Here is a 57,671-nt window from a genome sequence, read left to right as displayed (position 1 = left end):
GGTTTTACTGCTGACGATTTTGCGCTTTCTCATCCAGGTGGTGCCTTGGGTCGTAAATTATTACTTCGCATTGCAGATGTTATGCACAGTGGCGAGTTACTGCCGGTGATAGAAGAACACGCAAGCATCAAAGACGCCCTATTAGAAATATCACACAAAGGCTTAGGAATGACGGCAATTGTTGATCACAACCAACAATTACGTGGTATTTTTACCGACGGTGATTTACGCCGTTTACTGGATAATCATATTGATATTCACAACACTCGTATTGGCGAAGTGATGTCGAGTAACCCACGAACGATTTCACCACAACTTTTAGCCGCAGAAGGGCTAAAATTAATGGAAGATAACAAAATTAATGGCTTATTGGTAACGGAAGACAACCAATTAGTTGGAGCGCTAAATATGCACGATTTGCTTAAAGCCGGTGTTCTATAGCGCTACTATATCTCTGAAAATCATCGGTAACACCAAAGAAAATAAAGGCTTAAGTCTATGACTTTTAAAAAGCTATTCTATGTACTATTAATGATTATATGTGCATGGCTCGGCTATTATCTACTTGAACAATATTGGCAACAAGATGTTCAAGTAAAACCTAATGACGAAAAACCAATGTTTATTGGTAGTAAAGTCAGTAATACCAGCTTTGATTTGAAGGGAATCCGTCAATATCAAATTGATGCTGAACATCTTGAACACTTCAATGTTAGTGGTGAGACAACATTCACCCAACCGGTATTATGGATTTTTAGGCAAGGGCAAGATGCTGAATGGCGAATCAGTGCTAATAATGCCAAACTAGAACAAGATAAAATCTTACACTTACAAGGTAATGTGCGTATTTTCAATCTATTACCTGATTCCGATATTCAGGTTATTAAAACAGATAATTTACGTTTAAACTTAGTCAATAAAGACTTTAGTACCAATGATCATGTCACTATCAATGGCCCAGTATTCCAAAATCAAGGCGATGGCATGAAAGGTAATATGGATCGTAACGTGGCAACTCTTCTAAAAAATGTAAAAGGTAGATATGAACCGACTAAAAATTAGTACTCTACTATGCTTGTTGTGTATCAGTGCACCAACATGGGCAATGAAAAGTGACACTAAACAACCCATTTATATTGACTCAGACAGTCAACAAGTTGATATGCCAAATAATATTGTCACGTTTATCGGTAATGTTAAGTTGCGTCAAGGAACGATTGATATTCGCGCTAATAAAGTTGTTATCACTCGAGAAAATGCTAAATCTCAACAACAAACTATCATGGCATATGGACAACCGGCTACATTCCATCAAATAATGGATAACGGTAAACCCCTTGATGGTGAAGCACTTAAAATGCGTTATGAAACCGCCACTGAACACCTAAAAATGACAGGTAAAGCCGAGCTAAATCAAGATGGTAGCAATATTAAAGGTAATATCATTACCTACAATATTCCCAATCAACGTCTAGTCGCAGAAAGCGGTAAAAAAGAACGTGTCACCACCGTGATACTACCAAGTCAATTAAACAATAATAAGAAATAAACATTATTTATGGCTATTCTAAAAGCTGAACACCTTGCAAAAAGTTACAACGGACGCAAAGTCGTTTCCGATGTCAGCCTTGAGGTAGAATCAGGGAAAATTGTTGGTTTACTTGGTCCTAACGGTGCAGGGAAAACCACCTCCTTTTACATGATCGTTGGCTTGGTTAGTCGCGATGAAGGTACGATCACCATTGATGGTGAAGATATTAGCCTCCAACCGATGCATAACCGTTCACGAATGGGTATCGGCTATTTACCACAAGAAGCATCAATTTTCCGTCGTCTAACGGTTTATGACAACCTAATGGCAGTGTTAGAAACCCGTAAAGAACTAACCAAAGATGCACGTCAAAACAAAGCAGAAGAGTTGTTAGATGAATTTAATATTCAACACATTCGCGATAGCTTAGGACAAGCATTATCTGGTGGTGAGCGACGTCGAGTTGAAATTGCTCGCGCATTAGCAGCAAATCCTAAATTTATTTTACTGGATGAACCGTTTGCAGGTGTCGATCCCATTTCAGTTATCGATATCAAAAAAATCATTAAACATTTACGAGATCGTGGGTTAGGGGTATTAATTACTGACCATAACGTCCGTGAAACACTGGATGTCTGTGAGCATGCTTATATTGTAAGCCAAGGCCATCTGATCGCGAATGGAACCCCAGAGCATGTACTTAATCATGAACATGTTAAGCGGGTTTATCTTGGTGATCAGTTCCGTCTCTAGCCCTCACCATTAGCTATTGATTGCAGATAATAACAATAATAACAATAAGGTGTATCAACGTTAATGAAAACTTCGCTCCAACTTAAGCTCGGTCAGCAGTTAGCAATGACGCCTCAATTGCAGCAAGCGATTCGCTTGTTGCAACTCTCTACATTAGAACTTCAACAAGAAATCCAAGAAGCGCTTGATGGTAACCCTCTCCTAGAGCTCGATGAAACTAATGAAGCGGATGAAGTTAACACTAACAATGAGACCTCAATCGCAGACACTTCCACAAATGATAGCAACGAAAATCCCGATGATATCGAGAGCTTTGATACCGCAGAAGTTATTGAAACTCGCGAACTACCAACAGAACTCCCCGTTGATAGTACTTGGGATGATGTTTACAGTGCAGGAACAGGCAGTACGGGTATTGCCATTGATGATGATATTCCGATCTACCAAGGTGAAACCACTGAATCATTGCAAGATTATTTAATGTGGCAAGTACATCTCACCCCATTTAGCGAAACAGATTTAGCGATTGCAATCGCCATTATAGATGCAGTGAATGATAAAGGTTACCTCAGTTGTACCACCGCCGAAATTCTAGAAAATTTTGAAGATGAAGAACTCGATGTTGAGCTTGATGAAGTAGAAGCTGTACTCAAACGCGTACAGCAATTTGATCCACTCGGTGTCGCTTCGCGCAATTTACAAGAATGCTTACTACTTCAACTCGCCACCTATCCCAAACAAACGCAATGGCTTACCGAAGCTAAAATACTATTACGTGAACATATTAACTTATTAGGCAATCGCGATTATCGCCAACTGATGCGCGAAACTAAACTTAAAGAACCGGAACTTAAAGCGGTAATGGATCTGATTCATAACTTAGATCCTCGCCCTGGTAACCACGTTGTTTCAACCGAAACCGAATATGTTATCCCCGATGTATCAGTATTTAAAGATAATGGTGAATGGATCGTCAGTATCAACCCTAATAGTGTTCCACGCATTAAAGTGAATCAGCAATACGCCGCATTAAGTAATAACACCCGCAACAGTGCGGATGGACAATTTATTCGCACCCACCTTCAAGATGCAAAATGGCTGATTAAAAGCCTTGAAAGCCGCAATGAAACCTTGTTGAAAGTCGCTCGTTGTATTGTAAAACAACAACAAGATTTTTTTGAATTTGGCGAAGAAGCCATGAAACCGATGGTTCTCAACGACATTGCCCTTGAAGTTGAAATGCACGAATCCACCATATCCCGAGTCACGACTCAAAAATATATGCATACACCTCGGGGTATTTTTGAATTGAAATACTTCTTCTCAAGTCATGTCAGTACGGATAGTGGCGGTGAATGTTCATCGACAGCTATTCGCGCACTGGTGAAGAAACTTGTTGCTGCTGAAAATCAGGTTAAACCCCTGAGTGACAGCAAAATTGCGACTTTATTGGCAGAACAAGGGATCATAGTTGCGCGACGAACTATCGCAAAATACCGTGAATCTTTAGGAATTCCGCCATCAAATCAGCGAAAATGTCTGATCTAAATCGGATCAGCGCCAACAAAAGGAAGATGTCTATGCAAATCAATATCACCGGACACCATGTTGATGTAACCGATTCTTTGCGAGAATATGTCAGTACCAAGTTTGAAAAACTAGAGCGTTTTTTCGACAAAATTAATACCATTCAAGTGATATTAAATGTCGAAAAACTCCAACAAATTGCCGAAGCAACTCTGCATATTAATTCAGGAGAAATCCACGCGAAAGCGGACTCTGAAAATATGTATGCCGCGATTGACGAATTGACTGATAAACTGGTCCGTCAATTAAACAAACACAAAGATAAACTCAATAGTCACTAATCATGCAACTGAGTAACGTATTGAGCCTAGACTGCACCAAAAGTGCAGTCTCTTGCTCCAGTAAAAAACGCGCGCTAGAGCTCATTAGTGAGATCGCGGCAACACATCTTGATCAAAATCCGCAGCCATTATTTGAATGTATGCTCAATCGTGAAAAATTGGGTACCACAGGTATAGGTAACGGGGTTGCGATCCCTCACGGCCGAATCAGTAACAGTGATCATGCGATCGCCGTACTCATTCAATGCCAACAACCGATCGATTTTGATGCTATAGATGGTCAACCTATTGACCTTTTATTTGCACTTCTGGTACCAGAAGAACAATGTAAAGAGCACTTATCGACCCTTGCAAGCATGGCAGAAAAACTCGGCAATAAGAAAATTTGTAAGCAACTTCGCAATGCAACAACAGATCAAGAATTATATAACATACTGATTGATGAAGAAGAAGTCAGTGTAATCCCACAATAAAAGGTAGCTTAGCCATGAGGTTAATGGTTGTTAGCGGCCGTTCAGGTTCAGGTAAATCTGTTGCACTACGCGTGCTAGAAGATTTAGGTTATTACTGTGTTGATAACCTTCCTGTTCATCTGCTGCCGCAATTTGTAAATGACATTGCTAATAGCGAACAAGATATTGCCGTTAGTGTCGATATTCGTAATATGCCCCCCCATCAAGGTGAACTTGAGGTAATTTTTAATAATTTACCCAATGATGTTGATACCAATTTTATTTTTCTTGATGCCGATGACAAAGAATTAGTTAAACGTTTTAGTGAAACTCGTCGTTTACACCCGCTTTCACGCCACAATATGAGCCTTGAGCAAGCCATTCAATCTGAAGCGATTCTACTTGGTGAACTCAAAGAACATGCTGATCTTGTCATTGATACCACCAATAGTTCAATTCATGATTTAAGTGAAACCGTTCGAGCCCGAGTCTTAGGCCGAGAAGCTCGAGAATTAGTATTAGTATTTGAATCTTTTGGTTTTAAACATGGTTTACCTTCTGATGCTGACTACGTGTTTGATGTCCGCTTTTTACCAAACCCACATTGGGTTCCAGAGCTCAAACCACAGACAGGTCTTGATCAACCCGTTAAAGATTTTTTAGCAGCTCATGCTGAAGTGAATAAACTTAACTATCAATTACGTAATTTTCTAGAAACATGGTTACCAATGCTAGAAAAAAATAATCGTAGTTATGTCACTGTCGCAATTGGTTGTACTGGTGGTCAACACCGCTCAGTCTATATCGCTCAACAACTGGCTGATTATTTCACCCAACAAGGTCAACAAGTGCAGGTACGCCACCGCACATTGGAAAACTATAAATGACCATTAAACGCGAATTATTTATTCGTAATCGTCTCGGGCTTCATGCTCGAGCCGCAATAAAATTGGTTGAATTAGCCCAAAGTTTTTCTGCCATAATTACCATCACTAATGGTGATAACAGCGCTACTGCTGATAGTGTCATGGGCTTACTAATGCTAGATTCAGCCCAAGGTCAAAAAATCATGGTTAGCGCTGACGGCCAAGATGCAAAACCTGCATTAATCGCCATTTCAAACTTAATTGAAGCCGGGTTTGATGAAGAAAATTAATCGCCAATATTACTAACAACAAATGGTCAGTTAAAAACCTTCTTTTATGGTTGATATTAATAATTATTTAACACGTAATACTTTGCCATAAAATGTGCTAGTTAGCTGTTATTAGCAGAGAAAATGCATGAAATGTAGATATCTCGCGATTATAATCATACATATTTCCAATACTTCATCAGTTTATAAGCTAATAAAATAGCAATCAGCACAAGACAAAGACTCACTGATTACGTTAAAATTCAGCTTATTGCGCCATCAAATATAAGTGGGCCTAATACCTATGGTGGATGTATTAGAACAAGATCAAACCCATCACACACTCCAAGAAGTCAACAAAGCCCTTGAAAATGGCATGTTTGTCCATGTTCGCCGGTTACTCCAAGATATGGAGCCGGAGGATATTGCTCACCTGTTAGAAGCCTCGCCACCGAAAGAACGTCAAGTCTTATGGCAATTGACGGATCCGGAAGAGCAAGGTGAGATCCTTGATGAACTTTCTGAAGATGTAAAAGATGGCATCGTCTCGCAAATGGAACCAGAAAAACTGGCAGCCGTTACCGAGGGGATGGAAAGTGATGACGTTGCATACGTATTGCGTAGCCTCTCTGATGAGCGTTACCAAGAAGTATTAGCACAAATCGATACCACCGATAGGCATAGGATCGAAGAAGCATTAGCTTATCCGGAAGATACTGCCGGTGGAATGATGAGTACCGATTTCATCACCATCCGTGGTGACGTAACAGCGGATGTAGTATTACGTTATTTACGCATGCGCGGTGAGTTACCAGAAGCAACAGATTCGTTATATGTTGTTGATAAAAAACAAGTATTAATTGGTCACCTATCATTATCAACCTTAATTACCACACAACCTAACATTGAAATTAAAGATGTTATGCAAGATGCTGATGAAGCGATTGCGGTGGATATGGCTGACAGTGAAATTGCTAACCTTTTTGAACGTCGAAATTGGTTATCAGCTCCAGTTGTTGATGTGAATAACCATTTATTAGGTCGTATTACTATCGATGACGTGGTTGACTTGATCCGTGAAGAAGCGGAGCACTCAATGATGTCCATGGCGGGTATGGATGATGACGAAGATACCTTTGCACCAGTATTAAAATCAGCTAAAAGCCGAAGTATTTGGCTTGGCGTTAATGTACTGACAGCATTAGCAGCCGCATCTGTTTCCAATATGTTTGAACACACTTTACAACAGATGGCGACCGTTGCTGTATTAATGACTATCGTTCCCTCAATGGGTGGCGTTGCTGGTAATCAAACGGTTGCCTTGGTTATTCGAGGCCTTGCTGTTGGTCATATCGGTGACACCAACACCCGCTGGCTACTCAGTAAAGAAGCTCGTGTCGGTTTAATTAACGGTGTGGTTTGGGCGTTAATTATCGGTCTGGTGGTCTTTGTTTGGAAAGGCAGTTTGATACTTAGCGTGATTATGGCAGGAGCGATGTTAGCTAACCTGTTTATTGCAGGCGTCGCTGGAGTATTAATTCCAATTGGACTTAAAAAGCTCAAGATTGACCCAGCTTTAGCGGGCGGAATGGCACTCACCACCTGTACTGACATTGTTGGTTTAATGGTGTTCTTAGGCCTCGCTACGATATTTATTACGCCTTAACTTGCTGCCAAATGATTAATCAAAAAAGCCCGAATCAATTACTTGATTCGGGCTTTTCTATTCAGACTAAATGGCTGATTCGAATAATATTATTCGCCAGCTATTTTCATTGAATCTAATAACATTGAGCCCGTTAGGATCTGACTGCGCATCTCAGTATCACTACCAATTGCGACAATGTTTTGCATCATATCTTTAAGATTACCCGCAATGGTAATTTCAGAGACAGGATATTGAATTTGACCATTCTCAACCCAGAAGCCAGCCGCACCACGAGAATAATCACCCGTGATAATGTTAACCCCTTGGCCCATCAATTCAGTCACCAACAAACCACGATCCATCTTCTTCAGCATTTGCTCAAAGTTTTCACCAGTTGATGACACGATCCAGTTGTGGATACCACCAGCATGACCTGTTGGTTGCATCTTCATCTTACGTGCCGCATAGCTGGTTAACAGATACGTTTGCAGTGCGCCGCCAGTAATAATCTCACGATCATAGGTCGCTAACCCTTCACTATCAAACGGCGTACTTGCCATACCACGTAGAATATGAGGACGCTCACTGATATTTAACCACTCAGGGAAAATCTGCTCACCCAACTTATCAAGTAAGAATGACGATTTACGGTATAAATTAGCGCCGCTGATCCCCATCACTAAATGACCAAACAGTCCGGTTGCAACATCCGCTGCAAACATTACTGGCGCTTCACGTGTTGTCAGTTTTTGCGGATCAATACGGCTAACAGTACGCTCTGCTGCATGACGGCCCACACGTTCAGGTGTCCACATATCAGACGCTAAACGTGAAGTCGTATAACTATAATCACGCTCCATATTGCCGTCTTTACCTTCACTGATCACACAACAACTGATGCTGTGACGACTAGAAGCATAACTGGCTAACATGCCATGACTGTTACCGTAAACACGCACACCATAGTGACTATCGTAACTCGCACCATCACTTTGTTTTACGCGCGGATCAAAAGCAAGCGCCGCTTCTTCTGCTGCAATGGCAATGGCAGCAGCACGATCAGGTTCAGGCTCATCAGGATAAAATAAGTCTAAATCAGGAATATTACGCGCCATCAGTTCCGCAGGGCCTGGGCCTGAAAACGGATCTTCAGAGGTGTAATTGGCAATATCTAAAGCTGCTGCAACCGTTTGTGCAATGGCAGCTTCACTTAAATCAGAAGTTGAAGCGCTACCTTTACGGTGACCGCGATACACAGTAATACCCAGTGCACCATCGCTATTAAATTCAACATTTTCTACTTCACACATACGAGTAGAAACACTGATACCTGTTGTTTTGTTAATGGCTACTTCGGCTGCATCAGCCTGTTTACCAGCGACTTCAAGCGCTTTTGCTACTGCGGCTTCAAGTTCAACACGCTGATGAGCAACCTGTTCTCTTACGTCCATACAATCACTTAAGGTTAGGGTTTAGCTTATTAGTTATAGAATAATGTAATTTACGCCCAAAATCGTTATTAAACTGATAAAATAGAACTATTGATACAATAAGTGAGCCCATTTATGAGCCGTAAAAATAAAAAAGCCCCTTGGGATGAAGAAGAAGAAATCATCTGGGTAAGTAAGTCTGAGATGAAACGCGACATGGAAGAGTTGCAAAAAATTGGTGAAGCGTTAGTTGAATTAACGCCTAACGCTCTTGCAAAAATACCATTAGATGAAGAAATGATGGACGCAATTAAAGACGCCCAACGCTTTAGTAAAGAAGCGCGTCGTCGTCAATTGCAGTTTATTGGTAAGCAAATGCGTCATATGGATCTCGATCCAATTCAAGCCGGACTCGACAAATTAAATAATAAGCACTCTCAGCACACTGTTGCCCTTAAAAAGCTTGAGATTAAACGTGACAAGCTCGTTGAGAATGGTGACAGCATGCTAAATGCTATTCTGGTTGATCATCCTGATGCTGATCGCCAACACCTACGCCAATTGATGCGCCAAGCAACAAAAGAAAAGGCGCAAGAAAAACCAGGCAAGGCGAATCGTGAGATTTTTCAATATTTGAAATCTCTTTACCTTGCTGATTAATCGCTTCGATTAATCCATATTATGAACAAAAAAATGCCAGCATTTTTGCTGGCATTTTATTTATTACTTTTATTCAACACCATGGCTTTTTATTTCAAGCCACGTCGCAATAAAAAATTATTCAGTACCACCAACGGTCATTGAATCAATTTTCAATGTTGGCTGACCAACACCGACAGGCACGCTCTGACCCCCTTTACCACACACACCAACCCCACGGTCGATATCAAGATCATTACCCACCATCGACACTTGCTGCATGGCTTCAATACCACTACCAATTAAAGTCGCACCTTTAATTGGACGGGTTACTTTACCGTTTTCAATTAAATAGGCTTCTGAGGCTGAGAATACAAACTTACCTGAAGTAATGTCGACTTGACCACCACCAAAGTTTGGTGCGTAAATACCATTTTTAACACTGGCAATAATTTCTTCTGGTGTATGCTCACCCGGCAACATGTACGTATTGGTCATGCGAGGCATAGGTAAATGGGCATACGATTCACGACGACCATTACCTGTTGGAGCAACGCCCATTAGACGCGCATTCAACTTATCTTGCATATAGCCTTTCAGCTTACCACCTTCAACCAGTACATTGTGTTGGCCTGGCGTACCTTCATCATCAATGTTAACTGAACCACGACGATTAATCAGCGTTCCATCATCAACAATCGTACAAAGTGGCGATGTAACCTGCTGTCCGATTTGACCTGCAAACATTGATGAACCTTTACGGTTAAAGTCACCTTCTAAACCATGACCAACGGCTTCATGCAATAAAACGCCAGGCCAACCAGCGCCTAATACAATCGGCATTGTGCCAGCAGGAGCAGCATCCGCCTCAAGATTTACTAATGCTTGACGAATCGCTTCATCAGCAAAAAAGATCGCTTGGCTTTTACCGGTAGAATCTTCCGTTAAAAAGGTTTCGTAACCATAACGGCCGCCGCCACCCGCACTACCACGCTCACGCTTATCACCTTTCTCAACTAATACTGTCACCGATAATCGTACCAATGGACGAATATCTGCCGCATAAGTGCCATCTAATGCCGCGACTAATACTTCTTCGTAGACACCATTAATGCTGGCTGATACTTCAGTAACCAACGGCTCTTTAGTGCGAATATAGCGATCGATTTCTTCAAGTAAGGCAATCTTTTGGTATTTATCAAAGCTGCCTAATGGATTAATCGGTGAATAAATACCTGACGATGCCATCGGCGCAAAAGTTTGTACTTTACCATTACCGCCTTGACGCACAATCCCGCGCGCCGCTTTCGCACTTTGAGTCAATGCTAATAAATTAATTTGATCGGAGTAAGCAAAACCCGTTTTCTCACCCGCAACAGCACGAACACCGACACCGCGATCAATATTAAACGAGCCATCTTTAATGATACTGTCTTCTAAAACTAACGACTCATGCCAGCATGACTGGAAATATATATCAGCATAATCAACATCACGAGTAGCAATTAAGCCAAGGATCTTATGCAATTCATCACGACCAAGACCAGATTGGTCTAGCATGGTACTTTCTACAGTGTTAAGGGTCATTAATTTGCTCTTAATTATTGAATATGACTGAACACCAATCGGGCATGATCAGCCACTGGCATATTGGTACGGATCTTATGGGTTAATTGTAAATCAACATTTGCCGTCAGAACACCCGTTCCTTGTTGTTGGCAAGCAATCACTTGTCCCCATGGGTCAACAATCATTGAATGCCCCCATGTTTCTCGAGTTTCATTATGCTCGCCCCATTGCGCAGCGGCAACAACCCAACACTGGGTTTCAATGGCACGTGCTCGAACTAATATTTCCCAATGAGCACGCCCTGTTAATTTGGTAAAGGCTGCTGGAATAATAATAATATCAGCACCTTGCTGGCGTAACTCACTATAAAGCTGAGGAAAACGAATATCATAACAAATTGATAATCCGAGTTTACCAAAAGGCGTATCAATCACTTTTATGTCATCGCCAGCTTTAAAGGTATCAGATTCGCGGTAACTCTGATGCTTATCCGCAACATTAACATCAAACATGTGCATTTTATTATAATGCGCGTGGATCTTACCCTGATCATCAAATAATACCGAGGTAGTAGTAATGCTACCATCAGCTTGTAAAATCGGCATAGAACCAATAAGTAGCCAAATCCCTAGTTGCTGAGAAAATTGGGATAATTGTTGTTGTAATGGACCATGACCTAATGGTTCAGCCCAACGTTGATAATCAGCTTTACTACCAAAAACAACACTATTTTCAGGAGTAACAACTAATTTAGCCCCTTGTAATTGTAACCCTTGCATAAACTTCTTTATTTGGCTCAGGTTACGCTCAGGATCAGTACCTGAATTCATTTGTACTACACCAATCTTTGTCATGGTTATCTCTCTGAACGATGACTGAAATTAATCAGATTTATCTACCGTCACGACTATCGTGACGAGGTCAACTTAAAGGCGATTATTTTCTGGTACTTTAGATTCGCCTTCTAGCCGAGATCTTTCGATAACCTTCGGCGAGGCAATAGGCCCTGTAACTTGATAATTTACTTGAGTAATAACATCTAATACTGGCGATAACACGGTTGAAATCGCAAACACATACAATGCTACTTGCGGCGCGACAGCAAAGGCCGTCATTACCGGTAACCCCGAGGTGAAATCAGGAATAAATTTGACGTTAGCGTTCACTGTTTCATCAACAAGATTAACTTTACCATTGATGTACATATCACCCGCGAGTGCTTGCATCTTAATATCATGACTATTAAAGATACCGTCTTTGATAGTGCCATTCCCTCGAATATAATTAAAGGCTAAACCATTATCAAATATCCCTGAAAAATCGAGCTTCATCTTTCGAATAATGGAATCAAGACTAAATAAGCCTAATAACCGTCCTGCACCACCAACACCACTGACAATACCTTTACCAATGTCCGTCTTCACCGTACCATTTAATGTAGTACGATCAATTCCCCAAGGCGTACCTTGCCAGTTAACGATGACGTGGGTATTAAATGGCGCATTTTGTACACCGCCTGAAATCCCAAATCGATCGAGTAAGTCGGTGCTATTCGTACCACTGATCACCATATCAAGTTTAGTGTGATTATGTTGTCGAGCCATACTCCAGTCACCAGAAGCACTTAATTTTACATTGCCAGACTTAACCTTAAACTGCTGCAACTGTAAACGCTGATTGTGCTTAGTTAACGTCGCTGTTACCGCCCCTAAGCGATAGCCTTGTAACCATGCATCTGCAATCGATAAATCAATCGCAGGCATCGTTGCCATAGTGCTGCGATCGTTAGCGGTAACCAAGGTTGAAGGCGGTTTGGTGGCTAATTTTGGCGTTAATAATGCACCGGGTGGCTGCTGCTCTAATTGCGGTAAATTAAGATGTAATGATTTTAGAATGATATTTAACGGTTGATTTTTAATCCATGAGATATAACCATTCGCTTCTTGCGACGCTAACTTAATCGACCATCCTCGCCCACGCGTTGCGACCGCATCAAGTTGATGCCAAGCAAGACCACCTAAGGTTAATTGATCAATCTTCGCCATCACACGTGTCGGTAAGGGTAATGAGAATCCCGCAGTATGGGTTGTTGCCCCTAACGATAATGAAGTATGGTTATCCATTAATTGTCTTATTACTGCCAACCATTGATCCGCATTAAACTGACGACTATTAATACGTACTAATTGACCTTGCAATGGTGATGTTAATAACTTTTCATCACCGATAGAAAGATTACTCGCAGTAATTTTAGGCACGGTAGCCAACAATGACACCTGAGCTTGATAACTAACGTTAGGTAACACAGCTTGCGTGTACAATTGGTTTTTATCCCCCTTAACGTTAACTTTTAATACTGCGGTAGTGTCCTGAAAATGTTGCAATGGATAAGGTAATTTACTATTAACCTGCGTTAAAGGTACCGTAACACCAACGTTATAATCAAAACCACTCGGTTTAATATTAACCCCAACCAAAGCTTTCCAATTACTACTACCATTTATATTGTTCAATACTGCCGACGGTAAATAATCTTTTAATTTAGCAAGTTGCCATTGCCCACCAACATTAACATTCACTTTATAATCAGCTGATTTTTTAACAGTATTACCATCAAATCCAAACTGAATAGGCTGTTGATATAACAACCCAACTAACCCTTGGGCTTTAATCTTATTGTTATTAAAACTTAAGCTACCGTTAACGTTTTTAATCGCTAAATGTGGCGTGGTCAGTGTGATCTGATTATGTTTAAAATATACCTTACCGCTCGCATCAACATCAGAGCCATTAAACGGAATATCCAAATTAAGCTTTGCCGTTACGGGCCCTGCAACATCAATAGTCGTCAAAGTACTACCAACAGAACTTGCTAATGGGCTATTGAGCATATATTGACGAACTTGAGGTCCAGTAGCAGCGAGATCAATTGCGAGTTTAAGCTGGCCATTAGGGGTTAAATCAGCCTTACCGACTACTTTTGAGCTACTCGCACCTAAAGTCTTCACATGATTGGCATCAATATACATTTTGTCATTTTCAAATAACAAATTAAGTTGAAGATCACGAAGCACAGGCCATGCAGGATCAAAACTGAATTTAGCGTGTGTTAACGGCACAAAAGCTTGAAAAACGCCATCATGATGTTGATAAGGAAAATCATTAAGTGCGCCATACCATAAAATACGCGCCGACTTAACCTTGCCGCCTTTAATTGCTGTCGCTAAATAATCAGTTAAGCGATCCCCCAACGCAGGTCGCGGTAAATAACGCCATGTTTGGCCCGCATCGGTAACACTGGCTTCACCGTATAACGATAACCATGTGGGTGCACTAGCTGGAATATCAACTCGAGCTTGCCCTGAAAAAGTTAAATCTGGTGTTGCCACTGCCAGTTGGTCACTCCATAACGTAGTACCTTGAGCATCGTGATGCCAATAAGCCTGTACTTGAGCGTGATTTATTTTTAGCGGTTTGGAAAACACCTTTTCATAAGCAAAACTATCGGCCGCGACATTAAGCGTGACGTTACCTTGAAGGCCATCTCCAGCAATAGTGGCATTTAAATGATTAATACCTGGAACCCATTGCCACGGTTTAACACTTAATTGTTGTATTTTAAATGAAAAACGAGGCACTTTATTTGCTTCACCGGCAACGCGAATATGAGTCAATAATCCACCCGGTTTAAGATGCCGCACTGCATCAACCAGCTTATTGGTTGATGGTAAAAAGTTCATTAGCGGTAATAATCGTTGCAAGGCAATATTACTTAACGCCAATTTCCATTGATTTAATTGGTCATGGTCATCAAAACTTAATTGGCCTGCAATATCAAACGTTGGCCACGCGACATCATCGGTATAAATAGCAAATTTTTCAGTATCAATCCGCCATGTTCGAGATCCATCAGCCAATCGAATCGGCCTTAACGCCACCAGCCCATGTTTAATATTAATTTGATGCTGTTTTTTACCTACTTGCCAATCAATAATACTGTTATTGATCTTTGCCTTAGCACTCTTAATTTGACCATGTTTAAATGCCAACCAAGCCTCAACCCCAATTTCACTATCAGTAATATTTGCCACGCCAGAAAATTGCTTATTAAGCCATGGCGTTACTGATACATGCTTACCTTTTATATACACCAGACCAGATAAACTTTTAAGTCCACCTTGTTCTGATATATTCGCTTTAATCGCTAATTGCCCCAGATCAGAATTAGAAAAATTAATATTTCCTTGTGCCAAATGACGGCCATCAACATTTACCCAATCAAGCTGTTTAATATTAAGTTTTTGCTCAGATCCTGACGGAGCAACAAAAGACACGGATGAATCGAGGAGTTGAAATTGCCCTAAGCGCGTAAAAAACAGCTGTTCTAAACGTTGAGCGACACTGACATCAGCCACATTTGACGCTGATGAAGACGGCTTTATTTTAGTAAGATCAAGATCAACCTGACTAATAGTCACTTGTTTGAAAATTGGACGCAAATGCAGGGCTGAATGCCAAATATCAAAATAAAATGAGACTTGACCAATATTAGCAAGGGGTTGTGAATGAGGTTGAGCAGATATAGAAATACCCGTAACCGTTACAGTAGGACCAGCAATTTGCCAGTTCCCATTAATTGACGTTAATGTTAAAGCAACATCTGCCTGCTGCGATACCCAGTGTGCTATAGGCAGACGGTAATCATTAAGATGAGGAAGCAATAACCTTAAGCCAGTGATTAATGATGCTAAGAATAACGCTACAATCACTATCAACCACAACCCACTGCGTACAAAACGTACGAGTATTTTTGGCACTATTACTTCCTCTCTAGGTACATTACATCATAACGACATCAAACTGCTCTTGAGTATAAAGCGGCTCTGGTTTGATTTTTACTTGCTTACCAATAAATACTTCTAGCTCAGCCAGAGCATGATACTCATCACCCGCTAGAGCATCACCAACAGAAGATGACACATAGACCACAAATCGGTCAGCATCATAAGCGCGATTAACGCGGGTTATTTCACGTAGAATTTCATAACACACACTTTCAACCGTTTTAACGGTACCTCGGCCTTCACAAGAGGGGCAAGTATTACATAATACATGTTCAATACTTTCACGGGTACGCTTACGGGTCATTTCAACTAATCCAAGCTGAGTAAAACCATTAACGTTTGTTTTAACGCGATCAAACGAAAGTGCTTGTTCTAACGCTTGTAAGACGCGACGTTGGTGCTCTTCTAATGCCATATCAATAAAATCGATAATAATAATGCCACCTAAATTACGTAACCGTAACTGGCGAGCAATCACTTTAGTCGCTTCAATATTGGTATTAAAAATGGTTTCATCAAGATTACGACGACCAACAAATGCCCCAGTATTAATATCAACAGTGGTCATGGCTTCGGTTTGATCAATAATCAAATACCCACCCGATTTCATTTCTACTTTACGATCAAGCGAACGTTGAATTTCAGCTTCAGTATCATAAAGATCAAAAATAGGTTGGTCACCAGAATAATACTCAATATTTTCGGTAACCTCAGGCACAAACTCATCAGTGAATTCTTTAAGTTTATCAAACGCAACCCGTGAATCGACTTGAATATGATTAATTTGAGTACCAACAAAATCACGTAAAATACGCTGCGCTAATCCAAGTTCACCATATAACATTGAACGTGGTTTATATTTTGCACGACGCTCAATCACCTTACGCCATAGATGCTTTAAAAATGCCGCATCTTGTGCCACTTCATCCGGATCTGCACCTTCTGCGGCGGTACGAATAATAAACCCACCTAGGTGATCACAGTGTTGTGACACTGCTTTTTTCAAACGATCGCGTTCTTTTTCACATTCAATTCGTTGTGATACACCGACATGACTTGCACCAGGCATAAACACTAAATAACGTGAGGGCAAAGTAATATCCGTCGTTAAACGGGCACCTTTAGTTCCCAATGGATCTTTAACCACTTGCACCACAATATCTTGTCCTTGACGGACTAACTCTGAGATATCACGGACTTTAAATTGTTTCTTTTCATTTTCGGCCACACATTCAGTATGCGGGACAATATCTGACGCATGTAAAAATGCCGCTTTATCTAAACCGATATCAATAAATGCAGCCTGCATTCCCGGTAAGACACGACTAACACGTCCTTTATAAATATTGCCAACAATACCTCGCTTTGATTCACGTTCAATGTGAATCTCTTGCAAAATACCGCCTTCAATCATTGCGACACGCGTTTCACTCGGCGTGACATTTATTAGCAGCTCAATGCCCATGGTTGCCTCTACTTATAATTTTAAAAAATCTTGAACCATGATGTCGGTTTCCACTAACGGTAACCCCATCACAGCATAATAACTGCCGTCAATACGGGTAATAAATTTGCCACCTATTCCCTGAATGCCATAGCTTCCTGCTTTATCTTGCGGTTCACCACTGTGCCAATATTTTTTAATATCGTTATCTGACAAAGTTTTAAACCACACTTGGGTGGTAACTAAACATGTTTCACTGTGCGATTGTGTTGCTAAAGTAACAGCCGTCATCACTTGATGCTGCCTTCCTGATAATAACCTCAGCATACGCGCAGCATCCTCAAAATCGACTGGTTTTTCTAGAATTTGTTGATCTACTACAACAATAGTATCAGCCCCCAGTACGGGAATGTCATTATTCGCCGCTTTTACACCCGCAAAAGCTTTATCTCGTGATAATCGTTGCACATATTGTGCCGCCGTTTCTCCAGCTTGATGACATTCTTCGACATCAACCACTATGCGTTCAAAGTTATAACCAAGTTGAGTTAAAAGCTCCATTCGACGTGGTGATCCAGAGGCAAGATAAAGTTGAAGAGAAGTCATAATGATCCTTTATTAAATAGTCTGCTGTTAAGTGAGCTATTATCAAATATTAGCGTATTAAATGATTACGTAATTTTTGCGCCAAAAGAACAAAGGGGGATGCCTATTGGCTCCCCCTATAAAATTTATTTTTACTAACAAATTGCTAATTTACGTCGAATTCGGCGCAGCAATAAAAATAGCCACGGCCATAATATAAAGTTTAATAACACTGCCAAGAACTGCTGCGGATAAAAACTAATATTTGAAACTAAATATTCAGCCCAGAATTCAATTAATTTAGCAGCTAAAGATAATAACGCGATGATAATTGCTTGCTGCCACAATGATAAATTACGTAATACTCTAAAATTGAGTGCAATAATATAAGCAATCACTGACAACATCAGGCCACGAACACCCAGTGTTGAACCTAAAGTTAAATCCCATAATAAGCCGACCACTAAGGCTGTACCAACGTTGACGCGATGCGGTAATGCTAACACCCAATAACACGTCACTAATACTACCCATGACGGCCGAAAGGGTTCAAGTTCTCCCGGCCATGGTACGGCTTGCAACACTAATGCAAATAAAAATGACAACCAAATCCAGATTCGGCCATGTGCTTTATTGGTTGGCATTATTTACCTTCTTCGGTGTTGGCACGACAAGATCCGTTGGTTTTGCTGATGGCATATTCAATATTATAGGATCAACCGTATCAATAGGTGTAACCGCTGTCATTATCGGCTTACCGTCAGCAACGACTGTATTAACTTTCATTTTAGAACGATCGGTTGGCCATACTAATAAGAGATAACGTAAACGATCAAACTGGACTGTCGTCTTTGCCGTAATTTGTGCAAATGGACGTTTATTATCAAACGTAAATGATGTTACACGAGCCACAGGATACCCTTCAGGATAACGTCCTCCAAGCCCAGAACTCACCAGTAGATCACCCTTTTTAATATCGGTACTACTTGGAACATGTTCCAATAAAATCTGATGATTACGCCCACCACCAGTAGCAATAACACGAATGTCATTACGTACAACTTGAACTGGAATCGCATTAGTAGGATCAATGAGCAATAACACGCGGCTATTATGCGCACCGACATAAGAGACTTGGCCGACAATACCTTTATCATTGATCACAGGCTGGCCTTCATAAACACCATCAACACGACCTTTATTTATCATCACTTGATAACTATAAGGATCAGAATCAACGGCCATTACTTCAGCCACCATTTTACGTTCATCACGCACAAATGGAGAACCAAGTAACTCTCTTAAACGCTGGTTTTCTTGCTGTAATTGATCGAGTAATAACACATTACTTTTCATGACTAATAAATCACGTTTTAATGCTTTATTTTCTGTCAATAATCGTTGATGAGAACTGAATTGCCCACGTAGAACATCTAACATTTCACGCGGTAAATTGGCAGCATATTGCAGCGGTGCGACCGCCGAATTCAATAAATAACGAATATTGGCAAAAGCACCAAGACGACTATCGGCTAGCATTAAGCTAGCCGATAATAATATGGCAAGAAACAGGCGTAATTGCAGAGATGGACCTCTGCCAAATATAGGTTTCATATAACACTATAACCTGTTTAATTAGGATCCTATGATGGTATTATTCTTCGCTGAAGAGATCGCCACCATGCATATCGATCATTTCAAGCGCTTTACCGCCCCCACGCGCTACACACGTTAATGGATCTTCTGCTACAACAACAGGAATACCTGTTTCTTCGGTGAGTAGACGATCAAGATCACGTAATAATGCACCACCACCGGTTAATACCATGCCACGCTCTGAAATATCAGAGGCTAATTCTGGTGGACATTGTTCAAGCGCAACCATAACAGCAGACACAATCCCCGTTAACGGTTCTTGCAATGCTTCTAAAATTTCATTGGAATTCAATATAAAGCTACGAGGAACACCTTCTGCAAGGTTACGTCCACGGACTTCAATTTCAAGGACTTCATCACCAGGATAAGCCGAACCAATTTCATGTTTAATACGCTCTGCGGTTGCTTCACCAATTAGGCTGCCGTAATTACGACGAACATAGTTAATAATAGCTTCATCAAAACGATCACCACCAATACGAACTGATGATGAATACACCACACCATTCAATGAAATAACCGCAACTTCAGTCGTTCCACCACCGATATCGATCACCATTGAACCCGTAGCTTCAGATACAGGCATACCTGCACCAATTGCCGCTGCCATTGGCTCATCAATAAGATAAACTTCACGCGCACCAGCACCTTGAGCAGATTCGCGAATCGCACGACGCTCAACTTGGGTGGATCCACAAGGCACAGCCACTAATACACGTGGGCTTGGACGTAAAAAACTATTGTTATGCACTTGTTTGATAAAGTGTTGAAGCATTTTTTCAGTAACGTAAAAATCGGCAATAACGCCATCTTTCATGGGACGAATTGCGGCAATATTACCTGGTGTACGACCAAGCATAAGTTTAGCATCATGACCTACTGCAGCAACACTTTTGGTTGCCCCAGTGCGATCTTGACGAATAGCCACAACAGAGGGTTCATCAAGAACAATTCCTTGTCCTTTGACATAAATAAGGGTGTTGGCAGTGCCCAAGTCAATAGACAAGTCATTGGAAAACATGCCACGAAGCTTCTTAAACATAGTCTTCAGCTATTCCTGCAAGCGTTAAAAAATCGTAAATTGAACTCAATGTATCAAGTGCACCTAAGTGAAACAAGATCTGGATCGCGAAACCGCGTCTATACACGCAATTTATTTACGCTATGGGTTGATTGAGGCCTTTTTATATCGATATTTTAAAATATTACGACCAACCTTAACATCAGAATTAAAATCTATTCTAAATATCAACCCTTATATGAAACACGCATTACTGATAATTTAGATACGGAATCGACTGACCTGCATCATTTGTTTCTCCACGATAAATAATGCGATTATTACCATGATAAACCCCAAAGGTTACCGTTGCTGATGGGTCTTCATCGCCTATTCCACGCCAGTTATAACTTAGCCATGGTTGATTTGATGCGCTATCTTTACAATAAATTTTCGGCGTCTTAGCTATTTGGGTTGGCTTAGTGAATGCTGATAATCGCTGCCAAAAACGAATTTGCTGTTTAAAATCACCATCAGGATTCGCCATTAACTGGCTAAACAATGATTGACCTAAATTAACCTTGCCAGCACCAGACGTTGTTGGATTATTGGGCATATGAGGCGCGGGTTCTTGTATTAATATTTGACGACAATAATTAGCCCCATCAAATGTTGAAGCGGAATCATCGCTATTAGTGACAAACTCAGCGCCGTTCCAATACTCAATCCATAATGGAATCGTTAATGACTTACCAATATCACCCGCAGCATCTTGTAGTGCCATACGGCCATAGCGACTATGGATCAAACCTGTAATTTCGGCAGCACGTTGATTAATCGCATCCGTCAAATGTTTTTTCCAAAACCAAACATTATGATCTTTATCTGCCTTAAAGGTAGGACATCCATCAAAAGGACATTTTTCTAAAGGAAGAGCATGAATACCTAACGCAATGTCATAAGGTCCATCAGCTATTGTTGTTTTAGTCTTAATATTTTTTCGCTTAAAGGTTAAAGGTTCAGAACTAACAGACAAAGTAGCATTATTCCAATTCTTCTCCCAATCAACGGACAAATTAGATTGATCTAATCTTGAAGTTAACCAAGCATTAGAAACTTGATTTCTTGCCAATATTTCCATCGATTGTTTAAGCTTCTCATTAAATAATCCATAATTTGTTGTTGGCTGATTATCTTTATTTTGAGCTTCAATAGTAAAAGATGTTGTAAATGGTTGCCCCATATAAGTAAATGGTGATAATTCATTATGAGCATTTCTAACATCCCCATTCACCATCATAAAATGATCTGGATAAAAACGACCAATATGACGACGACTTGGATTGACCTTCATTCCCAAATAATTATTTAAATTTGCTTTTACCCATAGACTACCAACCTCTGACCACGAATTGTCTGCGATTAGTAAACCATTAAATTCTTGCTGACTATTATCGGTTTGAGGTTGACTTGAAAACACTCCCTTTTGACCATTATTAGGTGAATCTAAACCATCTTCAGATAGTATGACACCACCATTTAAAGATGGGGCCTCTGTAGCAAAAAAGTTCTGAGTTATAGGCCGATTACAATATGTCTGCTTAGATACATCGATCATTGCACTTTCTGAAGTAGAATCACCGCTTTGCCAAATTAAAGGTTTAGCGACAATATCAAATGGTTTGCCTGCGGCAGTATAAGCTTCACCACCATTAGAGGTACCGCTTGCATTATCATATTTATTTTTACCATTAAACGTTAGCGGACATATAGCAAACGTCCACGGGCGAGAGTTAATATCCAATACGCCATTAATACTTATGGATTTCGTTAAACGTCTCTTTTTTCCTGATGATTGTATTTTTTCAAAAGTATAGTTAGGATCCGTCACCTGCCATTTTATCACTCCCGCTTCACGATATTTCAATGTTAATTTTGAAGAAACACCCTTATCAAATTTAATATCTAAATAATCTGTAGCCCTAGTAGCACTTCCTGTAATAACTTCAACTTTAATTGGTGTTTTTGATAAATCAAAAGCTGGTGTTGTTGGCTGAATATAATCAGTTTTTAAATCTAAAATTTTCGGACCTGAATATTGAGTTAACGTTTTTGCTTTATTTCCAATTCCACAAATTTTTGCAGTAATCGTCGTATTAAATGTTTTTCCTGCAATAATATTTTCTTGTTTATTTGTCATACTAAAATAAACATCATCAGCTATAGAAAATTGATACTGTCCTGTAGCTGTTACAGTATTATTTTCAACACTAGCATTAATATTAACCGTCGTAACACCATCACTACGCAACCAAATAGTTGCGTTATTATTTTTAATATCAATTTTGTTTTTGTATGTATTACTACCACTGTTAAATTTAGTAACTCCAGAAGTAAAATCTTTTGTTGTTGACCACTCACCACTACTTGTAGAAGTTAAAGTAAACGAGGCCGTACCATTATAAGTATCACTATTCGTAGAATTAACATTAAAGGTGATATTTTTACTGTCACAAAGTGTTGATGTTATATCAGGGGATAATGTAAGGGTATAGTTAGGAGTAGATGCAAAACAAGAACTTTGGCCATTAATTTCAACACCTATCATTTTATAATTACCATGAGCATTAATAGCTTTTGCTGTTACTGCACCATTAATTCGAGATACTTCAGGACATGTTTCATAATTACTACACCCCTCAATATTACCATTAGAAATGTCTATCTCTCGTTCTGAATAAATAAGAGCAGTAATAGTACTACCATTATTAATTTCACTCCATGCATGCCCCGAACTTGGCTTATCATGAATATAAATTATCAAATCATCTGGATTATTTGACTCAGATCTAAGAGAAGAACTTACCATGCTTAAATTTTTCGCATGAACAATAGATCCATTTGGAAATATAATCCTTTTATTATTTAAATTTATCATATTAAAAAAATAAATTTTCTTATTATGAAGCTTATTAACATTTCCTTGATTATTTAAATTACCATCATCATTTGTAGGAAAATCACCTAGGTTTATTTTATTCGCCAACGGACCTTCTGGCTCACAAATATATCCATTACAAGCCTTATATGTTGGGTTACTACCATAATAAATATGATCGAAACCAATACGTTTTTCACCATGGGTGAATGGCACGCCTTTAATGATGATTTTAGGTTCTATTTTCAATGTTCCAGATGTGTTTCCTTGCCATGTTTGAATCGGACCAGGGAATAAACTACATGTAGTTTCAGACACTTGACGTTGAAAAGCCATAAAACCAACACTTTCATCATGATGTTTTCGTTCAATAGAACGTACATTTCTTTCATTTAGATCTTCATCATTAACAAAACTAACTTGAAGTGATTGCCCGCTATTTGTCCTATTACATAAACGTAACCAACCACCATTTGAACCTTTTCGAGAATTTTTTGATGCTAAAAACATTAACGGTTTATTTACTAAATCAGAAAAATCAAACGAAGTATTATCTATATCCATATAGGCATTACATTCTTCTTCTACTGGTTTTGTCACTGAGTCAGGAAAAACCAAATTATTCTGTAATGTGTTTTTTGTATTTCCTCGTCCAAGTATGAAGTTTAATCCTTTAAAAACTCCCTTTCCTTCAGCTTGTAAATAAGCAATATTAATTGCTTTTATATTATTATTAGTGTTGACTTCAGAACCATCTAACCCAATATATGTATTACCATTATAAATAATAGAATAAGGTGTTACCCATCGATTACTATTATTAGGTTGTTCATTAATAATGATCCCCATATTAGAAGAAAAACCATCATTAGAAATTGTTTTTACTAACTGAGAGTCAATTAAGTTATTTAATTTATTTTTATTTAAAACACTACCTTTATATAATGAGGTTTTCGAATCAATAAATTTAGTTAGAGAAACCGTACCTGCAATTATTTTCCCTTTTCCAGCAAGATCAATTGTACCTGGTTCAATAGCAAAATAAGTAATCAGAGGCATGGGTTTAACATACAATGAAAATGGAACGTTTCCCCATAACTTATTTTCAGATGTGATATGCTTACTCTCTAAATTTTTAAATTTTCTAGATTTTTTATTTTTTATTTCACTTTCAGAATTAATATTATTCCTGATAATCTCTTGATATTCACTCCAGTAATACCAATAAACTGAAGAATTATGCCCATCTAAATTTAGAAATTCATCATTATAATTAGCAATATCTTGTTTAACCGTAAATTTATATCCACCATCACTACTTCTAGATATACTAGTAATACGTAGAGTTGCTGGAGCATCACGGCCTATAAAATCACCAGAGCCATAATCGATAGTAGGCATGACAAAAATAAGAGGTTGAGACTTAAATTCTACCGGAATATAGTTAATGATTTTACCATTTACATCTTTTAATGGTTTTTCAATACTAATTGAACAGCCATTGTGACTCATTAAACAAGAGTTATCACCTATTGATATTTGATCAAAATAAAAGTTTGGTATATTTGATTCTGCGAAAGTTAATTGAGAATAAATAAACACTATGAAAATAATAAATATAGAATAAATTCGAATCATTTTAATCCCTTTGCCCATACTTCTTGTGTACGTGTCATGGCAACCTTTCCACTACCACATGTTGCAGTAGTTGTTAATTTATATTCATGGGTTTTATTTATCATTGCCGGTACACAGTTCATACTTATTATTTTGCACCCTTGTTGGAATATTGGCATCATTGTTCTTATTTCTGTTTGAGAATATAATTCACAAGCAGCAGCATTACTCACTCGCGGATCACCCAATGGAAATAACTTAGTTAACACCACTTCATTGCCAGAATTAGCAGTAAACCATGCACGAGTGCCAAGTACTTCTTTAGTGGTCATGATTTGGCTTGAAGCGCCTATTTTTGTCATCGCCATAGCCATAAAGCCCATCACAACAATCACAAACAATACTATCATTAAGCCACTGCCGCGCTGTTTAGTATAATGATTACAATACATTTAACACCTGCACACTGTGATTATAATTCGCAATTTCATTGGTCTTTGGATCGCTAAATTTAATACCAATTAATGCTATCGCACTACTATTTAATCCGGCGGCTTGTACTTTGGGCATAAACTCAATAATATTGGTTGCCATTAACACCCCATCGCTATTATTTACTTTACGAACAATAGTATTACCAAGCTGACAATAACTAATTTGATCGTGATATAAATAAAGTCGCTTACCGGGTGATGAGGTAGTGATTATATTTGAATCTTTTAACAATAATGTCCACATACCTTTATTCTCAGGAGAGGTATCTTTTTCTGCACCCGACATAACAACATTATTATCTTGGTATTGTTCTGCTGACGCAAAACCCACAGCAACATTCCAGTCTGTATTCAATTTCCAGACATCAGTATTATCAGGATCAAATGGAGAGATATTTAATTCATCATTGTTATTGGGTAAATCCGTATAATAGACCGCAGAACTCACAATCGGATAAAAACGAATACAACGATCCCCAACGATTAAACTATTAGGTGCAGCATGGCGGATCTCTTTAGTCATTCTCGCCACTAAAAAACGGGCTTGCGACTGTAATCGTTCACGATCTATCGTATTGGTATAACCTTTCACACCCAACGCAATATAACTACCGATACCAATCATGATGATCGACAGCACCACCATTGCGATCACCATTTCTAATAAGGTAAAACCTTTGTTGTGGTTACGCATTAATAATTCCCTTTATAGGCAATGTAATCATACTTACCATAACGCCCAGCATTCACTGTCACAATGATCTTTTTTAAATAGGGTTTAGGTTGTGATTGTTTTTTTAATGCAGCAAGATCAGGGCGATCATATTCAACATTAATTACCGCAAAAATATGTTTATATTTAGCATTATCAGAACTAGGGATAAGAGCCATTAATGTATTGGGATATTTACTCCGATCAATAGTATGAAGATCTTTATATCCTTGACACTGTTCTTTTGTCCCCCAGCAACCAATAAAATCATCAACATCATTTGAATATTGTGGTTGTGATTTTTCAAGTTCACCATCAGGTCCTAATGTCACGGGATTTGGATTAGAACCGATTGCAGAGCAATTAATAAGCTGACCCTTTTGATCATTCTCACCGCAACGATAAACACTGTCACCATTAGGATCTGAATTTTGATCAAACTGACGCGCCAGCACTTGATTAAGTATTGCTTCACCCATCGCCGCCGAGCGGGCTTGGTAATAAGGGAGCGCTGAACGTTCAACTTGAGGAAACAAAAAGCTGATCAAGGTGATCATTGCGATGGCTAATAAAACAATAGTGATGATCCCTTCGATAAGGGTAAAACCTTTTGCTTTATGATAAAGATTCACTGTGAACACGCCTCATCGGTTTTTTTGTAAATATAACCTTGGCTATTAATACAAATACTGGCTTGATGGTTATTTTTGGCCGTTATTGTAATTGTACAGCCAGATGCACAACTAAGCGCAGCCGTTGGTGACTGACTGACTGTCGGTTGCCCTAGTAAATTAAAAAATAACGACGAGGATCTACGGTTCAAGGGCTGTATTGAGAAAGTGGTGTGCGTTTGTTGATAGCGTAAGCTGTTATTAGCATCTTGACGGTTAGCATCACACACACCAAGACAATTTGATTCAACCGTTAGTGGTTGGCTATCACCATTCATGGCTGAAATTTGAAGCTGACGAATAAGTGATATTGCTTGATCGCGGGTGATCTGGGCATCAAATTCACTTCTCCCTGAAAAACGTGCAGCAGCCGTGGCACTGAGGATCCCAATAAGGATGATCACCATGATAAGTTCAATAAGGGAGAAACCTTGTTGTGACTTCACTTCGCCGCCTAATTATTGATATGTTTATTTAATTTATCAGGTTTTATATAAAAAAAGGCACTTTTCAGTGCCTTTAATTTTAATCTAACATCTTAATTATTATTTATTTAGTTAGCTTTATCTTCAGTTTTACATGCATTTGCATCTAAAGTAACTGTTGGTGTTGCACCAGATGTTGCAGGCGCTGTATAAGTTACGTAACAATTCTTTGGTACAGATGCAAGGTCAGCATAATTCTTAAATGTAAATTGAATTGACTGTCCTGCATCAGGTGATGTACCAGTACCTTTTACAGCAACAAAATCACCATTGTCACCATTAATACCCGAAACTGCTGCACCGATACCAGCTGATGTTGCAGCAGGGTAACCATAAACGGTCGGAAGTGGATTACCATCTACAGTAACTTCACCTGGAAATACTGATTCTTGACCTTCAATGGCTGATTTACCATACACAATGCCTGCTGCACCTTGAATAGCACCTTTCAAGCCTTGTAGAGATGCATTACGTGCATCACCTTGTAGGTTCATAAATTTAGGTGCAGCTGTTACTGCTAAAATACCCAGAATAACAATCACAACTACTAATTCAATTAATGTAAAACCATTTTGACGCTTCATACTATTTCTCTCTTTGTTTTTGTTGTAAATCGACTTCAACACGACCTAATGTCGGTTTATAGGTAAACGAATGTCCAGCTAATGGATTAACATCACCCGCACTGTTTTTACTTGCCGACGCTAATTGATAATAGCGACATTGTTTTGCTTCAGTAATAATCCCTTGAGGGTTAATACCATTAATATCTTTAATTTTTACATTTTCAACAGTGACATAAAACTCAGCCTTACCATCTGCAACTGTATTTTTCGATATTATTGCTAATGGCGGATTTTGCATTAACTCCTCTAACAAATCTACGCAATCGTTAGCGGTAATATCTAATACATTCAAAGTTTTACTACTGTTTAATGCAAAAGGATAACCCATGCGAATGTTTTTTTGTTGATCAACATTGGTTAACTTAAATTCAGTACCATCATAATTAACAATATTATTATTGCTATGATCGACCGGGCGACCATAAGCTTCCCATTGTGCTCGAGCTGAAATAACTGCAGTCGCAAACCCACCTGCCATTGCTTCAATGGCTGATTTTTTTGCAGCATCGGTAATATTCATAAATCGAGGTAACGCAGTGGCGGCTAATATTCCTAAAATGATAATCACAACGACAAGTTCTATTAATGAAAAGCCATTATGTTTTTTCATTTTAAATCCTTTTTAAATCACTTATTCACTAAATGACTAAAGTCGATAACCACTTAATACTTTATTACAATGTATCAATTGGTTACTTCAAATTTATTCTTTATTGCTATATAAAACAACAATATTAAATCACGATGTGTATTTTGCCATCAATATAAAAAATTGCCAATGCTTTATTATTAATCATATAAGTACAATGATTTTTAGCTATTAATCTACTATTCTTAACGTATAAATATTCATTATGACTACTATAATTAATTTTATTGGTAAGTAATAACCATAACTTTTCACAATTAAGTTTATTATCAATATTTACAATCGGCCAGCCTAATTGGGTATATTGAAAATCAATGCCATCAATATAATCATGTGATGGTTTATTATTCATTTCCCATTGTTGTTTTAAGTTTACAGCACCTTGGTAAAGATTCTTTTGGGTTAATATAAGCTGAATATCTTCTGCTTCATACTCAAGTTGCTGCCACTTATATAACAGTACACTAATAAGTAATAATATAACGGCAGCCCAAGCCATATTTTTTAGACGTGCTTCAGATTTCATTTTATCCATGTTGAGCGACATTAAGCATCCCCCACATAGGTAAGAAAATACCTAATGCAAGCATCAATACAATACCCGCAACCACAACCAGCATAATCGGTTCAATTCTGGCAGTTAATGTTTGTAAATCATACTCAACTTCGCGATCATAAAATTCAGCAGCTTCTAATAGTAAATCATCCACTTGACCCGTTTCTTCACCGACTGCAATCATCTGTAACACTAAGGGCGTAAAAACGTCTGATTGTCGCGCCATATGAGCAATACTACTACCACCTTCTATTCCCGTTTTCATATCAATTAAGCGTTTTTCTAGAAAAGCATTACCTAATGATTCGGCAGACATTTGAATAGCGCTATTTAACGGTACACCCGCTCGAAGCATTAATGCAAAAGTCCGTGAAAAACGCGCCATTTGAGCACGATTAACTATTGAACCGGTGATCGGCATACGTAACCGCCAATAATCCCACTTTTCTTGGCCTTTTTTCGTATTACGCCATAAACGGATAGCAAACCACACCGCTATAGAGCCAAGTATCATTGCTAACCAGTAATGAACAAAGAAATTAGAGGTGCCAATTAAAATACGAGTCGGTAGTGGTAATTCAACCCCAAACCGTGAAAACATAGAAGCAAACTGCGGGATCACCTTGGTATTTAATATTCCCATCGCAATAACAATCGACATCATAACAAACGTTGGATAACGCATCGCAGAAGAAATCTGACGGCGTGTTTTCATCTCTTGCTCATAATAATTTGCCAATTGCAGCAAAATCTCATCTAGCCGTCCAGTATTCTCACCAACATGGATCATCGAGATAAACAGGCGAGAAAAAACCCGTGGATGTTGTTGCATCGATGCTGATAACGCACGACCATTGGTCAAATCTAATGTTACGGCCGCTAATGTTTCTTTTAACAAGGTATGGGTTGTACTTTGCGATAAACCATTAAATGCTCGCAATAAAGGAACACCCGCCTTAGTAAGGCTATATAACTGCCGACAAAAAATCACCAGCACTTCAAGAGGTAACTGTGATTGAAATAATGACATTAAATCAAATGATTTAGCGCTCACTTTTATTTCTTTAATATCTAACGGGATCACGCCTTGGCGCAATAATAAATCAGCAGCACTATTTTCATTAGATGCTTCAATCGTGCCACGTTTAAGCTGGCCTCTATCGGTTCGCCCTCGATAACTAAATACAGCCATTGCTTAGCCTCTATTTTTACAGATCATCAAGTATGTCGCCTTCACCAAGTATCAAGACTTCATCAATCGAGGTTTTACCTGATAATGCTAATTCCATGGCTGATTCAATTAATGGTTTATAACCTTCACTTTTTCGGGCTAATTGCGTGAAAAGCACGGCATTATTTTCTCGTAATGCATCCATCATATTTTGACGCATCTCAAGTAACTCAAACACCCCAATTCGACCTTTATACCCACTGAAATTACAACTATGGCAACCACGTCCATGCTTGAATATTTGTTTTTCATGCGCAGGAAATCGCGTTTCTATCCATATTAATTGGCTTTCTTCTAACACATCATCTTCTATACAATCAGGGCAAATACGACGAACTAAACGCTGTGCTAATACGGCTCGAACAGAACTCGCCACTAAATAACCCGGCGCTTCCATATCTATCATTCGCAATGCACTATCGATAGCGTCATTGGTGTGTAGTGTTGAAAGAACAAGGTGACCAGTTAATGCCGCTCGCAAACCAATTTCAACGGTTTCTTGATCGCGCATTTCACCAATTAAAATCACATCAGGATCTTGACGTAAAAATGTTCTTAAAATAGAAGAGAAGGTTAAACCAATACGATTATTTACTTGAACCTGATTAACTCGTGGTAAACGGTATTCCACCGGATCTTCAGCCGTGATCAACTTTTTACCTGGCTTATTTAATTCATTTAAAGCGCCATAAAGTGTCGTCGTTTTACCTGAACCTGTTGGTCCTGTGACTAATAGCATTCCATGTGGTCGTTTTAATTGGCGACGAAAACGTTCTACTAAATCGGCAGGCATACCAATTTCATTAAGGCTGAGAATACCAGCTGATTGATCTAATAATCGCATTACCACCGACTCACCATGTTGAATCGGCATGGTAGAAATACGAACATCAACCGAATGGTCTCTTACTTTGATATTAAAACGACCATCTTGTGGTAGCCGTTTTTCTGATATATCTAAACCACTCATTAATTTCAGGCGTAATACTAATGCGGCAGAAACACTACTTTCTTTTAATAAAGTTTCATGTAAAACCCCATCAATCCGCTGCCGAATACGCAACACATCGGCATCCGGTTCAATATGAATATCTGACGCTCCTACTTGGATCGCATCTTCAAACAACGAGTTAATTAACTTAACAACCGTTACTTTTTCTTTATCGGTATCTTCCATACCATAAGAAAAACCTTGATCTGATTGGTGCTCAGCTTTCAACTGTTCAGCAAAAGAAGCAATTTCTTTGGTTCGACGATAATAGCGATCAAAAGCAGCCAGTAATTGACGTTCAGGAGCGATAACTAATTCAACACGATAATCATGAAGTAGATCAAACACCGCTTCTTGGGAAGTTAAATCAGCAGGATCACTCATCACAACCCGAACAGTGTCACCTTGTCGTCCTAGAACTAATGCCCGTAAACGACGCGCATTCACTTCGGATAATAAAGAAATATTATCGCGATCAATATCAACCTTAGTCAAATCAACTAAAGCAATCCCTAATTGTTGAGCCAAAAATTGTAGCATTTTTGTTTCGGTTAAAAAGCCCATATTAATGAGCGTATCACCAAGTTTTCTGCCCGTTTGTTGGTGTTTTTCTAATGCTAAATCAAGATCATTTTGAGTAATAATATTAGCATCAACAAGAAGATCGCCAAGGCGCTTTCGTAATCGAAGAGACATTATTTACTCCTTATGTTGCTGTTTAATTGCATTCAACCGTTGTTGAATAAACAATTGAGAAGAAGATGATATATTTCCTACAACTAACGCCTTGTGGTAAGACGTTAACGCTTTATTGATAGCTTTAGTTTGTTCTTGGACAATGGCTAAGCCCATCCACCAACGACCGTCATTAGGTGCTCGCTGAATTAATTGCTGGTAACAAGCAAGGGCGATATTATGATGTTTTAGCTGCTGAGCCAGTGCACCACGCATGGCAAGATACTGGATGCTCATGTGACCACTTCGCTCATTCAGCACCGTTAATGCTGCCTGCAACTGTGATTCATTAATTAATAATTTGGCCAATGTTAACCGTAAATCAACTTGATTTGGCTGGGCGGCTAATCCACGTTCAAGCGTCGCTATCGCTTCCTGTACATTACCTCTTCCATAATATAAGGCGGCTAATTTTTGTCGTGCCATCACCCAGTGAGGTCGATAATACAATGCTGATTCAAGATTTAAGGCAGCTTGTTTACTATTTTGCTGATCTAAGGCTTTTTCTGCATTGAGATATTCAACATTTGCCAATTCATTGGGTGTTAATGATACGGTCTCAATCGACAATTCACTTTTAATCGGCCGTGATACTTTTTTTTGTTTTTGATGCTCTTCCGCTAAGCCTTGTTCATAACCATTATTATATCCATCATCATAAACACTTTGCTCATCATGATCAGTGATAACTGGTGAATCAATTACATCAGTTGCCGCCATGACAGGCATTGTTACCGTACTAATCATCATGCTAAAACAACTAAAAATAACACCATATAACGATATTAATTTTCTCTTTCGAGTAAAGTTTTTTATTTTCATCACAGTTTCTTTTTTTATTAATAAGGTCTAACCGTTGATAACTAGCAACAGGCAAGACCTTTTTGATGAGCAAACAAAGTTATAGATTTCTATAAAAGAAACCGAAGAATGACGACCTAAGCTTCATCTGGAAACCACTGATTAATTAAAGATCGAGATCGCTCAATTTCTTGCTGCCAAGTATGATCAGTAACCACTGTCGGTTTTAATAAAATAACTAATTCTGTTTTATGTTTCACTCTATTGGTATGACGGAATAAATTACCTAGAACAGGGATATCACCCAGCAATGGCACCTTAGTCACTTGATCGCTATAGCTCGTTTTCATCAAACCACCAATAACAACAACATCTCCAGAACGAGCATGAATAATAGAGTCTGATTCTCGAATAGTACTCTTTGCTAATGGCAATTGATAAGTACCATATTTTTCGCCTAAATCGACACTTTTAACGTCATTTTTCACATCAACGACAACGGGATGTACATGTAATAATACGCCGCCTTTATCATCAATTTGAGGTGTAACATCAAGAGAAATACCAGAGAAGAAAGGGGTTAATTGAATATCTGGAGCTGAACTACTATTATCCCCAGAAACATTACTACTTGAAATGTTGGTAACAAAATATTCGTCACCACCCACTTTAATAACTGCTTTTTGGTTATTTGCTGCCGTCACGCGAGGGCTAGATAACACATTCAAATCACCTTGAGTGGAAAGAAAACTCATCACAGCATTAAAATTACCGTCAGTGATCGTTATATTGGCTTGGCCATTAACGATACTAGCAACGGCACCGCGAGCACCTTTTACAATAGCGCCAACAGAGCCGCCGAGACTACTGGTTAAATTATTCCAATCAATCCCTTGTTGATAACTATCATCAAGTGTAACTTCCATAATTTTTGCTTCTAAGACAACTTGACGTGTTAATCTTGCTTGCGACATACCAAGAAATTGTTTAACTTCTCGAAGTTCATTGGGATAAGCGCGAACTGAAATTAATCCGGCTTGAGGTGAGACCATAACATTACGACCATCCCCTTTACCGATCATTCCACTCACAACTTTTTCTAATTGACCCCAAAAATCACTCTTAGACGTCGTTTCAATTGTTGTCCCACCGGTAGTGGTATTATTATCATTATTACTATTACTGCTGTTATTATTGTTATCACTATTATTGTTGCTATTGTTGTTATCACTATTATTGCTATTGTTGCTATTACTACTATCATCACCCGTCGCGGACCCAGTAGTAATCGATGTGAGTGACACACCTTTACGTTGTAACTGTAAATAGTTAACCGGTATAACATCGGTACGTAATGATGCGGGGAAAACTTGAATGATATTTCCTTGACGAGTAATGTGATAGCCATAAATATCTGAAACGACATCTAAAACATTATCTAAAGTAACATCTTTTAATTTCATCGTAATTAGACCTGTGACATTAGGATCAATAACAATATTAAAAGGTGTCCCTTTAACTAAACTCGTAAAAAACACATTGGCATCAACATTTTTAGCATTAATACGAAAACGTTTATCTAACACTTTATTAGATACGGGGGTATTGGCTAATGCAGGCATCAAATCAGCACTTACTGATGGCGGTAACGTAAACTGAGGCTGACTGCTTGACTCATTAACTGCATTATTTAATGCTTGTTTTATATCTGTTGGATTATGGTGTCCCATATTAGTTGAACAACCAACTAATGATGAAATCATAATAGCTAAAATGACTCGACGCATACTTATTTAACCTTTAATTTATTCTTATGTTTTCAGCGAATAACGCCAATTGCCATTTTTTACCATTACGACTTAAGGTAACGGTATTATCAGTAATATGTGTTAATTTATATCCTTGAACGCTTCCACCTAAACCAACAACGATTCCATTCAAAATAACGGAACAATGTTCACCGCCACAAATGATACTTTGTAATATAGGTAGTTGGGATCGAGATATAACACGTACCTTATTATTATTTATCCATCCTAATGGCGCGGTCGGATCTTGTGCTGCAAATGTCGGCTGCATAATAAAACCAGTTACCAATATAATTATCAATGCTCTATATTTAACCACCGATAAAGTCCTTATTCTCACCTAATGTATAAACTTGTAATTCAATATTAGCCAAGGGATATTTTTCAACTTGATAATTCAAACTTAACCAATAATACTTAACAGGCAAAGTTTCTAATTTTTTTAAATAATCAACCACATCAAAATAACTACCACGGAAAGTTAAACTCACGGGATGCATAAAATATCCCACATCATTACCAGGAATTAATTGCTGCGGTGGCAATGATGTCATAGATTCTAACGTTAATGCTGAACTATGTCGTAACACCTGCTCTAGTAATCTAGTCATTTGCGTCGGTGTAACTAAACTGCCTATTTTAGTTTCAAGTTTTTTTGCTAATCTATTATTTTGTTGTTTATATTTCTCTATTTTAGTTTCAAGTTCTTTATTCGGATTAATAGCTAATTTTCTTTTTGCTATAATTATTTCATTTTTTACTGTTTGAATATCATTATTTGCATTTAATAATGACATTTTTATATTCTGAGATGTAACCATCTGAGGCTGAATAACCAACATAAAGCCAATGAATATAATTGCAACCCATCCCGTAATAGCAATTAGCCATTGCTCTCGACGAGACAAAGTTAAAAAACGCTGATTTAATTCTCGCCACAAGTCCATTAATGAAGATCCTCAATTACATGTTGGTTCTTTACGGCTTGTAAACTAAATGTCACCACATTTTTATCATTTCGTCCTAGTGACATTTTTTGGAAACGCCTATTCATTAACGATGAATAACGATTAAATACTCCAACCCAGCGTGGAACAGCGTCAGGATTACGTGCCATACCATTTAAATCCATCAATTTACCTGCAACATAAATATGCTGTAATGAAATATCACCATTAGACGCATCAGCTAATTGATTTAATAACTCTGCATAACCAACTTTTAAACTGTCATCATGTTTGTAAATCGCTTTTAAAGCATTTTTTTTTGTAATTAATTCAGTCTCTAATTTTTTAGCTTGTGATGCTTTAAGAGGATCAACCACCATCGAGGCAATTTTATCTGTCATCAAATGAAGCTGATTTTTCTCTACCGTCAATACTGATTGCTGGTGATCCAGTTGTTTTTGTTGCTCCATATTTTGCCATTGATTAAAACCGAACCACCCCATAAAAATAACAATGAGTATCCCCCAACTCATAGCAAGATTAGAAAGTGTCATCCACTCTTTAAGCGGTAATAAACTATCTCGATATAAGTTTAAGGCTGAGTTAGAAGAGCGCTGTAAAGCAGCCCAACCAAGTCGAGATACATTACAGTCAATATCGATAGCAACATCATCAATCACTTTGACATTAATATTTAGACGCTGATTTAATTCATCGGCTAATTTTTCATTTTGTTGTTTATTACAACTAACGATCAATTGATTAATAGCATCGCCACGTAATTGGGCACTAATATAATCTAATGAACGCTGCAATTCTAACGCTAAGTTATCCAGTTGCTGTTGGCGATTTTCTACTATTGAAGTATCTAATGTTGATAATGAAACCCCACGCAATTGACGTTGAAAACAGAGGTTTTGCTCATGAAAAGCAGTTAATTGAAGATCACCACTCTCATCACTATGAATAATTAACTGGCTACGGTTCGCCTCTGTAAAAGCACTCCAAACCACATCTTCAACAGTGATATCATTAACGTGACATCCAGCATTATTACACGTTAGTATTATATCGGTAATTAATTGTCGAGAAGCAACAATAACCTGCAAATGCCCACTGACAATGGCAGGAAAACCATCAGCGATCAGATCAGCAGGAGAATCATTAACTAAGTCTTTTATTAAAAACGGTAAGGCGATAGGTAATTCTTCAGCACTTAAATTAGGCTGATCAATAATTAAACTCTGATATGACCCATGACCTAATACTATTTTTACTAGATAACCAGATAATTGGTGCTTAATAATTAAATCATGTGCGGCATTATTCCAATCAGAAGTGGTCGATACCGCAGTGCGATCAACAATGAAATGGTCATGATTCTGCAGAACAAGAACAACCGTCGTATCCTCAAAAACAAGAGATGCGACAGATTTAGACGCATTTTTTTTAAAAAACTTAAGAAGACGTTGTTTCATATGTACCTAGAAATAAACATACTTTAGTATGATATTATTTAATAATAAAATTGATTAGACTTCAGACATTACGGAGCATAATACATCATAAAACCCTTTTTAAAAAATAGTCACGAGCACAATCGTCACCTATAAGTAATAAGGTTTTTTATAATAAATTTTACTTATATTCTAATTTCAGCTGCAAAAAGTCGCCCTTGTGCCGCAACCACACCGAGCTGTTGTAACACTCGCCATTCCTTGTTGGTTTCTACTCCAACGGCAATTACTTTTGCATCACTGTTTGCACATGCTCCAAGCATACTTCTAACAAATAATTGATTCTCTTGACGCTGATGAATATCTCGCACTAAACCACGGTGTAATTTAATATAATCCGCTTTAATATCTTTAATATAGTAAGTGCTAACTATCGTTCTTCCTGCTTGTGAAACAATAAGTTTACAGCCAAGCCCTGTCAGTACACGTAATACTGGCCGTATCGTATCAAGATGCTTAACCAACATGCTTTCTGATACTTCAAACAATAATCGATTCAATACTGGCCGCGGCAATTGTAATAACTCGTCTCTTAGCCATTTGACAAATTTTTTGTCACGTAAACTAATGGTGGTAATGTTAACCGCATAACTATTGTCTGCCGATTGCTGTTTGAGTAACAGTAAGGTTTGCGTAATAACCGCCCGATCAAAGCGCACCGAATAACCCACTTGTTCGACGGCTGACATAAAATGTGAGGCTTTAATAATATCGCCATTATCATCTTGAATACGAGCCAATAAGGCATAACTCATTATCTGTTCATTTTCAGCCATAATAATCGGTTGCTGATACAATAATGGTCCACCTTGAATTAAGGTTTTATCAATCAACGTTCGCCAACGTACATTGCCGCGTGATTTATCCCATTGGTGATCTTTGTTAAAGCTATTCCAACTGTTGGCACCCTGTAATTGCGAACTGCGTAAAGCGGTATCAACTTCATCCATAATCCGTCCACGACGATCGCCACCATGAAAATATGTCACCCCAATATGACACCAATTATCTTTTTCCATTGGCGGTGGCGGCGATAAACGTTCAACCGCATTTAATAATTGATGGGTAAATATTTTAATTTCTTTGGCGGGTTGCTGAGGAATGAGGATTGCAAACTCAGCGTCAAAATATCGTGCAAGGACGGTATCAGGAAAACGCTGAATGAAATTAGAGAGGATCACACTAATGTCTTGTAACAACTCATCAGCAATACTTCTTCCTTGCTGAGCACACATTTCGTCCCAGTCACTTAAACGCAATAAAACAACAGCACCATGACTATCTTGATCTTGCACCATTGATTGCAAGCGACTATCAAATAACACCCGATTCGCAGTACCTGTTAATTGATCTAAAAAAGTATGGGTACGAATAAAAGTATCAAACCGACTGCGTTCTTGACGGGCATCTTTAAGCTCACCAATTAATTGATCGAGAGCCAAACTTGCTGTTGCTGGCCATTCATAATCATTACCTTCAGCATATTGCTCAACTCGACCAGCCAAAATCATCCGCCCACGCTCTTCTAATAATTCAGAACCATGAAGTTGAGTGCGCAACCAATGAACACCACGTATTAACCCTAAAATGACAATCAACATCGCTAATGAAATTGAAGACATTGCGCCTAGAGAATAGGTGAATTCACTATACAGAGGAATTGCAGTAATCGTTACTTGATAACCGGGGTGTGATGGCAGTTGATATTGATGATGATAAATAACATTAGGATCAGGAACAATTTGACTACCTTTAAAATCAAATAATTGCTTCTTGCTATCATTAATAGTTAACGTCACCACATTACTGGCTTGCAATAATGTCGGTAGCCAGCGAGGTAAGGCTTGGGCTCCTTGAGGATCAGCTAACTCTTGATCAATAACCGTCACTACCCCATCTAGATAATGCACTAACGAATCTTGACCGAGTTTACGAAAACTCAATGCACCACCAATAAAAATAACTAAAATCGCGCAAATCACGATCATGGTAACAAAGGCAACTAAGCGATTTGTTAACTTCATCCTTGAGGCTTTTCTCATAGCATCCTTACTTTACATATGCCATTAATATCAATAGGTAATCATCAAACAATGTTAATCATTTTTCCTTGCTAAGCATACGCTACATTAGGTCTGTTAATCGATTATTAATATTACAATAAAGGAATAATACTTTATTGACTGGATCACCGCAGCCAACATAATTACCTATTATTTGACGATCAAGATCATCAGTAAGATCATGTTTTTGAGTATAATCAACGGCTTTTATTACTACTCATCCAGAAGCACTAGCTACAGGAGCCGTTGCTGGTATGGGGCTCATTTTAACCAGTAGCCAAACTATAAAACGTGAATTAGATAATGGTTTATTAATACACGTTTTATCAATATTAAGCCAACCAATAAATGCAATTTATGCCTATTATCCTAATAATAAAATTACCATCATGTTAAAACAAAATTATTTATCAAACAAAAATCATCAATAATGGAATCTGCTAATAAAAAACCTAAAAAGGTTGATATTTATAATTACCACCTTCATGTTTAATTATTTCATCAGGATCATTTTTCAAAGATCTAAATAACACCATTTTATTACCACTTAATACTTGAATATTATTATTTTCTGGCAATTGATAAACATTAAGTGATGGTAACTGTATTGTTTTAACCCCAATCCAATTAGAAAAAATAGACATGAAATTAAATGCACTAATGTGCTTATTCAACGTTATATGCTGATGAATATCACTGGCGATTTCAATTAATGGTACTTCATAATTTTGTTTATACAAATCACCATGCACTAATTGTGTCTTTCCTTTGATAGTGCTGACATTATTTAAACCATGATCAGAAAAGTATATTAATGAATAACTATCTTGGGTTACTTTTAAATCATTAACAACTTTTTTAATAATCGTATCAGTTTGGTTATATGTTGATAAATAACAAGATAAGTCTTTATCTTTTAACCTATAAATATCCTTTTTTATCCGATCGCAAAAATTCTCATGGGATCCCATGATATGCAACACAATTAATTTGGAACCATTATAAGGCTGTGCTAATGCCTGTTTAAATAACGGTAATAGTGCATAATCACTAGTATTATTGGTAAGAAAATTACCTTTTTTTAAAAATTCTTTTTCTGAAGCATGAACGGCTATTGCAGAGACCGCCGTATCATATTTACCAATAAACCCTTGATTTGATAACCATATTGTTTTCATTTTTGCTGCATTGGCTAACGTGACAATATTATCAACAGGATGCAAGTCTAAGCCATGACTGACACCTAATGTTCGAGGTAATGAAACAGCAGTATGAGATGCCGTCGATAAATAGCCATTCACAAATATACCCGGAGTTGTTGCTAAAAAAGGTGTGGTATTCAGTGGATAACCATAACTCGACATATAATCTTTACGCATGCTTTCACCAATAATTAATACATAAATTTTATATTTTGGTTTAGCCTTTAAAATAGTCCAATTAGCTGTTTGATGAATACTTTCTTTTAGTGCCTTTATTTGAATAATGTAGTGTTCAGTACTGGTATAGCAATGGGATATAAATAAACTTAGTGATGAAAAATAAAAGCATACACATCCAAATAGAAAAGCAGTCTTACTCCATTTAAATATAAATTCAACCCGTATTAAATAATAAATAAACGTTACCAATAAAATCATATTAAGGATCCATATCTTTATTGGAATAGCTAATAAGAATTCAATACTTTCGCGTTTGTCTGTTTCAAATAAGGATGCAATAATACCGATATTTGGATGTCCATAAATATAACCCGACTGGAAGTATAATACAGCAACCAATCCAATGGGGAATATGAAAACCCATTTAAACCAACGTTTAGCTGATAAAAAAATCAATGCTAAAAATAAGCATCCAGCCACTATTATTATTTTATTCTCGTATCCAACACCTAGTGTTAGTAATAAAGACAATAATAATGTAATAACGATATCTAAATATTTCATAAATATAACAAGATAAATAATGAGAGAAAGAATATTCTAACGTAGGTCTGATATTTTTGACACAAAAAAACCCAGCATTTCTGCTGGGTTAATGTTTAATTTGGTAATTAAAAGCGTTTATTCTTACACTTTTATTTTATATGAGTCCTAGAATGGAATATCGTCGTCAAAATCCATTGGTGGTTCATTATATTGCTGCTGTGGCTGCTGTGGAGCCGACTGCTGAGGTGCTTGCTGTTGTGACGGCTTTGGTTGCTGTGGTGCATAATTTTGCTGTGGCGCAGCAGCAGGTTGTTGAGGCTGACCCCAGTTACCTTGATTTTGCTGTTGTTGCTGACCACCCATTGGTGCACCTTGGCCACCATTACGGCTACCTAGCATTTGCATCACACCATTAAAACCTTGAACAACAACTTCAGTTGTGTATTGATCTTGGCCTTGCTGATTCTGCCACTTACGTGTTTGTAATTGGCCTTCAATGTACACTTGTGAGCCTTTACGTAAGTATTCACCAGCGACTTCTGCTAATTTTCCAAACAATGCTACACGGTGCCATTCTGTTTTTTCACGCTGCTCACCGGTAGCTTTATCACGCCAAGATTCAGAGGTTGCAATAGTAATATTAGCTACTGCACCACCGCTAGGCATGTAACGAATTTCTGGATCATTTCCTAAGTTACCGATTAGGATAACTTTATTTACGCCACGACTGGCCATAGTTCACTCCAAAGCTGATAGCGACGGTACTGGGTGTTAATAGCCGCTTAATGTAAGTTTATACTTAATCTTACAGTTTATCATGTCAGCAAGGCTAAGGCATAGCGCCAAAATATGTCAGGTCACACAATCACCCATGTAAAATGCTATATGGGTGATCATAAAAACATAATCGAAGTCTATATCCTAGTCTCGTAACCGTAATTGGAAGCATAAAGCTATCATTTATATGACACTTATAATTTGCGAGTTCGACAATGATATTCAGTTGATTTATCGTTTAAAATCTCTAACATTGTGCATAATTTTCTTTATGAGTTAACAAAACAATAACGACTATTTTTTTGTTAATTCTCGCTAACGAAATAAGTAGATATATTTCAATCTGCATTCAATACATTATCAATTACATGAAATCTAGGAAACACTATGATCAAGAAATGTCTATTTCCAGCAGCTGGCTACGGCACCCGTTTTCTTCCTGCAACAAAATCAATGCCAAAAGAGATGATGCCTATCGTAAATAAACCTCTGATTGAATATGGTGTTGAAGAAGCAATTCAAGCTGGTATGAATGGTATGTGTATCGTTACTGGTCGTGGTAAAAATACCTTGATGGATCACTTTGATAAAAACTACGAACTAGAACATCAAATTAGCGGTACTAATAAAGAAGAGCTTTTATTTGATATCCGTCGCGTGATTGATTCAGCGCACTTCACTTACATTCGTCAAGGTGAAATGAAAGGCTTAGGCCACGCGATCCTTGTGGGCCGTGAGTTAGTAGGTAACGAACCATTTGCAGTGGTACTTGCTGATGACCTTTGTGTAAACGAAGATCAAGGTGTACTCGCTCAAATGGCGGCACTTTATAAGCAATTCCGTTGTTCAATCGTTGCGGTTGAAGAAGTCCCAGCAGAAGATACCCATAAATACGGTGTGATCGCAGGTCAAATGATCCGTGATGATCTCTTCCGAGTTGATAACATGGTAGAGAAACCAGAACCAGGTACAGCACCAAGCAACCTTGCTATTATCGGTCGTTACATTCTAACGCCTGATATTTTTGATATCATCGAAGACACAGAGCCAGGTAAAGGCGGTGAGATCCAAATCACTGATGCTCTACTAAAACAAGCACAATCTGGTTGTGTATTAGCATACAAATTTAAAGGTAAACGTTTTGACTGTGGTAGCGTTGATGGCTACATCGAAGCAACCAACTACTGCTATGAAAATATTTATAAAAAAGATCAAGCTTCTAAGTTAGCACAACAGCAAACCAGCAAGAAGTAAGCAAACTAAAACGTCAAACAATCCCGCTTACTGATAGTGGGATTTTTACCGCTGTGTTTTTATTCAGTATCTTTTGCTCATTAAAAGCGGCTATGAAATACTACTCACTAACAATCAAGTAAAACAATAGTGATGGGTATGGATTACATCGAAGTACAGGGTGCACGCACCCATAATCTCAAAAATATCAATATTTCCATTCCTCGCGACAAGCTCGTTGTTATCACGGGCTTATCGGGTTCGGGAAAATCATCGTTAGCCTTCGATACCTTATATGCTGAAGGTCAACGCCGCTATGTCGAATCACTGTCAGCTTATGCTCGCCAATTTTTATCGTTAATGGAAAAGCCTGATGTTGATCATATTGAAGGTTTATCACCAGCCATCTCGATTGAACAAAAATCAACGTCACATAATCCTCGTTCTACTGTCGGCACTATTACCGAAATTTATGACTATTTACGTTTACTCTATGCTCGTGTAGGCGAACCTCGCTGCCCGACTCATAACGTTCCTCTGGCCGCACAAACCGTTAGCCAAATGGTCGATCAAGTACTCGCTATGGACGAAGGCAGCAAATTAATGTTGCTCGCTCCCATCGTAAAAGAGCGCAAAGGCGAACATGTAAAAACCCTCGCCAACCTTGCCGCCCAAGGTTATATTCGTGCGCGTATTGATGGCGAAGTGTGTGACCTATCAGATCCACCGACATTAGAACTTCAGAAAAAACACACTATTGAAGTTGTCGTTGATCGTCTTAAAGTCCGTGATGATCTGCAATTACGTTTAGCCGAATCATTTGAAACCGCACTCGAACTTTCAGGCGGTACAGTGATTATTGCACCCATGATTGCTGGCGAGGCACCAGAACAGGTTTTTTCAGCTAACTTTGCTTGCCCACATTGTGGCTACAGTATGCAAGAACTTGAGCCGCGATTATTTTCGTTTAATAACCCTGCGGGGGCTTGTGGCACCTGTGATGGCTTAGGCGTTCAACAATATTTTGATCCTGAGCGCGTGGTGCAAAATGACCAACTCAGTTTAGCTGGCGGTGCTATTCGCGGCTGGGATAAACGTAATTTTTACTATTTCCAAATGCTCAAATCATTAGCTGAGCATTTCAAATTTGATGTTGAAGCACCTTTCAATACCTTACCTAAAAAAATTCAAACCTTGATCCTAAGTGGATCTGGCACCACAGATATTGAATTTAAATATATTAATGATCGCGGTGACATTACCGTTCGTCGGCATCCGTTTGAAGGTATTTTAAATAATATGGAACGCCGTTATCACGAAACAGAATCTAACTCTGTCCGTGAAGAACTGGCTAAATTTGTATCAAAAAAACCATGTTCAAGCTGCCATGGTTCACGGTTACGTCAAGAAGCACGTCACGTTTTTATTGGTGAAACTAACCTTCCTCATATCTGCGACATGAGTATCAATGACGCATTTACTTTCTTTGATCAATTAAAATTAACAGGCCAACGAGCTCAAATTGCCGCTAAAATACTCAAAGAAATCAATCAACGTTTAAGCTTCTTAATCAATGTCGGCTTAAATTATTTAAGTATTTCTCGTAGTGCCGAGACCCTTTCAGGTGGTGAAGCGCAGCGTATTCGACTCGCAAGTCAAATTGGCGCTGGTTTAATGGGAGTCATGTATGTACTTGATGAACCTTCGATTGGTCTCCACCAGCGTGACAACGAACGATTACTTAAAACCCTGATCCATTTACGTGATCTTGGTAATACCGTGATTGTGGTTGAGCATGATGAAGATGCCATTCGTGCCGCTGACTATGTGATTGATATCGGTCCTGGCGCAGGTGTACATGGCGGTGAAATTATTGCCGAAGGCACGATTAAAGATATTTTAAAATCAAAAAAATCGTTAACTGGTCAATATCTTAGTGGTAAAAAATCAATCGCTATTCCAGCACAACGCGTACCTTTTGATCCTGAAAAAACAGTTAAACTTTTAGGGGCCAGCGGTAATAACCTTAAAGATGTTAATGTCGAAATTCCTGTTGGATTATTTACCTGCATTACGGGTGTTTCGGGATCAGGTAAATCAACCTTGATCAATGATACTTTCTTTAAGATCGCCCACCAGCGACTCAATGGCGCAACAACGGGTACACCTGCACCTTATAAAGAAATTCAAGATTTAGAACATTTTGATAAAGTGATCGACATTGATCAAAGCCCGATTGGCCGCACACCACGTTCAAACCCCGCCACTTATACGGGTATTTTTACGCCTATTCGTGAACTCTTTGCGGGTACTCAAGAATCCCGATCTCGAGGTTATAAACCTGGGCGCTTTAGCTTTAATGTTCGCGGTGGACGCTGTGAAGCGTGCCAAGGTGATGGCGTTATCAAAGTTGAAATGCACTTTTTACCTGACGTTTATGTACCATGCGATGCGTGTAAAGGTAAACGCTACAATCGTGAAACCTTAGAGGTACGTTACAAAGGAAAAAGTATTGATGAAGTTTTACAGCTAACCGTTGAGGATGCGCATCAGTTTTTTGAACCTGTTCCAGCAATTGCGCGAAAATTGAAAACATTAATCGATGTCGGTTTATCGTATATTCGTCTAGGACAAGCAGCTACAACCTTATCGGGTGGTGAAGCACAACGGGTTAAACTGGCTAAAGAGTTATCTAAACGTGACACAGGTCAGACCTTGTATATTTTAGATGAACCCACAACAGGCTTACACTTCCATGATATTCAGCAACTGCTAACAGTACTACATAAGCTACGTGATCGTGGTAATACCATCGTTGTTATCGAACATAATCTCGATGTAATAAAAACCGCAGACTGGGTAATTGATCTCGGTCCGGAAGGCGGTAATGGTGGTGGTGAAATTATAGCGATAGGTACACCTGAAGATGTAGCCAAAGTAAAAGGCTCACATACAGCAAGGTTCCTCAAACCGTTGCTAAGTTAACAGATAAAAATGCTTTAACATGTATCAACAGGCTGATTTTATTCAGCCTGTTTGCTTATTCATACTCAGGAACAACCATGACAGTGTTACAACTTAAAGGTACCAAATTAGAACAAAAACGGATTTCTAAACCTTTGGTACCCTATTTCCTTGCAACAATAGGAATTATTTTTATTGTTGCAATGCATTACTTTCAACATAATCCCGGTGGTTCAGGGCTTGAACTCTCATTTAATGCCGCAGTATGGATCCCATTTAGCTTTGCTATATCTTTGGGCTTACTCGAAATTTACCGTCAACAAATATGGCGTTACTCTCGGCTAACGTTACTACTATTTGGCTGCTGTATACTACTCACACTTCCCGTTTTTTACCCTAATGCTGATGCAGAGGCTGCGTTTAATCGCTTATTTACTTTGTGGGCAGGATTTCTTTTCTTTGTGAGTTTGCAACAATTTGTTTTTACCCATCAACAGCGCCAACGTTTACTGTGGTTTATTTTAATTGGCGTTTTAATTGAAGCTATTTTTGCATGGTATCAATATCTTTGGATCCCAGCAAAGAACCCTATTGGCTATAACGTCATTGCCAACCGCCCTTATGGAATATTCCAACAACCTAATGTAATGGCAAGCTTTTTAGCCACAGGACTAGTGATTAGTACTTATCTATTAGCACGAGTACCGTTATATCGTGGTAAATGGTCATGGCAACATATCACCTTACTTATCACTCCAGTTCTTACCATTCCCATTATTGTCGTATTAAATTCGCGTACAGGATGGTTAGGTGCAATCATTGGCCTACTGCTAATGCTGCCATATTTACGTCGTTTTGCCGCTAAACAAACTCAACGCTTATGGCTATTAATGATTGCATTAGGGCTATGTTTTGCATGGAATATCGCATCAACTGAACATTGGTCACCAAGAGGAGAAAGTGTCTCATTAGAAAGCCCTCGAGAAATCCATTTTCCACAAGCCTATGAGATGTTTACTACTAAACCATTAACGGGCTATGGCTATGGTAAATTTGAAATCGCATATATCACCCAAACAGCACTATGGCATCAACAAGATCCCGCACATCAACCAGCGGGGATCCCAAGCTTAGATCATCCTCACAATGAACTATTATATTGGGCAGTAGAGGGCGGTATTATACCGTTAATCGGTTTATTATTAGCGGCATTTGCTGTTTTTATAAAGATAAGAAGAGCCCCTAATGGAACTCAATTAGCATTAACTGGCTTGTTTTTCCCTATCGTGCTGCATACCCAACTTGAATACCCGTTCTACCATTCTTTGGTACATTGGCTAATATTTATCATCTTAATTTTTTGGGTCGATAATCTCACTGCAAAATATCACCGCCGACAAGTAACATATACTTTAAGCATCAAAGTTTTTGCCATTATTACCCCCATAATTATCACTGGCTTTATGCTAACAACATTATATTCAGGTTGGTTACTCACCAAATTTGAAACAACACGACCGGTTAATATTGATTATTTAATTAAAGTGAATAATCCATGGGCGTGGCAAAATCGTTTTGAATGGGATCTTCATTTAACTCAACTACAATTAGGTATTGCAACCGAAAAACCTCAGTTAATTACTGAATATATTCAATGGGCAAACCAAAAAGCACAGCATTGGCCTCGTCCCGCATTATTTGAAAACCTAATACTTGCGTACACAGCACAAGGTAATACCGATCAAGCAGCCCAAGTGACACATGAAGCACAACAATTATTTCCAAGTCTCACTCAGCTTAGCGACGCAACTACAACTTCATCAGCGAAGTAATCACAGCTAACCATCAATGGCTATTACAATGGCCATTGATGGTTCATCACTCTATTTATTTTAACGTGCTTTCAAGAGCTTTCAGACACAAAGCAACGTTTTCACTGCGCGCAGCATAGCCCATTAATCCAATACGCCATGCTTTACCTGCGAGTGTGCCTAATCCCGCACCAATCTCAAGATTATAGCGTTCTAATAAGGTCGATCTTACCGCGGCATCATCGATACCTTCAGGAATATACACCGCATTAAGCTGTGGCAGTCGATACGCCTCTTCAACCACAAATTGAATCCCTAGCGCTTCAAGTCCTGTTTTTAATTCAAGATGCGCTCGGTGATGTCGCTGCCATGCTTGCTCTAAACCTTCATTGTGTAACAACACTAATGCTTCATGTAATGCATATAAGCTATTGACGGGCGCGGTATGGTGATAGCTACGCTTACCTTCACCACTCCAATAACCCAGCACTAAACTTTGATCCAAAAACCAACTTTGGACTGGTGTTTTACGTTGTTGAATTTTAGCAATTGCTTGCTCGGAAAACGTCAGTGGCGACAATCCTGGCACACAAGATAAGCATTTTTGACTGCCCGAATAAACCGCATCCAGTTGCCATTCATCCACCAGTAAAGGTACACCACCTAATGAAGTCACGGCATCGACAATGGTTAAACAGCCATACTTTCGCGCAATTTCAGCCAAAGTTTTAGCATCAGATAGCGCGCCCGTTGACGTTTCTGCATGTACAAACGCGACAATTTTAATCTCAGGATCGGCGTGTAATGCTTGCTCAACTAAAACTGGCGAGACGGGCTCCCCCCATGCATTATCAACCATGATTGCGATGCCACCACAGCGTTCAACGTTCTCTCGCATGCGGTCACCAAAGACACCATTACGGCAAACTAAGACCTTATCACCCGCCTCAACTAAATTAACAAAACACGCTTCCATGCCAGCACTGCCCGGTGCTGATACTGCAATCGTAAACGTATTTTTAGTTTGAAAAGCGTATTGCAGCAGTTGTTTAAGCTCATCCATCATTTTAATAAACAATGGATCAAGATGGCCAATTGTCGGCCGACTTAGGGCTTGTAATACTTGCGGATAGATATCAGAAGGACCCGGTCCCATAAGTGTTCTTTGGGGTGGTATAAAACTGGTGATAGACATAGATTCAACTCCATTAAATCATGATTATTATCAATAAGGTGATAGCACGATAGTGGTCACTACAGAGTATTAGAGCAACACAAAAGCCGCAAGTAATAACCCAAAAACCCGTCATAAATACATACTTTTTAGTAACCTTAAATAAATCATCATTTAACAATTGACAACTAAGGGCGATTTCCTATTCAATGACAACAGTGATTATTCACTACAGAAGAGGTGCGTGACTGCCTATTATCTCCTCGACAATGGACGTCGGGAATTCTTCCGAAACAAAAGCCGACCTTGCACGATTGACAACAAAAGGGAGAACACCGTAATGAGCATGATTCCGACCGCGACAACAAATCCATTAATTGTGGCTAAATTTGGTGGCACCAGTGTTGCCGATTATGCAGCAATGTGCCGCAGTGCAAATATTGTTATTGCCAATCCACACACCAAAATAGTATTAATAAGTGCTTGTTCAGGCGTAACTAATTTACTGGTCGCCTTAGCTAATGGCATTAGTGATATCACGCTACGCCAGCAACATTTACAGCAATTAACTGATACTCACCAACAGATACTGAATCAACTACAGCACCCACACACGGTCAGTGATGCTATTTACGCATTATTCGATGATATAGCCTCAGCTTCTGCACAAGCAGCAATTGCATCATCCCCCCAACTCACGGATAAATTAGTCAGTCATGGCGAGCTATTATCAACCTACCTCTTTAACCAAATTTTAGTTGAGATGAATGCCGCTGCGATTCGATTTGATATTCGTGATGTAATGCGTACCGACACCCAGTTTGGTAAAGCGATTCCACAGCCAGATCTTATTCGTCAATTAGCTCAACAATATTTGGTGCCACTCGTCGATACCCAGATTGCGGTGTCACAAGGCTTTATAGGTCGTGATGAATTTGGTAATACCACCACTCTTGGCCGAGGTGGAAGTGATTATAGTGCTGCACTAATTGCAGAAGCTGTTGATGCGACCACACTAGAGATCTGGACTGATGTTCCGGGAATGTACACCACTGATCCTCGCATTACCGCAGCAGCAAAACCCATTAAAGAAATCAGTTTTAGTGAAGCCTCTGAAATGGCTAATTTTGGTGCCAAGATCCTCCATCCATCAACACTGGTTCCCGCTATTCGCCACCAGATCCCCGTCTTTATTGGCTCATCAATAGCACCGCAACAAGGTGGAACATGGATCAGAAAAACCGTTGAACAAGCACCACTATTTCGAGCATTGGCGTTACGTGGCAATCAAACCTTAGTGACTTTAACTAGTCTCAATATGTTTCAAGCTTATGGTTTTTTAGCCGAAGTATTTCGTATTTTGGCAGAACATAAAATCTCAGTCGATTTAATTACCACCTCCGAAGTTAGCGTTTCATTAACCCTTGATCAAACCGATACTGGCGGCGGTGCACCGACCTTACCCTTAGCCGCCGTTGAACAGCTCAATCAATTATGCCGCGTCGATATTGAACAAGGTTTGTCGTTAGTGGCATTGATAGGGAATCATATGAGTGACAGTAAAGGCTCCGCTAAGCATATCTTTGGTGCTCTTGATGCGTATAATTTACGTCTTATTTGTTATGGTGCTAGTCCTCATAATCTGTGTTTTTTAGTCAATGAAGCCGATGCTAAATCTGTCATAACAACACTGCATCAGCAACTTTTAGAATAACCACTATCAGCACCAACAAGAAAAAAGACCCAAAAAAGGCGCAACGTTTGCGCCTTATTTATTTTAACCTAATAATTTTATGACAAATTAGGCCCTAACCACTTTTCAGCTTCAATTAAATCCCAACCTTTGCGATCAGCATAACTTTCCAACTGATCATGTTGGATCTGCGCGACCGCAAAATAACGCGCATCTGGATGTGAAAAATACCAACCTGATACCGCAGCACCCGGCCACATCGCATAGCTCTCGGTCAACACCATTCCTGTATTGGCTTCTGCATCCAATAACTGCCAAATCGCCCCTTTTTCGGTATGTTCAGGACAGGCGGCATAGCCAGGAGCGGGACGAATACCCTGATACTTTTCACGGATCAAATCATCATTACTAAGATCTTCATCCGCTGCATAGCCCCAAATTTGTTTACGTACTATTTGGTGCATACATTCAGCAAACGCTTCTGCTAATCGATCCGCCACCGCTTGAACCATGATCGCGTTATAATCATCACCCTGCGCTTTAAACTGATCAGCAATATCATACTCACCAATACCACCTGTCACGGCGAACGCACCAATCCAGTCCGCTTTACCACTCCCTTTCGGGGCAATGTAATCTGATAAACAATAATTGGGACCTTTGGGCTTCTTGGTTTGTTGGCGTAAGCCATGCAGTACCGTTAATACTTCTGTGCGCGTTTCATCCGTGTAAACTTCAATATCATCACCAATATTATTTGCAGGGAATAAACCACAGACGCCATTGGCTTTGATCATGCCTGTGCGTTCAATATCATCGAGGATCTGATTTGCATCTTCAAACAACTTAGTCGCTTCAACCCCCACCACTTCATGGCGTAAAATGGTTGGATATTTTCCACTTAATGACCAAGTCATAAAAAATGGCGTCCAATCGATATATTGACGTAATTTAGCAACCGGAAAATCAGTAAAGGTATGCACGCCAGCTTTTTTAGGCGCTGGCGGCGTGTAATTAACCCAATCAAGGGCGACAGCATTCGCTCGAGCTTGATCAAGTGTGATCGGTGGTGTTCGTGGTTTTTTACGCGCATATTGTTCACGTACAACATCATATTCAGCAGCTAAGCGCTCTACAAATGCAGGTTTTTGTTGTTCAGACAATAACGCAGAGCAAACGCCAACCGCCCGCGAGGCATTAGAGACATACACCACTGGCTGTTGATAATTTTGTTCAATTTTTACTGCGGTATGTGCTTTTGAGGTAGTAGCACCGCCAATCAGTAACGGCACCTCAAAACCTCGACGCTGCATTTCTTTAGCCACATAGACCATTTCATCAAGCGAAGGGGTGATCAAACCACTCAATCCAATAATATCAACATTCCGTTCTTGAGCGACCTGCAAAATTTTATCGCATGAAACCATGACACCTAAGTCGATAATTTCATAGTTATTACATTGAAGTACCACCCCAACAATATTCTTACCAATATCGTGTACATCACCTTTTACCGTGGCTAATAAAATCTTACCGTTAGTATATCCGGCTTGCTTTTCCGCATTAATATACGGCTCTAAATGGGCAACGGCTTGTTTCATAACACGAGCAGATTTAACGACTTGAGGTAAAAACATCTTACCTTCACCAAACAAGTCACCAACGACATTCATCCCCGCCATCAAAGGACCTTCAATCACTTCTAATGGCTTATCCGCATTCACTCGAGCCAGTTCAGTATCTTCAACAATAAATTCAGTGATCCCTTTAACTAAAGCGTGCTCTAATCGTTTATCAACTGGCCAACTGCGCCACTCTTGCAGGGTACGATCTTCTTCAACGGCACCACTATCACGATAATTAGCGGCGATATCGAGTAGGCGATCAGTACTATCATCACGACGATTAAGCACTACATCTTCAACCGCATTACGCAATTCATCAGACAGATCATCATAAATCGCTAACTGACCCGCATTAACGATCCCCATATCCATGCCATTTTTAAAGCAGTAATATAAAAACACCGCATGGATCGCTTCTCGAACAGGGTTATTACCTCGAAATGAAAACGACACATTAGACACGCCACCAGAAATCATCGCATGGGGTAAGGTACGTTTAATCTCAGCAATAGCTTCAATAAAATCAACCGCATAATTATTATGTTCTTCAATGCCGGTCGCAATCGCAAAAATATTGGGATCAAAAATAATATCTTCAGCAGGAAAACCCACTTCATCGACCAATATATGATAAGCATTAGTACAGATTTCAATTTTACGCTCACGAGTATCAGCCTGACCCACTTCATCAAATGCCATTACAATCACTGCTGCGCCATAACGACGTAGCAACTTAGCTTGCGCAATAAAGTTCTCTTTGCCTTCTTTGAGTGAAATAGAGTTAACAATCGGTTTGCCCTGAACACATTTAAGTCCAGCTTCAATAATCTCCCACTTCGAGGAATCAACCATGATTGGCACTTTGGCTATATCTGGCTCTGTTGCACACAAATTAAGAAAGCGCACCATTGCCGCCTGCGCATCCAACATGCCTTCATCCATGTTGATATCAATAATTTGCGCGCCAGATTCTACTTGCTGACGAGCAACGTCTAATGCTTCATCATAAAGTTCATCTTTAATTAAACGCTTAAAACGTGCAGATCCGGTGACATTTGTCCGCTCACCAACATTAACAAATAAACTTTCAGCTTCAATAGTCAGCGGCTCTAACCCCGATAATCGACACGCAACTTTAATTTCAGGTAACACGCGAGGTTTAATATTCTTGGTAACTTGATACATCTGTCGAATATGTTCAGGAGTAGTACCACAACATCCGCCAACTAAATTTAAAAAGCCTTGTTGCGCCCATTCTTTAATATGCTCAGCCATTTCAGCGGCTTCAAGATCATACTCACCAAATGCGTTAGGCAATCCGGCATTTGGGTGGGCTGATACTGCACATTCAGAAATACGTGATAACTCAGCCACATATTGGCGTAATTCATCAGGGCCGAGGGCGCAATTTAAGCCAAAGGAAATCGGCTTTACATGACGCAAAGAATTATAGAAAGCTTCAGTCGTTTGACCAGAAAGCGTACGCCCAGAGGCATCAGTAATGGTGCCTGAAATCATCACAGGAAGCTCATAACCAAGCTCTTCAAAAACCCCCGTGACCGCAAAAGCACAGGCTTTGGCATTCAGAGTATCAAAAATGGTTTCAATCAAAATAATATCGACGCCACCTTTGATTAACGCGTGGGTAGACTCGCTATAAGCAATCACCAACTCATCAAAAGTGACATTTCGAAACCCAGGATCATTCACATCAGGAGAAATAGAACAAGTACGGTTCGTTGGTCCTAGAACTCCAGCCACAAAACGGGGTTTATTCGGGGTTTGTGCCGTCCATTCATCTGCTGCCTCACGAGCAAGCGTTGCTGCGGCAAAATTAATGTCGGCACTGAGGCTTTCCATATCATAGTCAGCCATTGCAATGGTGGTCGCGTTAAAGGTGTTGGTTTCTAAAATATCAGCGCCAGCTTCAAGGTACTCAAGATGAATATCTTTAATTAATTGCGGCTGAGTTAAAACTAATAGATCATTATTACCTTTAAGATCAGCATGCCAATCACTAAATCGTTGGCCTCGATAATCTTGCTCGTCGAGCTTATAACTTTGAATCATGGTGCCCATGCCACCATCAATGATCAAAATCTGCTGTTCAAGTCGCTTATGCAGTACATCCTTGTCTTTTAACACTACATTATATCCTTATAATCCATTACAGCTTGATAACATCCTATCACAATTCAAATAGGAATCTAGACGTCCAAACATGTACAATGGCAAAATAAGTTAATTAACGATAGCCATTACTAACTGATGGTTTTACTATCACAAACCATTAAATCTACTCAATAATTTAATCTAGAGGTTTTGCATGTCGGTTTACAACACCCTCTGCTTCCTAGCTGCAGCAGCAATGCTTATAGCTTTTATAAACAGTAAGATAGGTAAGATGCAAACCACCATCGCCATTACGGCTGGTTCTCTTATCTTATCGCTACTTATTATTTTTGCAGGCCATAATGGCTGGTTTCATCTTGAAGATATTGCTTCAACCCAGATGGGAAAAATCAACTTTGAAGACTTTTTGTTAAAAGGGATTTTAGGATTTTTGCTCTTTGCAGGTGGGCTTGGTATTAAATTGCCACACCTCAAAGAGCAAAAATGGGAAATCACTACCTTAGCTTTAGGTTCCACACTCTTTTCAACCTTTTTTATTGGCTTTAGCTTATGGGGTATTTGTCAGTTACTAGGGATCCAACTTGATCTTATTTACTGTTTATTATTTGGCTCACTGATCTCACCAACCGACCCCATTGCCGTACTTGCTATTGTTAAAAAGATGAACGCCCCTCGCCGAATCTCGACTCAAATCGAAGGTGAGTCATTATTTAATGATGGTTTTGGTTTAGTTATCTTCGTAACTCTATTTACCGTCGCTTTTGGTAATCAAACGCCAACAGTCTTAAGCGTGACGCAATTATTCTTACAAGAAGCGATAGGCGGCATTGTTTATGGTTTCATTTTAGGTTTAATCTTCCATTACCTTATCTGCTCGACTAACGACCACTCAATGGAATTATTATTAACCATTGGTATTCCAACGGCTGGTTATGCTTTTGCCGAAATTATCCATGTATCAGGCCCACTCGCCATGGTTGTCTCTGGCATTATGATCGGCAACTGGACGCGCTATATTGGCTTTTCAAAAGAAAGTGAAGAGCACCTTGATCACTTCTGGGAATTAGTTGATGAGTTCCTAAACGGTCTATTATTCTTACTTATTGGTATGACCATGCTTGAATTCAGTTTTCACCAAGAGGACTGGATATTAATGGCAATCGCAATTCCATTGGTATTACTAAGCCGTTATTTAAGCGTAAAACTGCCTTATATTGGCTTTAGCCATTACCGTCAATATAACCCAATGTCAGTTAAGATCCTTACGTGGGGAGGGTTACGTGGTGGTTTAGCACTCGCAATGGCCATGGCGGTACCTGCGGGAGTGATCGTTATTCCAGCAAAAGATATTGATGTCAGAGAAATCATCCTTGTCATGACCTACTCAGTGGTAGTTTTCTCTATATTGATTCAAGGTTCAACAATTACCGCATTAATTGAAAAAGCCAAACTATGGGAAAAACAGAATAAACATTAATTTCTGCCTCACTCATAAATAATAAAAAGGCCAGCTAACTAAGCTGGCCTTTTTATTAATCTTTGGTAAAACTGGCTTCTGAAAAATGCGCCAAATCATAAGGTGTCTGTTGGTAAACACAATAATTAAGCCAATTACTAAAAAGTAAATGACCATGACTACGCCAACTCGCAACAGGTACGCTATTAACATCATCATTAGGATAGTAATTTACAGGAATCGTTGGCTCCATCCCTTGCTCACTATCACGAACAAATTCATGATGGAGTGTATCGACATCATATTCAGGATGACCCGTAACAAAGACATTACGCTTATCTTTAGTCGCCGCTAAATAAACACCGGCTAGATCAGATGTCGCTAAAATATCTAAGTCAGTATGTGTACTTAGATAATCTGCAGAAAAATCAGCATAACGAGAATGGGGGGCAAAAAAGGTATCATCAAAACCACGCAACACCGGGTGATGGCAATCATGAATACGATGATGATAAACCCCAGACAGTTTTTCTTTACGTGTACGCTTAGGCAAATCATACAACAACTTCAATCCTGCTTGAGCAGCCCAGCAGACAAACAATGTTGAGGTCACATGATCCTTAGCCCAATTCATGATCAGCTGAATTTCTTCCCAATACAGTACATCTTCAAACTGCACTAACCCTAGTGGCGCTCCCGTCACAATCAACCCATCAAAATTACGATCTTTCACCATTTCAAATTGACGATAAAACGTATCTAAATGTTCCTGAGGAGTATTTTTTGTCGGCCTGTTATCAATCTGTAATAACTCAACATCCACTTGTAATGGGCTATTAGAAAGTAAGCGTAAAAACTGGGTTTCAGTCTCAATCTTCTTTGGCATCAAGTTTAGTAATAATACTTTCAGTGGTCGAATACCCTGACTCGCAGCACGTGCTTCCGTCATAACAAAGATATTCTCACTTCTTAAAATATCTGTTGCTGGTAAACGATCCGGTATTTTAATTGGCACTTTGGTTTTCTCCTTACCCCAAAATGGCTTTAGCCGTCTAGATATCTAGTTAAAGCTATAGAAAAAACAATATTGGTGCAAGTAAAATCCCATAACCTCGATCGATATTAAATTGAGGTGTGATTTTAATAAATAAAAAATAATGAGGAATAATCAGGGGGAATAAAAACATTGAAAAGCTAGAAATGAAAAAACCCAGCCGAAGGCTGGGTTTTAAAGAGGTATTTAGCAATGTCCTACTCTCACATGGGGAGACCCCACACTACCATCGGCGCTACAACGTTTCACTTCTGAGTTCGGCATGGGATCAGGTGGTACCGCTGCGCTATGGTTGCTAAAAAAATGAATGGTGCTAGTACCCAGAGTCGAACTGGGGACCTCACCCTTACCAAGGGTGCGCTCTACCAACTGAGCCATACCAGCACACAAAGCTGTTATGAATCTGCAAGTGCAAATTCTAAAATTTG

46 protein-coding genes, 1 tRNA gene and 1 rRNA gene (1 of these 48 running past the window's edge) are annotated in these 57,671 nt (G+C 39.0%); 16 read left to right on the top strand and 32 right to left on the bottom strand.

The features are described 5' to 3' along the window. From GLP24_RS11795 to mgtE, 10 genes are all read left to right on the top strand, one after another. Window positions 1-441, top strand: partial view of a KpsF/GutQ family sugar-phosphate isomerase gene (locus GLP24_RS11795; protein WP_232616060.1) — the final stretch only. The gene continues 531 nt to the left of window position 1, outside the view; 441 of the gene's 972 nt are visible here — the last part of the coding sequence; the start codon falls outside the window, past its left edge; it ends in the stop codon at window positions 439-441. 57 nt (window positions 442-498) lie between these two features. Continuing rightward, window positions 499-1,062, top strand: a complete 564-nt coding sequence (gene lptC / locus GLP24_RS11790; RefSeq protein WP_101768509.1) for an LPS export ABC transporter periplasmic protein LptC — start codon at window positions 499-501, stop codon at window positions 1,060-1,062. Then, the gene (gene lptA / locus GLP24_RS11785; RefSeq protein ID WP_101768508.1) at window positions 1,043-1,549 is read left to right on the top strand and encodes a lipopolysaccharide transport periplasmic protein LptA; all 507 of its coding nucleotides are present in this window, start codon (window positions 1,043-1,045) and stop codon (window positions 1,547-1,549) included. Before lptC ends, lptA begins: the two co-directional genes overlap by 20 nt. 9 nt (window positions 1,550-1,558) lie before the next feature. After that, on the top strand, window positions 1,559-2,284 hold the full coding sequence (gene lptB, locus GLP24_RS11780; protein ID WP_101768507.1) for an LPS export ABC transporter ATP-binding protein: 726 nt from the start codon (window positions 1,559-1,561) through the stop codon (window positions 2,282-2,284). Between the two features lie 63 nt (window positions 2,285-2,347). Further along, complete coding sequence (locus GLP24_RS11775; protein ID WP_152653868.1) at window positions 2,348-3,832, top strand: RNA polymerase factor sigma-54; 1,485 nt, start codon at window positions 2,348-2,350, stop codon at window positions 3,830-3,832. Between the two features lie 32 nt (window positions 3,833-3,864). Beyond that, window positions 3,865-4,152, top strand: coding sequence for a ribosome hibernation promoting factor (gene hpf / locus GLP24_RS11770; protein WP_101768505.1), 288 nt, complete (start codon window positions 3,865-3,867; stop codon window positions 4,150-4,152). Window positions 4,153-4,154: 2 nt separating this feature from the next. Next, window positions 4,155-4,625: a PTS IIA-like nitrogen regulatory protein PtsN gene (ptsN, locus tag GLP24_RS11765; protein ID WP_152653867.1), complete on the top strand. Its 471-nt coding sequence runs from the start codon at window positions 4,155-4,157 to the stop codon at window positions 4,623-4,625. Between the two features lie 14 nt (window positions 4,626-4,639). Next, a complete protein-coding gene (rapZ, locus tag GLP24_RS11760) occupies window positions 4,640-5,491 on the top strand; it encodes an RNase adapter RapZ (protein ID WP_101768503.1) in 852 nt (283 codons plus the stop codon). After that, window positions 5,488-5,760 (top strand): HPr family phosphocarrier protein, encoded by a 273-nt coding sequence (locus GLP24_RS11755; RefSeq protein WP_101768502.1) that lies wholly within the window; start codon window positions 5,488-5,490, stop codon window positions 5,758-5,760. The genes rapZ and GLP24_RS11755 overlap by 4 nt, the downstream gene beginning before the upstream one ends. 283 nt (window positions 5,761-6,043) lie before the next feature. After that, the gene (gene mgtE, locus GLP24_RS11750; protein WP_232616059.1) at window positions 6,044-7,405 is read left to right on the top strand and encodes a magnesium transporter; all 1,362 of its coding nucleotides are present in this window, start codon (window positions 6,044-6,046) and stop codon (window positions 7,403-7,405) included. An 89-nt stretch (window positions 7,406-7,494) separates the two neighbouring features. On the opposite strand, the gene pmbA is transcribed toward mgtE, so the two are convergent. After that, window positions 7,495-8,838, bottom strand: a complete 1,344-nt coding sequence (gene pmbA, locus GLP24_RS11745) for a metalloprotease PmbA (protein WP_101768500.1) — start codon at window positions 8,836-8,838, stop codon at window positions 7,495-7,497. A gap of 114 nt (window positions 8,839-8,952) precedes the next feature. Here pmbA and yjgA point away from each other — a divergent pair, with 114 nt between their 5' ends. Next, window positions 8,953-9,477, top strand: a complete 525-nt coding sequence (gene yjgA, locus GLP24_RS11740; protein ID WP_101768499.1) for a ribosome biogenesis factor YjgA — start codon at window positions 8,953-8,955, stop codon at window positions 9,475-9,477. A gap of 117 nt (window positions 9,478-9,594) precedes the next feature. On the opposite strand, the gene tldD is transcribed toward yjgA, so the two are convergent. From tldD to GLP24_RS11610, 26 genes are all read right to left on the bottom strand, one after another. Beyond that, on the bottom strand, window positions 9,595-11,043 hold the full coding sequence (tldD, locus tag GLP24_RS11735; RefSeq protein ID WP_101768498.1) for a metalloprotease TldD: 1,449 nt from the start codon (window positions 11,041-11,043) through the stop codon (window positions 9,595-9,597). A gap of 14 nt (window positions 11,044-11,057) precedes the next feature. Continuing rightward, window positions 11,058-11,879 (bottom strand): carbon-nitrogen hydrolase family protein, encoded by an 822-nt coding sequence (locus tag GLP24_RS11730; protein ID WP_232616058.1) that lies wholly within the window; start codon window positions 11,877-11,879, stop codon window positions 11,058-11,060. A 72-nt stretch (window positions 11,880-11,951) separates the two neighbouring features. Then, on the bottom strand, window positions 11,952-15,842 hold the full coding sequence (locus GLP24_RS11725) for a YhdP family protein (RefSeq protein WP_232616057.1): 3,891 nt from the start codon (window positions 15,840-15,842) through the stop codon (window positions 11,952-11,954). Between the two features lie 22 nt (window positions 15,843-15,864). Continuing rightward, on the bottom strand, window positions 15,865-17,334 hold the full coding sequence (gene rng, locus GLP24_RS11720) for a ribonuclease G (RefSeq protein WP_101768495.1): 1,470 nt from the start codon (window positions 17,332-17,334) through the stop codon (window positions 15,865-15,867). 12 nt (window positions 17,335-17,346) lie between these two features. Further along, window positions 17,347-17,919, bottom strand: coding sequence for a Maf family protein (locus GLP24_RS11715; protein WP_232583886.1), 573 nt, complete (start codon window positions 17,917-17,919; stop codon window positions 17,347-17,349). A gap of 134 nt (window positions 17,920-18,053) precedes the next feature. After that, complete coding sequence (mreD, locus tag GLP24_RS11710; RefSeq protein WP_101768493.1) at window positions 18,054-18,542, bottom strand: rod shape-determining protein MreD; 489 nt, start codon at window positions 18,540-18,542, stop codon at window positions 18,054-18,056. Beyond that, window positions 18,529-19,512: a rod shape-determining protein MreC gene (gene mreC, locus GLP24_RS11705; RefSeq protein ID WP_232583885.1), complete on the bottom strand. Its 984-nt coding sequence runs from the start codon at window positions 19,510-19,512 to the stop codon at window positions 18,529-18,531. Before mreC ends, mreD begins: the two co-directional genes overlap by 14 nt. A gap of 40 nt (window positions 19,513-19,552) precedes the next feature. After that, on the bottom strand, window positions 19,553-20,596 hold the full coding sequence (locus tag GLP24_RS11700; protein WP_101768491.1) for a rod shape-determining protein: 1,044 nt from the start codon (window positions 20,594-20,596) through the stop codon (window positions 19,553-19,555). 229 nt (window positions 20,597-20,825) lie between these two features. Then, window positions 20,826-25,130, bottom strand: a complete 4,305-nt coding sequence (locus GLP24_RS11695) for a DUF6701 domain-containing protein (RefSeq protein WP_232616056.1) — start codon at window positions 25,128-25,130, stop codon at window positions 20,826-20,828. After that, window positions 25,127-25,561, bottom strand: coding sequence for an MshP protein (locus tag GLP24_RS11690; RefSeq protein WP_232616055.1), 435 nt, complete (start codon window positions 25,559-25,561; stop codon window positions 25,127-25,129). The genes GLP24_RS11695 and GLP24_RS11690 overlap by 4 nt, the downstream gene beginning before the upstream one ends. Then, the gene (locus tag GLP24_RS11685; protein WP_232616054.1) at window positions 25,551-26,297 is read right to left on the bottom strand and encodes a PilW family protein; all 747 of its coding nucleotides are present in this window, start codon (window positions 26,295-26,297) and stop codon (window positions 25,551-25,553) included. Before GLP24_RS11685 ends, GLP24_RS11690 begins: the two co-directional genes overlap by 11 nt. Further along, a complete protein-coding gene (locus tag GLP24_RS11680; protein WP_232616053.1) occupies window positions 26,297-26,947 on the bottom strand; it encodes a type IV pilus modification PilV family protein in 651 nt (216 codons plus the stop codon). Before GLP24_RS11680 ends, GLP24_RS11685 begins: the two co-directional genes overlap by 1 nt. Next, on the bottom strand, window positions 26,944-27,432 hold the full coding sequence (locus GLP24_RS11675) for a type II secretion system protein (RefSeq protein ID WP_232616052.1): 489 nt from the start codon (window positions 27,430-27,432) through the stop codon (window positions 26,944-26,946). The genes GLP24_RS11680 and GLP24_RS11675 overlap by 4 nt, the downstream gene beginning before the upstream one ends. Before the next feature lie 107 nt (window positions 27,433-27,539). Then, entirely contained in the window at window positions 27,540-28,055 is a 516-nt protein-coding gene (locus GLP24_RS11670) for a type II secretion system protein (RefSeq protein WP_232616051.1), read from the bottom strand. A 1-nt stretch (window position 28,056) separates the two neighbouring features. Then, complete coding sequence (locus GLP24_RS11665) at window positions 28,057-28,707, bottom strand: type II secretion system protein (RefSeq protein ID WP_232616050.1); 651 nt, start codon at window positions 28,705-28,707, stop codon at window positions 28,057-28,059. Window positions 28,708-28,831: 124 nt separating this feature from the next. Beyond that, entirely contained in the window at window positions 28,832-29,293 is a 462-nt protein-coding gene (locus tag GLP24_RS11660; RefSeq protein ID WP_152653856.1) for a hypothetical protein, read from the bottom strand. After that, entirely contained in the window at window positions 29,274-30,494 is a 1,221-nt protein-coding gene (locus GLP24_RS11655; RefSeq protein ID WP_152653855.1) for a type II secretion system F family protein, read from the bottom strand. The genes GLP24_RS11660 and GLP24_RS11655 overlap by 20 nt, the downstream gene beginning before the upstream one ends. Before the next feature lie 16 nt (window positions 30,495-30,510). Beyond that, on the bottom strand, window positions 30,511-32,220 hold the full coding sequence (locus GLP24_RS11650; RefSeq protein ID WP_232616049.1) for a GspE/PulE family protein: 1,710 nt from the start codon (window positions 32,218-32,220) through the stop codon (window positions 30,511-30,513). A gap of 3 nt (window positions 32,221-32,223) precedes the next feature. Next, a complete protein-coding gene (locus tag GLP24_RS11645) occupies window positions 32,224-33,009 on the bottom strand; it encodes a tetratricopeptide repeat protein (protein WP_232600271.1) in 786 nt (261 codons plus the stop codon). Between the two features lie 188 nt (window positions 33,010-33,197). Further along, on the bottom strand, window positions 33,198-34,847 hold the full coding sequence (gene mshL, locus GLP24_RS11640) for a pilus (MSHA type) biogenesis protein MshL (protein ID WP_232616048.1): 1,650 nt from the start codon (window positions 34,845-34,847) through the stop codon (window positions 33,198-33,200). Between the two features lie 13 nt (window positions 34,848-34,860). After that, window positions 34,861-35,139 carry an MSHA biogenesis protein MshK gene (locus GLP24_RS11635; protein ID WP_152653852.1) on the bottom strand — a complete coding sequence of 93 codons (279 nt, stop codon included), beginning with the start codon at window positions 35,137-35,139 and terminating at the stop codon, window positions 34,861-34,863. Window positions 35,140-35,179: 40 nt separating this feature from the next. Further along, window positions 35,180-35,815, bottom strand: a complete 636-nt coding sequence (gene gspM / locus GLP24_RS11630) for a type II secretion system protein GspM (protein ID WP_232577847.1) — start codon at window positions 35,813-35,815, stop codon at window positions 35,180-35,182. Continuing rightward, window positions 35,815-37,293, bottom strand: coding sequence for an MSHA biogenesis protein MshI (locus GLP24_RS11625; RefSeq protein ID WP_232614558.1), 1,479 nt, complete (start codon window positions 37,291-37,293; stop codon window positions 35,815-35,817). Before GLP24_RS11625 ends, gspM begins: the two co-directional genes overlap by 1 nt. Window positions 37,294-37,457: 164 nt before the next feature. Then, window positions 37,458-39,374, bottom strand: a complete 1,917-nt coding sequence (gene csrD, locus GLP24_RS11620; RefSeq protein WP_232576090.1) for an RNase E specificity factor CsrD — start codon at window positions 39,372-39,374, stop codon at window positions 37,458-37,460. Between the two features lie 473 nt (window positions 39,375-39,847). Continuing rightward, window positions 39,848-41,341 carry a phosphoethanolamine transferase gene (locus GLP24_RS11615; RefSeq protein WP_232616047.1) on the bottom strand — a complete coding sequence of 498 codons (1,494 nt, stop codon included), beginning with the start codon at window positions 41,339-41,341 and terminating at the stop codon, window positions 39,848-39,850. 147 nt (window positions 41,342-41,488) lie between these two features. Next, a complete protein-coding gene (locus GLP24_RS11610; RefSeq protein ID WP_101768473.1) occupies window positions 41,489-42,058 on the bottom strand; it encodes a single-stranded DNA-binding protein in 570 nt (189 codons plus the stop codon). A gap of 429 nt (window positions 42,059-42,487) precedes the next feature. Here GLP24_RS11610 and galU point away from each other — a divergent pair, with 429 nt between their 5' ends. From galU to GLP24_RS11595, 3 genes are all read left to right on the top strand, one after another. Continuing rightward, the gene (galU, locus tag GLP24_RS11605; RefSeq protein WP_101768472.1) at window positions 42,488-43,354 is read left to right on the top strand and encodes a UTP--glucose-1-phosphate uridylyltransferase GalU; all 867 of its coding nucleotides are present in this window, start codon (window positions 42,488-42,490) and stop codon (window positions 43,352-43,354) included. 138 nt (window positions 43,355-43,492) lie between these two features. Next, window positions 43,493-46,318, top strand: coding sequence for an excinuclease ABC subunit UvrA (uvrA, locus tag GLP24_RS11600; RefSeq protein WP_232616046.1), 2,826 nt, complete (start codon window positions 43,493-43,495; stop codon window positions 46,316-46,318). Window positions 46,319-46,395: 77 nt separating this feature from the next. After that, window positions 46,396-48,129, top strand: coding sequence for a PglL family O-oligosaccharyltransferase (locus GLP24_RS11595; RefSeq protein WP_232616045.1), 1,734 nt, complete (start codon window positions 46,396-46,398; stop codon window positions 48,127-48,129). A 55-nt stretch (window positions 48,130-48,184) separates the two neighbouring features. Here the strand turns inward: GLP24_RS11595 and GLP24_RS11590 are convergent, their stop codons facing one another. Beyond that, entirely contained in the window at window positions 48,185-49,303 is a 1,119-nt protein-coding gene (locus GLP24_RS11590) for a pyridoxal-phosphate-dependent aminotransferase family protein (protein ID WP_152653844.1), read from the bottom strand. A 325-nt stretch (window positions 49,304-49,628) separates the two neighbouring features. Here GLP24_RS11590 and lysC point away from each other — a divergent pair, with 325 nt between their 5' ends. Then, on the top strand, window positions 49,629-50,996 hold the full coding sequence (gene lysC / locus GLP24_RS11585; RefSeq protein ID WP_407951504.1) for a lysine-sensitive aspartokinase 3: 1,368 nt from the start codon (window positions 49,629-49,631) through the stop codon (window positions 50,994-50,996). A 77-nt stretch (window positions 50,997-51,073) separates the two neighbouring features. On the opposite strand, the gene metH is transcribed toward lysC, so the two are convergent. Next, a complete protein-coding gene (metH, locus tag GLP24_RS11580) occupies window positions 51,074-54,745 on the bottom strand; it encodes a methionine synthase (RefSeq protein WP_232616043.1) in 3,672 nt (1,223 codons plus the stop codon). A 181-nt stretch (window positions 54,746-54,926) separates the two neighbouring features. Between metH and GLP24_RS11575 the strand changes: the two genes are divergently transcribed. Next, window positions 54,927-56,210, top strand: coding sequence for a cation:proton antiporter (locus GLP24_RS11575; protein WP_101768466.1), 1,284 nt, complete (start codon window positions 54,927-54,929; stop codon window positions 56,208-56,210). 55 nt (window positions 56,211-56,265) lie between these two features. Here the strand turns inward: GLP24_RS11575 and metA are convergent, their stop codons facing one another. The 3 genes from metA to GLP24_RS11560 all read right to left on the bottom strand — a co-directional run bounded on the left by metA (window position 56,266) and on the right by GLP24_RS11560 (window position 57,627). After that, window positions 56,266-57,204 carry a homoserine O-acetyltransferase MetA gene (metA, locus tag GLP24_RS11570; RefSeq protein ID WP_232616042.1) on the bottom strand — a complete coding sequence of 313 codons (939 nt, stop codon included), beginning with the start codon at window positions 57,202-57,204 and terminating at the stop codon, window positions 56,266-56,268. Between the two features lie 223 nt (window positions 57,205-57,427). Beyond that, window positions 57,428-57,543, bottom strand: a 5S ribosomal RNA gene (gene rrf / locus GLP24_RS11565). Window positions 57,544-57,551: 8 nt separating this feature from the next. Beyond that, window positions 57,552-57,627: transfer RNA gene (locus GLP24_RS11560), tRNA-Thr, on the bottom strand. Between the last annotated feature and the right edge of the window lie 44 nt (window positions 57,628-57,671).

Source organism: Photobacterium carnosum (assembly GCF_021236965.1).
Taxonomy (GTDB): Bacteria; Pseudomonadota; Gammaproteobacteria; order Enterobacterales; family Vibrionaceae; genus Photobacterium; species Photobacterium carnosum.
The sequence above is the reverse complement of the archived record's forward strand: the minus strand, read 5'-3'. Positions and strand labels throughout refer to the sequence as shown.

Coding starts and splice junctions, on each gene's coding strand:
- lptC (WP_101768509.1), top strand. CDS start 499: ATGACTTTTAAAAAGCTATTCTATGTACTATTAATGATTATATGTGCA.
- lptA (WP_101768508.1), top strand. CDS start 1,043: ATGAACCGACTAAAAATTAGTACTCTACTATGCTTGTTGTGTATCAGT.
- lptB (WP_101768507.1), top strand. CDS start 1,559: ATGGCTATTCTAAAAGCTGAACACCTTGCAAAAAGTTACAACGGACGC.
- GLP24_RS11775 (WP_152653868.1), top strand. CDS start 2,348: ATGAAAACTTCGCTCCAACTTAAGCTCGGTCAGCAGTTAGCAATGACG.
- hpf (WP_101768505.1), top strand. CDS start 3,865: ATGCAAATCAATATCACCGGACACCATGTTGATGTAACCGATTCTTTG.
- ptsN (WP_152653867.1), top strand. CDS start 4,155: ATGCAACTGAGTAACGTATTGAGCCTAGACTGCACCAAAAGTGCAGTC.
- rapZ (WP_101768503.1), top strand. CDS start 4,640: ATGAGGTTAATGGTTGTTAGCGGCCGTTCAGGTTCAGGTAAATCTGTT.
- GLP24_RS11755 (WP_101768502.1), top strand. CDS start 5,488: ATGACCATTAAACGCGAATTATTTATTCGTAATCGTCTCGGGCTTCAT.
- mgtE (WP_232616059.1), top strand. CDS start 6,044: ATGGTGGATGTATTAGAACAAGATCAAACCCATCACACACTCCAAGAA.
- pmbA (WP_101768500.1), bottom strand. CDS start 8,838: ATGGACGTAAGAGAACAGGTTGCTCATCAGCGTGTTGAACTTGAAGCC.
- yjgA (WP_101768499.1), top strand. CDS start 8,953: ATGAGCCGTAAAAATAAAAAAGCCCCTTGGGATGAAGAAGAAGAAATC.
- tldD (WP_101768498.1), bottom strand. CDS start 11,043: ATGACCCTTAACACTGTAGAAAGTACCATGCTAGACCAATCTGGTCTT.
- GLP24_RS11730 (WP_232616058.1), bottom strand. CDS start 11,879: ATGACAAAGATTGGTGTAGTACAAATGAATTCAGGTACTGATCCTGAG.
- rng (WP_101768495.1), bottom strand. CDS start 17,334: ATGGGCATTGAGCTGCTAATAAATGTCACGCCGAGTGAAACGCGTGTC.
- GLP24_RS11715 (WP_232583886.1), bottom strand. CDS start 17,919: ATGACTTCTCTTCAACTTTATCTTGCCTCTGGATCACCACGTCGAATG.
- mreD (WP_101768493.1), bottom strand. CDS start 18,542: ATGCCAACCAATAAAGCACATGGCCGAATCTGGATTTGGTTGTCATTT.
- mreC (WP_232583885.1), bottom strand. CDS start 19,512: ATGAAACCTATATTTGGCAGAGGTCCATCTCTGCAATTACGCCTGTTT.
- GLP24_RS11700 (WP_101768491.1), bottom strand. CDS start 20,596: ATGTTTAAGAAGCTTCGTGGCATGTTTTCCAATGACTTGTCTATTGAC.
- GLP24_RS11695 (WP_232616056.1), bottom strand. CDS start 25,130: ATGATTCGAATTTATTCTATATTTATTATTTTCATAGTGTTTATTTAT.
- GLP24_RS11690 (WP_232616055.1), bottom strand. CDS start 25,561: ATGTATTGTAATCATTATACTAAACAGCGCGGCAGTGGCTTAATGATA.
- GLP24_RS11685 (WP_232616054.1), bottom strand. CDS start 26,297: ATGCGTAACCACAACAAAGGTTTTACCTTATTAGAAATGGTGATCGCA.
- GLP24_RS11670 (WP_232616051.1), bottom strand. CDS start 28,055: ATGAAGCGTCAAAATGGTTTTACATTAATTGAATTAGTAGTTGTGATT.
- GLP24_RS11665 (WP_232616050.1), bottom strand. CDS start 28,707: ATGAAAAAACATAATGGCTTTTCATTAATAGAACTTGTCGTTGTGATT.
- GLP24_RS11660 (WP_152653856.1), bottom strand. CDS start 29,293: ATGTCGCTCAACATGGATAAAATGAAATCTGAAGCACGTCTAAAAAAT.
- GLP24_RS11655 (WP_152653855.1), bottom strand. CDS start 30,494: ATGGCTGTATTTAGTTATCGAGGGCGAACCGATAGAGGCCAGCTTAAA.
- GLP24_RS11650 (WP_232616049.1), bottom strand. CDS start 32,220: ATGTCTCTTCGATTACGAAAGCGCCTTGGCGATCTTCTTGTTGATGCT.
- GLP24_RS11645 (WP_232600271.1), bottom strand. CDS start 33,009: ATGATGATTAGTACGGTAACAATGCCTGTCATGGCGGCAACTGATGTA.
- mshL (WP_232616048.1), bottom strand. CDS start 34,847: ATGCGTCGAGTCATTTTAGCTATTATGATTTCATCATTAGTTGGTTGT.
- GLP24_RS11635 (WP_152653852.1), bottom strand. CDS start 35,139: ATGCAGCCGACATTTGCAGCACAAGATCCGACCGCGCCATTAGGATGG.
- gspM (WP_232577847.1), bottom strand. CDS start 35,815: ATGGACTTGTGGCGAGAATTAAATCAGCGTTTTTTAACTTTGTCTCGT.
- GLP24_RS11625 (WP_232614558.1), bottom strand. CDS start 37,293: ATGAAACAACGTCTTCTTAAGTTTTTTAAAAAAAATGCGTCTAAATCT.
- csrD (WP_232576090.1), bottom strand. CDS start 39,374: ATGAGAAAAGCCTCAAGGATGAAGTTAACAAATCGCTTAGTTGCCTTT.
- GLP24_RS11615 (WP_232616047.1), bottom strand. CDS start 41,341: ATGAAATATTTAGATATCGTTATTACATTATTATTGTCTTTATTACTA.
- GLP24_RS11610 (WP_101768473.1), bottom strand. CDS start 42,058: ATGGCCAGTCGTGGCGTAAATAAAGTTATCCTAATCGGTAACTTAGGA.
- galU (WP_101768472.1), top strand. CDS start 42,488: ATGATCAAGAAATGTCTATTTCCAGCAGCTGGCTACGGCACCCGTTTT.
- uvrA (WP_232616046.1), top strand. CDS start 43,493: ATGGATTACATCGAAGTACAGGGTGCACGCACCCATAATCTCAAAAAT.
- GLP24_RS11595 (WP_232616045.1), top strand. CDS start 46,396: ATGACAGTGTTACAACTTAAAGGTACCAAATTAGAACAAAAACGGATT.
- GLP24_RS11590 (WP_152653844.1), bottom strand. CDS start 49,303: ATGTCTATCACCAGTTTTATACCACCCCAAAGAACACTTATGGGACCG.
- lysC (WP_407951504.1), top strand. CDS start 49,629: ATGATTCCGACCGCGACAACAAATCCATTAATTGTGGCTAAATTTGGT.
- GLP24_RS11575 (WP_101768466.1), top strand. CDS start 54,927: ATGTCGGTTTACAACACCCTCTGCTTCCTAGCTGCAGCAGCAATGCTT.